The organism is Streptococcus infantis, from assembly GCF_047463175.1.
In the GTDB taxonomy this organism is placed as follows: Bacteria; Bacillota; Bacilli; order Lactobacillales; family Streptococcaceae; genus Streptococcus; species Streptococcus infantis_AC.
In genome coordinates, this window is the sequence record NZ_JASHEJ010000003.1 from 57,672 (window position 1) to 114,333 (window position 56,662).

Here is a 56,662-nt window from a genome sequence, read left to right on the forward strand (position 1 = left end):
CGGCATAATTTGGAATCTGTGGACCAGCGTAGAAAATCTCACCCTTATCAGGATCAACCATTCCCGCAGAGGAAATGGCTACACCTGACACTGGTCCTTTTTCTAGATAGCTAGCTACGATATCTTTTGTTTTCTGTAAGATGTGTGGACCACCCTTGTGAGCCTCAGTTGCTACTTCGTTAGTCTCTACAAGTTGTCCCTCTTGGTTAATTAAACCGTATTTGATATTCGTTCCACCAATATCAATTGCAACGTAATTAGTCATAAAGCCTCCTATTGATTAGAGGAAACGCTCCTTAGTTTCACGAATCAATTGAGCAGCTGCTTCTACAACTGGACGATCTTCTTCGGTCACTGGTGTAAGTGGAGAACGAACTGATCCGATGTTAAGTCCTTCATTAATTTTCAAGACTTCTTTAATCACACAGTACATATTCCCATGAGCTGCAGTCAATTTACCGATGATAGCGTTAATAGCGTATTGCAATTCACGCGCTGTTTCTAGGTCCTTATCCGCAATCAATTGGTTGAGTTTCAAGAAGAGTTCTGGCATAGCACCATAAGTACCACCGATACCAGCTTTTGCTCCCATGAGACGTCCGCCTAGGAATTGTTCGTCTGGACCGTTAAAGACGATATGGTCATCGCCACCAAGGCTAACGAATGTTTGGATATCTTGAACTGGCATTGAAGAATTTTTAACACCAATGACACGTGGGTTTTTCAACATTTCTGTGTAAAGACTTGGAGTCAAAGCAACACCTGCCAATTGAGGAATGTTGTAGATAACATAGTCTGTGTTTGGTGCAGCAGCACTGATATCGTTCCAGTATTTAGCAACTGAGTACTCAGGCAAACGGAAGTAAATTGGTGGGATTGTTGCGATAGCATCTACTCCCAAACTTTCTGCATGACGAGCCAGTTCAATACTATCTTTGGTATTGTTACAAGCTACGTGAGCAATGATGGTCAATTTACCTTTGGCAACTGCCATAACTTCTTCTAAGATCAATTTACGGTCTTCTACACTTTGGTAGATACACTCACCTGAAGAACCATTAACGTAAAGTCCTTGAACACCTTTATCAATAAAGTATTGAACCAAAGCACGTGTACGTTCTGGGCTAACTTCACCCGCATCATCATAACATGCGTAGAAGGCAGGAATGACACCTTCATATTTTTTTAAATCTGACATAGATTTCTCCTAAGGTTTCTTTTTTCTGCTTTGAGCAGATTAATTTTCACTGTATTAGTATACACTTTGTAAAAATGGCTTTCAATATCTCCCGGCCACTTAGATTTTAATTTCTTCTTAGTGTTTGAAAATTTTTTCAATTGAAAGTAGTTTCATACCTATTTCATTCAGCTTGATACTTTGCGAACAATTTTTCCATTAATCCAGCCTGCCAAAAAGCGAGAAGACCAAAAGCAAATAGTAAAAATGCCGAACCACCAAGTAGAAGAGTAAATGCTGATAGATATAGAACCATAGCAATTAAGAAGAGGATTGCAAGCATGAGGAAGAACCAAGGAAAGTTAAAGCTTACTAAAAGCAAACCTTTCTGAAGAACCTCTTTCCATGCTAATTCATAACGAGCTGCGATAGGATAACTTGCTAGCATCACTAATGTCAGGAAGATTAAAATCCCTAGACAGATCACTTTCAGCAACTGAAATACAAGACCTTCTTGTCCCCAAAACAGATATAGATCAAGAACACTAATCAGAACAATTCCCAACTCCAATAAACCCAATTGCAGACCTAATTTCAAATTTTGTTTAAAGGCTCTAATATAGGTTTTAAATACTGGAACTCGTCTACTTTTCTTAATTTCAAAAATTGTTTGGTAAAGACTAATCTTGGCTATCCCAATAGTCACAATTGGCAAACAAGACACAACAAAGAGTAGATTAACTGTCACAATATCTAAGACTTTCTCACTAAAACGCATGAGAAAATTATCAGTATCAAATGCTGCTTTAATTAGGCCTGACCCTTTTTGTGCCATTGCTTGCTCCTCCTAACTTACTAATCAATTAAAATTTTAAACAAATACTTGCGAACCTTATCCTCCATGCCTGCATAACTGTTCGGCTGATGAGGCTCCCCTGGGAAGAAGACTGCAAAATTGTGATAACCCAACAATAGTGGGTATTGTTCGTGACAGTGAACAAAGCCAATGTCACTAGCTTCATCAAATGCTACTGCCTCGTCCTTAACACGAGAACCGAAACTTGAGTATTCATGCCCTTCAACCAACAAATGCAAGTCTGCATAGTTTTTATGGTATTCAAAGCTATCATTTTCTTCTTGATTGAGAACATTTTCTTGAACTACTAGAAAGACCTTGTCTCCGTCAATATCGTACTTTCCAAATTCGAAAGTATCTTTGCGGTGTTCATAAAGATAATCAATAGCCTTATCTAAATTCGGATGAAGTCCTTTGTAAAAGGTTATATTTTTTAAATCATCAAAAATCATATTCTACTCTTTTCTCTATGATACTATTTCTAATTGTAGAATGTATCAAAATAATCAAATACTCTCGATTAACCCTTAACCGCTCCCATAGTAATACCTTGAGTAAATGATTTTTGGAATACTAAGAAGACTGTTACGATTGGCACAGCTGCAAGGGCAGCACCTGCCATGATTAATCCATAGTTGGTTGCCATTTCAGCCTGCATGGTTGCAACCCCTAGTGAGATCGTCAAGTTGTTACGAGAAGTCAACATTACCAACTGCATAAAGTAGTCATTCCATGTATTGATGAAGGTGAAGATTGCAAGAGCTGCAAATCCAGGTTTCACGATTGGGAAGGCTACGCTCCAGAATGTACGAATCTCACCGCAACCATCGATTTTAGCAGATTCAAGCAATTCTGTTGGAATATTTTCACTAAACTGTTTCATAAGGAAGACCCCGAACGGCCATCCGATAAGTGGCAAAATAACTGCCCAAAGAGTATCATGGATACCCATAAAGTTAACAATACGTACCAATGGCACAAGGACAACTTGTTTTGGAAGAGCCATGGCAGCGATAAAGATAGCAAAGAGGATGCGTTGACCATAGAAACGTTTCTTAGCCAATACATAACCAGCTAGGGATGAAGTGGCACAAACCAAGAACATTGTTACCAATGAAATGAATACTGAGTTCCACATCCATTGGATTGCAGGGTTTTGTACCATAAGTTGTTCAAAGTTCTCCATTGTTGGAGCTTTAGGGAACCATTGTGGTGGAATCATAATGGTATCCGGTTGTGATTTGAATGCACCTGTCAAGATCCAGTAGAATGGAAAGATAAACAGTACAGTCAATAAGAGCAAGAAGATGGTTGAAATAACAGTGAAGGCTGTTAAAGGTTTCTTTTGTGTAGATTGCATAGCTGTCTCCTTTCTATTAGTATTCTACGTCGTTTCCAAGTACTTTAAATTGAACAAAGCTGACGATGGCAATCATAACTGCCAAGAAGACACCGATAGTGTTGGCATAGCCATACTCTGTCAATTGGAAAGCTTTTTCATACAGGTAGTACATAAGTGTACTTGTTGAGTAGTTTGGACCACCAGAAGTCAAAAGCTGAATCAATGCGAAACACTGGAATGAGTTGATTGTTGTAATGATTGCGATATAAAGAGTTGTTGGAAGGAGGCTTGGCCATTTGATCTTCCAGAAAACTTGTAATTCAGTTGCTCCATCGACACGCGCTGCTTCAACAAGAGAGTTATCAATGTTTCCCATTGCTGCGATGTAAAGAATGATTGGTTGACCAACTGATGTTGTCAAAAGAATAATCATAATCGCCATCAAAGCCCAGTTTTTATCTCCTAACCAAGAAATGTTTTGGCTAATGATATGGCTTGACTTAAGCACGAAGTTCAAAATACCTGATAGAGGATCGTAGATCCATTTCCATACTACTGTTACGGCAACACTACCTGTTACAACAGGAAGGAAGAATACGAAACGATAGAAGGATCTAGCAACTGCATTTTGTTGGTAAGTTTGTGATGCCACAAATAGTGAGAAGAGTACAACGACTGGTACAGATCCGATAACTAAGATTACGGTATTAATCAAAGATTTTGTAAAGACAGGGTCTTTAAACATGCGGATGTAGTTGTCCAATCCCACAAACTCAAAGCTAGTCATCGAGTAGTTAAAGAAACTAGTGATGAATCCCATGATCATTGGAGCTAGGACAAAGACGGTAAAGAAGATTAATACTGGTGCTAAGAAAGCATAAGAAACAATTGTTTCTCTCATGCGAATTTTATTGACTTTCACAGTCGGCACCTCACTTTCAAATAGTTTTTGTTTTTTTAATTGTTATCTGACATTGATGTAAAATCAAAATGAAATTTTTTCCAAGAAAAGCCTATGTAAGAACTTCATTTTAATTTTGACCTGTCAGTTCCTTACATTTTTTTAAACAAAACTCCCCCTTTTCGTACACAGATGTGCACAGGGAAAAGGGGGGATTTTACTTTTTATTTAGGGCTTATTATTTAGCTGCTTTTTTGATTGTTTCATTCGCTTTTTCAGTGAATGTCTTCAAAGCTGCAGCAGGTTGTTCGTCACCGTTAGACACTGATTGCAACATTGGGAACCATAGAGTTCTCATTTCAGCAAATCCGTCGATTGTGTTGTAGTATGGAGAGTAGTATTGAGTCCAACCACTGATTGTTTCCATACGTTTGTCGTCGTAAAGTTTTCCAAATGAAGTACGAACTGGGAAGGCACCTGTACGAACTACGTCTTTAGGACCCCACTCTTTATCATCTGCGATGAATTGGATGAATTTCTTAGCAGCAGCAACTTTCTTTTCATCTTTGTTGTTAAATACTGCAAATCCGTTTACAAGGTACTCAAGAGCTGGTTTGCCTGAATCAGATGGGAATGGTACTTCTACCACTTCAACTTTACTTGCTTCCAAGAGTTTAGCTTGGATACCGTTTTGAGCTGGTGCCCAAAGGATTGTGTATGATGTTTGACCGTTTGCAAAGTTTTGGATGTCTGCTCCACCGTCAAATTGTGAACCGTTGTTCAACAAACCATCTTTAATCCAGCTAGTTGCTTTTTCAAGACCTTTGACGAATTTAGGATCGTCAGTTGTGTATTTAGTAACTTCTTTGTCTGTTACAGAACCGCCGTATAGGTTAGCGATGAAGGCACGTGTTCCTTGGTCTCCCCCTTGACCAGAACTGAACAATGAACCTGGAGTGTATCCTTTATCTTTAAGTGCTTTCAAGACTTTTTCAAAATCATCTGTTGTCCAACCTTCTTTAACAAGGTTAGCTACACCAGCATCTTCCAACATTTTCTTGTTCATAGCCATGTAGAATGGTGCAGAACTGATTGGATACATGTAAGCTTTATCACCAGCTTTACTTGCTTGAATGATGTTTTCATTGTTAACATCTTTAACAAATTCATCTGTAAAGAGGTCATTCAACTCAGCCAATTTACCATTTTTACCGTAATTAATGATACGACCTGGTGCATCGAAAAGTACATCTGGAGCAGTTCCAGCTTCAATAGCTGTCGTGATTTTTTCTGGACCAGATTTGAAGTCGATTGTTTCTAGTTTAACTTTGATATCTGGGTTTGCTTTTTCGAAAGCTTCGATGATAGATTTTTCATAAGTTCCTACACCGTCACCAGATTTTTCTTGAGTGAAGACTGGGAAAGCCCACCAAGTGATTTCAGTTTTTCCTGCATCACTTGCAGCGTCTTTTTTAGCGTCTGATTTGCCACAAGCAGCAAGAGATAGAACAGCAGCACCCGCAAGTACTGTACAAGCTAGTTTTCTAAATTTCATTAGTATTCTCCTAAATGATGATAAGCGTATCCGAAACGGATAATGAGTATTGACAACTTTGTATACGTTTACATTTTGTTTTACTAATCAACCACTCTCCTCGTGTTTTAATTGTCTTATTTGAGACCTGCAACAAATCGTTCCGTGATCTCTTTTGGTCTAGTAATAGCGCCACCAACTACAATGCCTCGTACTCCGTAACCTAGGATTTGCTTAGCCTGTTCTGGTGTATGAATTTTTCCCTCTGCGATGACGTCTACACCTGCATCGCATAGTTTCTTGATGAGTTCAAAATCTGGACCATCCACTTTTGGACTATAAGATGTGTAGCCTGACAAGGTTGTTCCGACAAAGTCGATTCCCGCCTCAACTGCTGTTAATCCTTCTTCAAAGGTACTTGTGTCAGCCATCAAGAGTTGGTTTGGATATTTTTCTTTGATTTGACGGATAAATTCTTGAATCTCTAGGCCATCATGGCGTTCTCTCTTGGTACAATCTAGAGCGATTACCTCAATATCTAGAGCTGCTAGTTCATCAACTTCTTTCATAGTAGCTGTGATGAATGGTTCCTGTGGTGGATAATCACGTTTGATAATTCCGATAATCGGAAGATTTGTGACCTCTTTGATTTCCTTAATATCCCGAACACTATTTGCTCGGATACCGACTGCTCCACCTTGCTCAGCCGCTTTGACTAGCAAGGGCATTACACCTCCCGCTTCTGTATAAAGCGGTTCGTGAGGAAGTGCCTGACAAGAAACGATGATTCCATCTTTAATCTGCTCAATCAAGGCTTCTTTACTGATCTGTGGCATCCACTTTCCTCCTTTTCTTTTTTCTTATGAGCCTATTATATATCATTTTTGAAGCGCTTTCAATAACTTGTACTAGAATAGATTGAAGTTTCAAAACAATTTTATGAAACAGAATCTCCTGAAAGTAGTTTCAGAGAGAAAAACCCGAGTTTGAATCGCCTTCCATCCGCTTATTTCCACTAGAATCTTCGCTTTCTACAAATAAAGAGCCTGTAACGAATGAACGTTACAGACCCTTCTAATATAAGTCTAAACCTTTTTTATAGAGATTTTTTAGATTCAATGTTGCCATTAATCTTCTTTTTTCTTAGCCATTCCAAACAAGCCGAGGAGCATTCCAACCATTCCTACAGATACTAGAGGAGTTGAAACCTCACTTCCTGTTGCAGGGAGGGTTGGTTGTTGTGGTTGAGCTGCTGGAGCTTGATATGTCTTGTCTTGCTGTGATACTAAAGTGACAAGCGGTTTTTCTTCAACCTTATATTCCGGAAGTTCGTTTTTGGCTGCTTCGTCACCATTGACACCACCTTCGAATTCTGGGACTTCATGGATTGCCGGTTCGTCACCATTAAAACCATTCGTAAGTTTAGTACCTACCACAGATACTGGCAAGTTATGCATACTTTCAATTGCACCCGCTTCAATAGCTGTAACTTTTTGACCGATATCTTCGGGAGCTATTGTAAATAGGAGAGTCTTAGTATCATACTGAGTCATGAAGGTTGCAGTCTTACCATTAGCTAGTTTGAGAGTTGGAGCTTGATTTACCAAGACTTCTGAATCAAATTCCATAGCAATAATGCCTGGCCATTTTTCCATAGCCGTTGTAACTTTCACTTCTTTAGAAGCAACTCTCTCTTTAGTTAGATAATCCCAGTTGAATTTCTTGAAGGATAGAGTATATGGATTGCCACCAGCTTCATGGTGTTCATACAAGAGACCAAATTCTTTTGGTCCAATTTGTTGAAGTGAGTTATAAGCATACTCCCCTTCTTGAATCAAATGATGGTGCAACCAAGTTAAATCGCCATCTTCTTCTACTCGAGCCACTCGAATGTAGCCATTCTTACGACCTGGTCCATTAGCATTTGCTAGAAGGATGTACTCTTTACCATCTTGAACCGTATGAGTCGCCGCCATTTGAACATAAACATCAGGTACATCATAGCGTGCTACATAGTTGTCCCATGTAATACCACCATCATTACTTGTCGCAACTTGCAAATCACCAGTCAAACCACGCATAAAGAGTTTTAACTGACCATTATTCAATTGAACAACAGAAGCTTCCGTATTTTGAGCGTAATAATTGTTCATGTTGCTTGAATCAACTACTGTACCATCATAAAGTGTACGGTTATCATTGACACCACCACCCATATGCCAAGTCTTACCATGGTCATCTGAGTAGATGATACGAGATGATTGAGAACCATTGAGGTGGTTAGTTCTATTTGTCGTATAGACAGGGACAACAATCCGACCTTTATGAGGTCCATTCTGGAGGGTAATTCCCACTCCAGGTCCCACACCTAAGAATTTCATCCAATCAGCTTTGACCATTGGAGTAATATCTTGTGGTGCAGACCAAGTCTTACCATCATCATCACTGTAAGACATCCATAGGTAGCTGTCTTTAGCAATTCTAAATGGAGAAGTTTTATTACTTGTAAAGTAGATATTTCCTAGTAGCTGCTCACCTTGATAAAGATCGCCTTTATCACTATAAGCAGGTTTGACAGGATTTACAACAACACGGTAATCCGTTGCCTGACCATCTGGTGTGTAGACAACACCATTTTCACGAATCGTATAGGCTCCATTTTCTCCTTCACGGTATAGAATTTGATACGTTTTTCCATCAATTCCCTTATAGGCAACTTCTCTTTCAGAAGACATTCCGAAGATTCCTTTACCTTCTGGAAACATATCGTAAACTGAGAAGATTCGTTTAGTTTCCGTATCTTGGACCAGAACCATATCGATGTTTACTGGTGAACCAATGTTTGGATCCTTGGCTTTTGGATTGTCACGTAGATTCGTAAGAGTGATGCGATCGCCCCATGTTTGGCCCTTGTCTTCACTTCGTTTAACGACCATACCGATATCACCCCAGTCATAGTGGTGTAAGCGGCGTTCGTCAGCACCAGCAATCAAAGTTTCCTTGTCAGTCTTAAGGAGGGCTGGAATACGATAGCTATTAATACCATCTGGATTTGACTGCCCATTTTTACCCGCTGTAAAGACATCTGTTTTTTTAGAAATTTCAGCCCCTTCTGGAAGTTCTTGCCCCAAGTCTCCTCTTTCAAATAATTGACTTCGTGTTCGAACTTCATCTTGTGTTAAGGCACGGTCGTAGACTGTTAGATTACGAACTTGTAAATTTGAGCCCCAAACTGTCTTACTTCCTCGTTTGGTTGCTCCGATTTGAACGTGGTTAACATCTGGCATATCTTTGATGAATTTCCCAGATTTTAGACTTGTTCTAGACAAGACACCATTTACATATAGACGAACTCTTCCAGTAGGGACTTCAGTTGTTGGTTTTTCCACAGTAAAGGTAACTGAATTCCACTGACCTGGGCGAACCTTTAAGGGCGCATCGGTGTATTTATCATAGAATTGCGCACCATTTGCATCTCGACCTTCGATAAGGGCTGTATTATCAGAGACTGACATGGTGAAGTACTCATTTTCCTTGGTATCACTTGATACAGAGAAAAGATTGTAAAAACGTGGTGCCGATGCATCTGGTTTGAACTCCATATGCACTGTTGCATCTTGAAGTTTCTTTAGTTTCTCTAAGTCACTTGTAAGATCATCTCGCTGATTATTTTCTGCATTGGTTGTAACGTCATTTTTTTCTACGACAGTGTTGACATTTTCCAATTCTCTTGAGTAATAATCACGAGCGATAGCTTCTTGTTTCTCAGTTTCTTCTGTCTTATCAGTTTCAGCTGCTGGAGTTTCAGTTTCTGTTGGTTTTTCAGAACCTGGATTTGCTTGTAGCTCCTCACGGTTTACCTCGGTTCCTTTGTACGTCGCTGCTGCCAACTTATCAGCAAGTTCCTTATCTTTGTTAGCCAGATTTCCTGATTCTACTTCTTTTGGCAATTCTGGCAAAGCTTGTCCAGCTGTTTCACCACTGGTTGCTGGAGCTTCTTGAGCTAAAACTGGTGACGCACCAAAAACAACTGCTCCAATAACTACTGAAGCTGTTCCCACTGTATATTTTCGAGATCCATAGCGTTCTTTCCGTTCAAAATCTCTCTGTGTCATATATTTCCTTCCATTTTCCACAAAAATAAAGCGCTTTCTTTTTTGCTTAAAAATTTTAGCCCCTAGGACTTTGAGCAAGAAAGAAAGCCCTGTTTTAGCAAGGCTCTTTTTCATTTTTTTAATGACCTACATAGGTAAAGGGAATCTCACTACCACACAACCAGTTGTAAACCTGGTCATTGACATGGACATTCATAGCCTCGTGGGCATATTCTGGCATGAGACGATAGCTCTTTTCACAAGTCAAACGATTGTAAATAGCAAACTGGGTGATTGGATAGCAGACATCGTCATCAAGCCCTGTAATCATTCTCACCTCACCTTTAATGCGATGGGCAAGGTTTTTCACATCGATATAGCCAAGCGTCTCCATAATCTGCTCTTCTGTTTCGTGGAAAGGATCATGAAACTTAAAATAGCGGAAGAGTTCATCATAGGCTTCGCTGGTATTGCCAATTTCTAGCACTCGTCTAAAGTCTGACAAGAATGGATAGATAGCCACTGTTCTCTTGATACGCGGATTGAGACCAGCAGCCACTAAAGCCAATGCTCCTCCTTGCGAAGCTCCATAACTGGCCAATTGCCCCTCATCTACTTGAGGGAGACTAGCTACAATCTCAATCAATTGATAAATATCAAGATAAACATCCTTATAGAAGAGTTCCTCTTTCCCTTCTACTGCACCACGAATGATTTGACCCTTAACTGTATTTCCGAGAGGCGAACGCAAGCCGTCTTGTGAGTAACCGGATTGCCCACGAACATCCATCGATACGACACCATAGCCAGCTACTGTAAAGGCTAGCATGTCTGTCCAATCCCAGCAACGTCCCATATAACCATGGAAGTGGAAAATAACTGGCACTTTCTTATCTAATTTTGGTAAGACCACACGCGCATAGACAAGGCCATCACGTGTACCTTTAAAGGTTAACTCATAACATTTTACATTTTGGATATGAAAGTCAAGTTCCTCTAATTGGTAGTCTGGCAAAACCGAAACCTTGTTAATCTCACCATCCCAAAAAACATCAAAATCCTGTGGAACTTCATCTCTTCCTTTATATGTTTTCATTTCTTCTACTAATGTTGGATTTCTCATAGAATTCTCCTTTTTTGTAACCGTTATCATAACTGTAGCACATATGGGGAAGCAATGCAAGAAAGAAAGGGAAACGGAAAGTGGATTTAATGTCCGACCCCAGCAAGAATCCCTCTGAAAGTAGTTTTAAAAAAATAAAAAAGAGCGATTTCGCTCTTTTCTTAGTATTTATGAGAAGGGACTTGTTTCACTTGAAATGTTTTTTGATAATTTACTTTAATCATCATATGAGAGTCCTCATTTCTTTTTGATGACTCTAGTATAGATCTCTTTCCTAAAACATATCTTATAGTTTTCTTAGAAAACACTTAATCCAAATGTTCTTTCTTTTGTAGATTTAGAGCTATTATATGCCATTCTGGATCCTCTCGCCAGTTAGGGAGGGAACTGATATAGCTAGCAACCTTACGAGCTTCCTCAAGGATTGGGAAGTCTTCGATGATATCAGCTACATGAAACTCTGGTAGACCCGACTGTTTGGTCCCAAAGATTTCTCCAGAGCCTCGCATTTTCAAATCTTCCTCCGCAAGGACAAAACCATTGGTCGTTTCTGTCATGATACGCATGCGGTCTTTCCCAGAATCAGTTTTAGGATTGGCAACGAGAACTGCGTAGGACTGCTTTTCTCCACGACCGACACGACCTCTAAGTTGATGAAGTTGACTAAGTCCAAAGCGATCGGCATCCATGATAATCATGACTGTTGCATTTGGAACATTGACCCCAACCTCGATAACCGTTGTAGAGACCAAGATATCTGTCTTTCTCTCTTTGAATTCCTGCATAATCTGGTCTTTTTCATCACTCTTCATCTTTCCATGTAAGAGGGCAACTTTTGCTTTCCCTGCAAAATGAGTCGTCAACTCTTCTGAGAGTGCAATGGCATTTTTCAAATCCAAGGCTTCAGATTCTTCAATTAAAGGAGAGATAACATAGGCTTGAGAACCTTTTTGAATCTCACCCTCCAACCAAGTCAAAACCTGTGGCAGTTGTTCATGCTTAATCCAACGTGTCACAATTGGTTTACGTCCAGCTGGCATCTGGTCAATAATGGAAACATCCATATCTCCAAAGGCTGTGATGGCTAAGGTCCGTGGTATGGGAGTTGCCGTCATCATGAGGACATCTGGATTTTCACCTTTTTCCCGTAAAATACGCCTTTGCCCTACACCAAAGCGGTGTTGCTCATCGATGATAATCAAGCCGAGTCGGGCATAGTCCACGCCGTCTTGTATAAGAGCATGGGTTCCGATAATCACATCGGCTTCCCCCTTGGCAATGGTTTCCAAAACCGTGCGTTTTTCTGCAGCTTTTAGTGAACCTGTTAGGAGGGCTAGTTTCAAATCTGGAAAGAGACTCTCTAAACTTTCAAAATGCTGCTCTGCAAGGATCTCTGTCGGAACCATTAGAGCTGCCTGATAACCAGCCGTTACAGCCGCGTACATCGCTAGACCCGCAACCACTGTCTTCCCACTACCAACATCTCCTTGTAAGAGTCGATTCATGTGATGGTCCGACTTCATATCTGTTAGAATTTCTTGTAGGCTTTTTTCTTGGGCTTGGGTTAAGGCAAAAGGCAATTTCTCTTTAACGGCATTTAGTTTTTCCTGGGACCAATTCAGGACCAATCCACTTCCATGAATCTTATTTTCGGACTTGAGGGTCTGTAATTGCATTTGGAAATAAAAGAGCTCCTCAAATTTGATTCGACGAAGAGCCTGTTTGTATTCAGCTAAATCCTTAGGAAAATGCATGGCACGAACAGCCTGACAGCGAGACATGAGTTTGTATTTATCGAGCAAGGACTGAGGGATATTTTCCTCTATCAAGAGATCTAGACCCTGGTCAAAGGCGGTTTTAATGACTTTAACAAGGCCTGCTTGACTAACTCCTTGTGCGAGACGATAGACAGGTTGGAGATCATCCTCCACTTGGGCTAAAACCTTCATTCCTGTGAGGCTTGCCTTGGCACGATCCCACTTGCCAAAGACAGCCAAGGTTGCTCCTAGTTCAATCTTGTCAGCTAGGTAGGGTTGGTTGAAGAAATTAACTGCAAAAACAATCTCTCCCTGCTTGAGGCTAAAACGTAGGCGATTACGCTTAAAACCATAATATTGAACACTGGCAGGAGTCACTACCTGACCAGATAAAACAGCCTTTTCACCGTCTTCTAGCTCTAGCACCTGCTTAGTCTTAAAATCTTCATAACGGAAAGGGAAGTAGAGCAAGAGATCTTGCAAGTTTTCAATTCCTAGTTTTGCATATTTCTCTGCTGATTTAGGTCCTACTCCTGGTAAGACATGCAAGGGTTGATGTAAATTCATGCTCTACTCCTTTCCTACTGTTTCTTAATAATATTCTCTCGGAACTCGATCACTGAGGAGACAAACCACCTCATAATTAATAGTCCCTCGGTAGACTGCTACATCTGTTGCAGTAATCTCCTTATCACCGTCTGAGCCAATCAAAGTTACCTTGGTACCCAATGGGTAAAGCTTAGGTAAGCGAATGGTGATTTGGTCCATGGATACACGCCCTACAATGGGGCACAATTGTCCATCCACCAGCACTGAGAAATTCTGCATATCTCGTGTCCAACCATCCGCATAACCGATTGGCAAGGTAGCAATGACTTGCTCACTATCTGCCTGATAGGTCGCTCCGTAGCCCATACAAGCCCCAGCTGGGACTGTTTTAACATGAACGATGGCTGTTTCCAAAGACAGGGCTGGTTTTAGTTCATAAGGCAATTCCAAAACTTGTCCACTTGGATTGAGACCATACATAGAATCCCCCATGCGAACAGCATTAAAAATCGTCTCCGCATGCCATAAAGTAGTTGCGGAGTTACTCGCATGGACTAGTTCAGGGACTTCTTGCAAGCCTGCGATTATTTCCTTGAAACATTCCAACTGTTGGCTAAAGTAGCTGTCTGACTCTTCATCTGCAGTTGCAAAGTGGGTAAAGATTCCCTCAACATTGGCTCCATGTTCCTTGAGTAAAGCTTGAGCTTTTGCTGCCTCGCTTGCACTTCTAAAACCAATTCGCCCCATACCTGAATCAATTTTAAGGTGAACAGTTAATCCTGACAAGTCTGACTCTGTCGCTATGAGTTTCTGGATCCATTCCAACCCTGCCACCGTCAAGCTAATATCAAAGTCCTTAGCCAATGAAAAAGATTCAACCTCAGATACTCCTAGAATAAGAATCTTCTTAGAAATTCCTGCCTGACGAAGCTCGATGGCTTCATCAATATTCGAAACGCAAAAGCCATCGACATCATCCTGGATAGCCTTAGCAACAGCTATCGCTCCATGTCCATAGGCATTGGCTTTCACAACTGCCCATTTGAGGGTATCTTTAGGAATGTGTTCTCCCATTTGTTGGATATTGTAGCGGATAGCACTTAGGTCAATGAGTGCCTTGGTTGGTCTATGTGGACTAGTTTTCATGATTTTCCTCCAAAATGACACTAGCTGTCACAAACTGTTCTGTATGGCTAATCGATAACCAAACATTTCCTGAAAACGGGGATTTGCTGAAGTAGGGAGCTCCCTTCTCATTGTTCAAGACTTCCAAATCCTGAAAGCCTAGCTTCCCAATTCCCGTTCCCATAGCCTTTGAGAAAGCCTCTTTAGCTGACCAACGACCAGCCAAATACTCGACCTGTCTGCGACCTTTTAGACTGGCAAAGCGCTCCATTTCCTTGTCTGTCAAGACACGCTGCGCAAAACCTTCCCTTTTTTCAACTGCATTTTGTATTGATGCTAATTCTTCGATATCGATTCCGTGTCCAACTATCATTTTCATCAAAAGGAGTTGAGGTTCCCCCAACTCCATCCTTTTCACTTATTTTGTTAAGGTAGAATAGATTTCTTCTACTAAAGCTACTGTGTTTTCCCAGCCCAAACATGGGTCTGTAATGGAACGTCCAAAGATTTCTGGCTGGTTTTGGCGCCCATCTGCTAAGTAAGACTCGATCATGAAGCCTCGAATTGTCTTCTTAATCTTTTCATTCCAGGCACGGTTGAGAAGAGTTTGGCGAACAATTCGAACTTGCTCCATATACTGTTTCCCTGAATTATCATGATTGGTATCAATCATGATAAAGGGATTTTCTAGCCCCATAGACTCGTAACGCCCAATAGCATCTAGAAGAGTTTCATAGTAGAAGTTAGGTTCATTTTTCCCGTATTCATTCATAGCTCCACGAAGGATGACGTGAGCCAAGGGATTTCCTGAAGTTTCAACTTCTTGACCATGGAAAAGAAAGGTTTGTTTGTTTTGTGCAGCATAGATGGCATTAAACATCACAGATAGGTTTCCAGATGTTGGATTCTTCATTCCCACTGGTGCATCGATTCCTGAAGCTACAAAACGGTGTTCTTGGTCTTCTACTGAACGCGCACCCACTGCATGATAACTCACCAAATCATCAACCAAGACAAGATTGGCTGGATAAAGCATTTCATCTGCTGTAGTCAATCCTGTTTCTGTAATTACCCGATAATGAAGCTGACGAACAGCCTGCAAACCATTAATCAAGCTTGGAGCTTTAGAAGTATCTGGCTGATGAACCAATCCCTTGTAACCATCTCCATTGGTACGTGGTTTGGCCGTGTAAACACGCATAACCATGAAAATCTTATCTGCCACTTTTTTCTGCAAGTCTGCCAAACGACGGGCATACTCTAGGACTGCTTCTTCGTTATCAGACGAACAAGGCCCAATGACCAAAAGGATACGATCATCCTTACCTGAAAGGATATCTGCTAATTCTTGATCACGATTTTCCTTATGTTGCAAGGTTTCTGCAGATAGCCGTGTTTCCGCCTTAATCGCTTCAATATCGATTTCTTGACCTTTCTCGATAAATGCCATATTATTCTCCTAGTCTTTGGTAGATTTCGCGAACAAGAGCTTCCGTATTTTCCCATCCTAGACATGGATCGGTGATAGATTTTCCAAAGACCTCTGGTTCATTTTGACGACCATCTTCTAGATATGACTCAATCATGAAACCACGAACATATTTTTTAATCTTTTCATTCCAATCACGGTTAATTAAAGTCTGGCGAACGATACGAATCTGCTCCATATACTGTTTCCCTGAGTTATCATGGTTGGTATCAATAATAATGAATGGATTCTCAAGTCCCATCTTTTCGTACTGAGCAATAGTATCCATCAAATTATCGTAGTAGTAGTTAGGAATGTTTTTCCCGTACTCGTTAAGAGCTCCACGGAGAATAGCGTGCGATAGAGGATTTCCAGTAGTTTCGACTTCTTTCCCTAGGAAAAGAAAACTCTGCTTGTTTTGAGCTGCATAAATACCGTTAAACATCACATTGAGATTTCCTGATGTTGGATTTTTAAAACCTGTTGGGAAATCTGCTCCACTGGCTACAAAACGGTGTTGTTGGTCTTCAACTGAACGGGCTCCAACTGCCATGTAAGAAATCAAGTCATCTACCAAAGGAAGGTTTTCTGGATATAACATCTCATCTGCTGTTGTCATACCTGTTTCAGAAATAACACGGTAGTGCAGGTGGCGGACTGCCTTGATCCCATTGATGAGGCTAGGTGCTTCTTTGGCGTTTGGTTGGTGAATCAAGCCCTTATAGCCGTCACCATTAGTACGTGGTTTAGCAGTATAGACACGCATGACCATAAAGACACGGTCTTTGACTTCTTCCTGAAGTTTTGCCAAACGCTTAGCATATTCGAGAACTGCTTCTTCATTGTCAGATGAACAAGGACCGATTACCAACAAAATACGTTGGTCTTCCCCACGAATAATTGCTTCAAGCTCTTGATCACGTTGGAGTTTGTTTGTAAGTACTTGTCCTTCTAGTTTAGACAAACTACGAACTTCTTCAATATTAATTTTAGGGCTTTTTGCTGTAAATACCATCATTCATCTCCTTATAAAGCAAACGGACGCCAAGCGAAAATTCAGTTTTCACTAGGCATCCGCCTGAAAATTAGTCAATATTAACGTCGTTTACCGTGACAGTTTTTAAATTTTTTACCAGAACCACATGGGCACAAGTCATTGCGTTTTACTTGACTTAGGTCCAAATCAGCTGGAAGATTTGTCTGTTGCGCAGCAATATTTCGAGTTGCTGTTGTACTGATATGATGCTCCGTTTGTGGTCGTTCTTGTTCATGAATTTGTGCTTTCATCATCAAGCGAGTCACATCAAACTCAATCGAACCAATCATATCATTAAACATACGGAAGCCTTCCGCTTGATATTCCACAACAGGGTTGTTTTGGGCATAACCACGAAGACCTACTGCATTTCTCAACTGATCAAGGGCATCGATATGGTCAGTCCACTTGTTATCTACAACACGTAGAATCAATACTTTTTGGAATTCTTTCACAGCTTCTTCGTCACGAAGTTTAGCAACTTGGCTATCGTAGACTTTCAATGCACGTTGGTATAGTTCATCCTTGATAGCTTGGTCTGACAAACCTTCTAGGTCTGAAAGTGAAATCGAATCTTCTGGAAGCAAGTTGTACTTGGCAAAGTTCAAGATTGCTTCAAGTTTTTCATCTTGTTTAGAACGAGCATGGCCATCTACAATACGTCCAATCGTACGGCGAATCATAGCGTGAATTTCAGGAGCCAAGTCACGATCTGCAGTGATGACATCATAACGTTGCGCGTAGATAATCTCACGTTGTTCACGCATAACATCGTCATATTGAAGGACTTGTTTACGAGTATCGTAGTTATTCCCTTCAACACGTTTTTGTGCTGCTTCGACCTGACGTGTCAACATACGAGATTCAATGGCTTCATCAGACATATTGAGACGTTCAAAGACACCCTTCAAGCGTTCTGAACCGAAACGTTTCATCAAATCATCTTCGAGTGACAAGTAGAATTGTGATTCACCTGGGTCACCTTGACGACCTGAACGTCCACGAAGCTGGTTGTCGATACGACGACTCTCGTGACGCTCTGTACCGATGACACAAAGTCCACCAAGCTCACGAACACCTTCACCAAGCTTAATATCGGTACCACGACCGGCCATGTTGGTTGCGATAGTGATCGCACCACGTTGACCAGCGTTCATGATGATTTGCGCTTCTCTATAGTGGTTTTTAGCATTCAATACTTCGTGAGGTACACCTGCTTCAACCAATTTCTTAGAAAGAAAATCACTGGTTTCAACGGCAACAGTACCTACCAAGACTGGCTGACCTTTTTGGTAACGCGCCTTAACATCTTCTACTACAGCCTTGAATTTTGCATCGAGACTAGCGTAAAGAAGGTCTGAATGGTCGATACGTTGGATCGGACGGTTAGTAGGAATTGGAATAACACGAATATTGTAGATTTCGCGGAATTCTTCTTCTTCTGTTTTACCAGTACCTGTCATACCTGCCAATTTTTTATACATACGGAAAAGGTTTTGGTAGGTAATCGATGCTGATGTCTTGGTTTCATCTTGGATTGGCACACCTTCTTTAGCTTCAATCGCTTGGTGCAAGCCATCAGAGTAACGACGACCTTCCATGGTACGACCTGTAAATTGGTCGACAATCAAGATTTCTTGTTCTTCGCTAACCACATAGTCAATATCAAGAATCATGATGTAGTTGGCGCGAAGGGCGTTGTCGATAAAGTGAGTCAAAGCCACATTTTCGATATCATAAAGATTTTCTAGTTTGAAGAAGCTTTCAGCCTTGTCAATACCTGAATCAGACAAACCGATTGTCTTAGACTGAATATCAATGATGTAGTCATCTTTATCCAAAGACTTCACAAAGTGGTCAGCCATATGGTAAAGTTGGCTTGTTTCAACTGCATTAGCTCCTGAAACGATCAATGGTGTACGAGCTTCGTCGATCAAGATAGAGTCAACCTCATCGACCAAGGCATAGTTAAGTGGGCGTTGAACCATGTTCTCTGCACGTACAACCATGTTGTCACGAAGATAGTCGAAACCAATTTCTGAGTTCGTAGAGTATGTAATATCACAGAGATAAGCTTCTTTTTTCTCCATTGGAGATTTTGCAGCCAAGTTGATCCCTACTGACAAACCAAGCCATGAGTACAACTCACCCATTTCAGTCGCGTCACGTTCTGTAAGGTATTCGTTGACGGTAACTACGTGGACACCTTTTCCTGCAAGGGCATTAAGGTATACCGGCATTGTCGCTGTCAAGGTTTTCCCTTCACCTGTACGCATTTCTGGAACGTCACCGTGGTGAAGAACGATACCACCCATAACCTGAACCTTGTATGGGAAAAGTCCAAGAACACGCTTAGCTCCCTCACGTACAACCGCAAAGGCTTCGTACAAGAGTTGATCAAGGGTTTCACCATTTTGATAACGTTGCTTAAATTCTTCTGTCTTAGCTTGCAACTGCTCGTCTGTCAAAGCAGCCATTTCATCTTCGTATTTGAGGACTTTATCAGCCATCTTTTCTAAGCGACGAAGTTCCCCTTTATCATTTTCGATGATTGTTTTTAATAAATTTGCCATTTTTTTCCTTACTTTAAATTCTGAATATTTTAGAATGTTCTTTTTATTGTAGCATATTCGCTAAATTTTTTCAAGAAAGAATCCGTGTTTATACAAGCTAAAAAAGGCTCATTTAGAGCCTTTTTTTTGTAAATGTTCAAACTATTGCTAATCATTGATTTTCTTTTAGAAATTTCAAGCCTATTCTTTGGTTGTAGAATTACCAAAGTCAACCTTTGGAGCTGTCTTAGCTTCTTCGCTTTCTTTAAAGGTTTCTGCCTCTTTAAAGTTCAGCATATTAGCGAAAAGAACTGTTGGGAAACTTCTTAATTTTTGATTGTATTCTGTTGCCACTTTGTTGTAATCCTTGCGGGCTACAAAGATTCGATTTTCACTTCCAGCCAATTCCGTCATCAGTTGTTCCACATTTTGATTGCTCTTGAGTTCTGGATAATTTTCTGTTAGCGATATCAAACGTGAAATAGCTGAACTCAACTCTCCTTGAGCCTCTTGATTTTCTTTTGAAGTTACGGAGCCATTCCCAATTTTAGCACGAGCTTCCGCAATCTTGGTAAAAACCTCTGTCTCATGGTTCATCTGGCCTTTTACAGACTCTACCAAATTTCCAATCAAGTCAGAACGACGTTGAAGAGCTGTCGCTACATCAGCTTGCGCTTGTTCGACCTTGGTTTGTTCAGAGACAAGACCATTATAAGTGCCTACTACAGAGCAACCGCCAAGCAAGATAATAGCCAGCAAAATGCCCAACACATAAATAATTCCTTTATTTTTCATATCTAAACCTACTTATTTTCTTAATTTTCACACGAACATTACCAATCATCGGATGATCCACCGCCATCGAAGCCACCACCGTCCCAGCTACTAGAGGAGTCAGATCCTGAGTCGGACCAAGATGAACCTGAGTCAGATGAGTCACTAAACCACCATCCTCCGTCAGAGGAATCTCCTCCTCGGCCACCGCCACCTCCTCTAATAATGGCTATAAATACGATAATGAAATAAATGATTATCCCGACTCCGAACACATTGTCCATAGGGTCACTGTTCTTACGATGACTAGACGAGCTACTATTGCGACTCGATTTTTTTCCACTGATGTTTTCAGAATAACGTTTGATTTTAGAGGATTCATCAGACGGAAAAGTTCCAGTTCCTTTATAAAATTGATTATCCAAGCCTTTGGCAATCGCTAGAATTCCTTTACTATAATCCCCATTTTTAAAATCTATACGGCTGGCTGCCAAGATTTGCTTGGTTTGATAGTCCGTTATTCTAATGGCGGTGTTATTACTGGTTTCAATTCGTGATTTACGATCTTGAACGGCTACTACAATGAGACTTCCAAAATTATCTCCTGAATAGCCAATCTTCCAAGCCCTGGCAGTTTCATTAGCCACCGTTTCAATGCTTTCTCCTTCCAGACTATCTACGATATAGACACCTATTTGGAGCTTTTCTGCCTTTTGACTATTGGATTCATTCAAATCACGAATCTGAGTAACTACTTCCTCTGTCAAATAATGATTTGGGTCATAGATACCATAGTCTGGTTTTTCAGGTGCAGTGAATGCTGATAGGAAGAAAAATGCCATTAGCAATCCAAGTAGACGCACCAAGAAAGGATTCTTTAACAATCTATCTTTTTTCATAATAACCTCCTTATGCAAGGAAAATTGTTTAGAGCATTATAGCATTTTGAATCTTACAAAGAAAGTACGTTTCCATTACAAAACCGTGACAAGGACTAGGAAAATGATGTTAATTTGATGACAGATTTAGATCTACGCTCTTGGTATCATCTACAAAAAAGAAGGTCTGTTAACCTTCTTCTTTTTATCATTTTATTTCCGTTTTCTTGCGATCAGATGGATTGGCGTTCCTTCAAAGACGAAGGCCTTGCGGATTTGATTTTCTAAGAAACGCAAGTAAGAGAAGTGCATAAGCTCTTCTTCGTTGACAAAAATCACAAAGGTCGGTGGTTTGGTTGCCACTTGAGTCGCATAGAAGATCTTGAGACGTTTCCCTTTGTCTGTCGGTGTTGGGTTGATGGCGATAGCATCCATAATGACATCATTCAAGACTGCTGATGGGATACGGGTATTTTGACTTTCGCTGATTTGTTTAATCATCTCAGGCAATTTGTGGAGACGTTGCTTGGTCAAGGCCGAAACAAAGATAATCGGTGCGTAAGGCAAGTATTGGAACTGCTCACGGATATCTTCTTCCCAGTTTTTCATAGTGTGGTTGTCTTTTTCAAGGGTATCCCACTTATTGACCACGATAATCATCCCTTTACCAGCTTCGTGGGCAAATCCTGCGATACGCTTGTCGTACTCACGGATACCTTCTTCGGCATTGAGGACCATCAAGACTACATCTGAACGGTCAATAGCACGCATGGCACGCATGACTGAGTATTTCTCTGTGTTTTCATAGACTTTACCAGACTTACGCATACCAGCCGTATCAATCATGGTAAACTCTTGGCCATCCGCATCTGTAAAATGTGTATCAATGGCATCACGAGTTGTACCAGCAACAGGACTGGCAATCACGCGGTCTTCTCCCAAAATAGCATTGATCAAGCTAGATTTTCCGACATTCGGGCGACCAATCAAGCTGAATTTAATGACATCTGGATTTTCATCTTCGACTTCATGTGGAAGATTTTCGACGATGGCATCTAATACATCCCCTGTACCAATCCCGTGCACAGATGAAATTGGCAATGGTTCACCCAATCCAAGAGCATAGAAATCATAGATATCATTTCGCATCTCTGGATTATCAACCTTGTTGACAGCGAGGATAACAGGTTTATGAGTTTTATATAGTTTACGTGCTACGTATTCGTCAGCATCTGTGATGCCTTCTTTTCCGGAAACTACAAAAACGATGACATCAGCTTCTTCCATGGCAATCTCTGCCTGGTGCTTGATTTGTTCCATAAACGGAGCATCAACATCATCAATCCCTCCAGTATCAATCATACTGAAAGAACGGTTAAGCCATTCACCAGTAGCATAGATACGGTCCCGTGTCACTCCTTCGACATCTTCTACGATTGAGATGCGTTCCCCTGCAATACGGTTAAACAGAGTTGATTTCCCAACATTGGGACGTCCTACGATGGCAACAGTTGGTAAGGCCATGTTTTCTCACTTTCTACAATAAGTTCTTTTGTTCAAGATTTTCTCTAGTTGAGCTTGGTTCAGGCTGACCGAATTGCTCTGCAAGACGTTGACTCCAAGTGGTAGTCGCACGAGCTCCTGCATATTCGGTCTGCACACGGTCATAGGCTTCAATAGCCTCAGCTGTTTGTTCTTGATATTCTTCCTCAAAAACAACATTCTCTAGTGGCAATCTTGGTTTTACATCATGTTTTTGGTTCGGCACACCGAGTGCAATCCCAAAAACTGGGTAGGTATAGTCAGGAAGGTTGAACAATTCTGCTAACTCAACAGATTTGTAACGCACCAAACCGATGATTACTCCACCATAGCCAAGGCTTTCTGCCGCAAGCAAGGTATTCTGTCCAGCCAAGGCTGCATCTACTGAAGTAATGAGGAGTCCTTCCACCCCTTTAGGTTGGAAAGTATCGGTATGGAGACGAGCCCCTTTTTCTGCACGGTTTAAATCTCCTACAAAGAGGAGGAAGGCGGCAGACTGACGAATCGCTTCCTGAGGAACCAGCTCAAAAAGAGCATCTTTCTTTTCTTGACTTCTGACTAGAATCACAGAATAAGATTGGAAATTTTTCCAAGAAGAAGCCATTTGGGCAGCTGATAAAATCTCATTCAAGTCCTCTTGAGGGATCGCTTCTTCTTTAAATCTGCGAACCGAGGTATGAGATTTCATTAAGGTGATTGTTTCACTCATCGGCGATTTTCTCCTTCTAGTTGTGTTTCTTCTGCTAAATAACGGATACGCTCCATAACGCGTCTAGCTTCCCATGTTTCATCGTTTCCGTTCTTGCCTTTAGCAAAATGTTTTTCCAAATCTTCAAAATTGAAATTTGAGGTAAAGAAGGTTGGCAAATCTTCCTGCATACGATATTGGAGAACGACTTGCAAGACTTCATCACGAATCCAAGGCGTTGATTGCTCGGCGCCAATATCATCCAAAATCAAGACTTCTGCTTGCTTGATTTCATCCACCAAATTCTTAACACTCCCATCTCCAATAGCATTTTTGACATCAATAACAAAGCTAGGATAGTGAAGAAGGGTTGATGAAACCCCACGTTTTTCTGACAAATCATGGGCTAGGGCAGCCACCATAAAGCTCTTTCCAACTCCAAAGTCTCCATAGAGATAAAGACCTTTACGGACTTCTGGATATTGCTCAACAAAGGTAAAGAGCTTTTCAAAAACTGGCAAACGTCCCAAATCATCCAAATCAACTTGAGCCAAACTAGCTTTTTTAAGACTGGCTGGAAGATTAATCAGTCTGAGACGGTTCTTGATAGCCGCTTCTTTCTCAGCCGCAATTAGTTCCGGAGTTTCCTCATAGGATACATCTGCGTAACCATGATTCATGACTAAAATTGGTTTATAACCTCGAGCAATATAGTCGGTATCTCCGCGAAGGAACTTATCACGTTCGGTGATGTATTGATTAAACTTAGAGATACTACGATTCAATTCCTCTTGACTGAGGGATTCCTTCTGGATAAAAGCCGCAACATCTGGATCTTTTACAATCTGCTGGACCAAGTCCTGGTATTGAAAACGGCTGGGATGCCCCTTAAGCACATCTCCTACACTTTCCATCTAGTCTCCTCCTTTTCCTAATCGGGCTAACATTTCTTTCTTCTTACGTTCTAACTCCATGCGAGTTTCTTCGCTGGTTTCATTTTTATATTCTGGATTACTCCATTTTGGGACATTGGTTTTGGCTTGATTAGTCTTAGCCACTTTTTGCTCTTGTCCCTTTTGATTCTTCTCTCTGATTCGAAGTACAGCTTCTTCAGCAGATCTGACTTTGTTATAAGAGTAATCATTGGCCACTTTCATGGCATATTTTTCATTGAGATTGGCCGAATCAACCTTGTTGAAGGTCAAGAGGATAATAACATTGATAACTTCATCAAGCAAGCCCAAATCCGCCATCTGTTTTAATAAATCGCGTTCGGCTTGGATAATCCCAGCATTTCGGGTTTGTTTAATTCCCGCTAAAAATTGCAAGACCGTTTTACTTTTAGCTTCTCGGATAATGGTCGCTTCTTGGGGACTAAAGTCCGATGAAACAGACTCTTGTGCTAATTTTTCACGCATACGCTTGACAGAAATAACTTGTGAAACAGCTGCCGCCTTAGCCAATTGATAGGTCTCAAACCAAGTCCATTTTTTCTCATCAGCAATTTTAAATAACTCCAAGACATCTGACTGTTCATCTTGGAAACGGAGATTATCTCTCGCCATAAGTTGGCGAAAATGCTCCAAATCAAAATCATCTTTAAAATCAGCTTTTACTGGTGTCTCATCATGACTAGCCAATTCTTCTATCTCTGGAAAGGCCTGACTCAAAGGAACGGTCAAAGGCTCTCCATCTGCCTGCTCTTGGCGCAAATCAGAAACTACTGGCTCACCGATTTTTTTCTCCAATAAGGTACGATAAACCGTATGACGCAAGAAATCTGAGCTAGAAAGCGTTGGATGAATAGCAAGTTCATAGCCGTCACCCTTTTGATAGAGGGTAACCAAATTGAAGGCTGATAAGATTTTAAAGGCTTTTAAAAGCCTGTCCATCCCAAAATTGAGATGATTGAGGATAGCTGCAAAAAGATGTTCCTTTTGCCCATTATCCCAAAAGGCTAGGGTGTAAAGGTAAAGACTCAGCGCATCCTGACCGATAATCGGGAGGTAGCACTGCACCAAAGTTGTGGGATCTTGCGACACCCGATTATTCTTTAGAAAAGAAAAACGATCATTAGGCTTCATTTATTTTTCCTTTTTCTTCTTTGAAGATTGCGTAATTTGTTTGAGAAGATTCTCGAGCTCACTCACGTCTTTAAAACTACGATAGACACTAGCGAAACGAACATAAGTAATTTCGTCTAGTTCAGCCAGTTCTTCCATGACGAGAGAACCAATATCTTCACTTTGAATTTCATTATCATTGCGACTGAGGAGTTTTTGTTCAATACGATTGACTACCATGCCAATCTCATCACTAGACACCGGACGTTTTTGAGCCGAACGAATAATCCCGTTAAAGATTTTATCTCTGGAGAACTGCTCCCGTGTGCCATCCTTCTTGACCACAACCAGCGTTCTCTCTTCTACACGTTCATAGGTTGTAAAACGATGTTGGCATTCTTCACACTCACGTCTTCTTCTAATCGTATTTCCTTCTTCAGCCTGACGGCTATCGATAACACTTGATTTAGTAGCGCCACATTTTGGACAACGCATGCCTTCCCCTCCTTGTCGTTTTCTTTTCATTATACCATTTTTTAAGCAATTCCCAAAATAATTCTCCTTTTAGCTTGACAAGTTTTTTGTTTAGTTGTATTATTTAAGTGACACAAAAAGAAGTTGTAGAAAGGAGACCGTGATGTCCTGGACATTTGATAACAACAAACCCATTTATTTGCAGATAATGGATAAGATCAAACTGCAAATCGTTTCCCATAAACTAGAACCCAACCAACAACTGCCAACTGTCAGAGAACTGGCTAACGAGGCTGGCGTCAATCCTAATACCATCCAACGTGCCCTATCAGATCTAGAAAGAGAAGGCTTTGTATACACCAAGCGGACTGCAGGTCGTTTTGTCACCGAGGACTTGGACCTAATCCTCCAATCCCGGAAGCAACTATCAGAAGAACAAATGCAGCAATTTGTAACAGGCATGGTAGAATTTGGCTATGAAAAAGAAGAACTACCAACTGTTTTGAGAGATTATATTGAAGGAGTTTAGACTATGACCTTGTTAACGTTTGAAAATGTTTCAAAATTCTATGGAGCAAGCCCTGCTCTTCAAAATGTTTCCCTTGAAATTCCAGCAGGGAAGATTGTGGGTCTCCTCGGCCCAAACGGTTCCGGAAAAACAACCCTGATTAAACTAATCAACGGTTTACTCCAACCAGAGCAAGGGCGTATCCTCATCAATGGCATGGAACCAAGCCCAGCAACTAAGGCTATCGTTTCTTATCTACCTGATACGACCTATCTCAACGAACAGATGAAGGTCAAAGAAGCCCTTACCTTTTTCAAGACCTTCTATAAAGATTTCAATCTGGAGCGTGCTCAAGGTCTTCTTCGTGACCTTGGTATCGACGAGAATAGCCGTTTCAAGAAACTCTCAAAAGGGAACAAAGAAAAAGTTCAGTTGATCCTTGTCATGAGTCGTGATGCTCGTCTATACGTCCTTGACGAACCTATCGGTGGTGTCGATCCCGCAGCTCGTGACTACATCTTGAACACCATCATCAACAACTACTCTCCAACTTCGACTGTCTTGATTTCAACTCACTTGATTTCTGACATCGAACCAATCTTGGATGAGATTATTTTCCTCAAGGACGGAAAAGTCGTCCGTCAAGGAAATGTGGATGATATTCGTTACGAGTCAGGTGAATCAATTGACCAGCTCTTCCGTCACGAATTCAAAGCCTAGTTAAAGGAGATTATTATGTTTTGGAATTTAGTTCGTTATGAATTTAAAAATGTTAACAAGTGGTATTTAGCCCTCTATGGTGCTGTGATCATCCTTTCTGCCCTTATCGGGGTACAGACACAATCCTTAATCAAACTACCTGAAAAAAATCTATCTGTTCTACTTGTTTTTCTATCTACTGTCTTTGGTAGTTTGATGGTTACACTTGTGATTTCAACTATCTTCTTGATTATTAAACGATTCAAAGGAAGTGTCTATGACCGACAAGGCTATCTGACTTTAACCTTGCCAGTTTCTGAACACCATATCATCACAGCCAAACTAATCGGTGCTTTTATCTGGTCGATGTTTAGCACTGCTGTCTTACTCCTATGTATCTATATTATCCTACTGTCAACAAATTCTTATGAAGTTCAACTTTCTACTCTTCTATCATTTGTTGGAGAACATTTTACAGGCTTTGGTCTTACTGTCTTATCCTTCCTGCTTAGTACAATTTCAGGGATCCTCTGCATTTACTTGGCCATATCCATCGGACAACTTTTCAATGAATATCGTACAGCACTCGCTGTTGCAGCCTACATTGGTATCCGAATCGTCATTGGAGTTATAGAAGTCTTCTTCAATACCAGTGCTAACTTCTATGTCAATTCACTTGTAGGATTTAATGATAATTTCTATATGGGAGCAAGCGTAAGCATTGTTGAAGAACTCATTTTCATAGCTATCTTTTATCTCGGAACCTACTATATATTAAAGAACAAAGTAAACTTACAATAATGAATGAAGCCCCTAGCAAATAAAGCTAGGGGCTTCTTTTTACACAAAGAAATATAACATTCTTATTTCTCAACTCAATATCAAACCTGCTACGATGGGACTTACAAATACATAGAGAATACCGGTGACACCGATGGCTAGTCCTCCCATAGCACCTGCAACTGGTCCATAGCGAAAGGCTGTTCCAGTCCCAACTGCGTGACCAGTTCCTCCAAGAGCAAGACCAGCAGCTACTGGATCGTCAATTTTTAGCCATTTTAAAAGTGTTGGTCCAATAACGCTAGTCAAAATGCCAGTTGCTACCACAACTACCAAGGTGATCGTCGCTATCCCTTGTAGCTTATCCGTAATTCCAACTGCCATGGCCGTCGTTACAGACTTTGGGAAAAGCGAAATCGCCAAGAAGAAATCCATACCGAAAAATTTTGCAACTAAAGCTGTAAAAACTGTATTTACAACAACAGCAAGGAAACTACTGAGTAGAATACTTCTAACATGGTGTTTCATGAGGTGAAAACTCTTATAAAGAGGAATTCCTAAAGCTACTGTTGAGGGAACAATCAAGTTATTGAGGTAGACCCCACCTTGATAATAGGCAACATAAGAAATACCAGTCAGTTTTAGAAAAGCAATGATAAATAAAGTTGCTAGCAGCAAGGGAGTGGTCAGAGGATGAGGGTACCGTCTAAAGATAATCATGCCTCCAAGATAAGCCAAAATGGACAAGGCTATCCCAAAAAGTGGATTGGATACAAATTCGCTCATTTGGCACCTCTTTCTTCGTAATCTCCTTCATAACGCTTTTTGATAAACTGAACTACAAGCGCAATCAAGATAATATTGATAACTGCTGCAAAAAAGACAATCAAGACAATGGGCAATAAATAAGGAGCAATCACATCAAATTTCTCCATAATCCCAACTGCAGGAGGCAAAAATAGAATAGTCATATTAGCTAGGAGAAAATTCCCAACCATGTTGACATGCCGTACCCGCAACCACTTGAACTGCAAGGCTAAAAATAAAATAATCAAACCGATAATGCTTCCAGGAATAGGCAAATGGAAAAAGCTAGAGATTCCCTCACCAATCAGTGAAATGACAAAGAGAATCATTAACTGAACATATAATTTCATCGTTTACTCCACAAATAGACTTTCTGCATACCAGTTTACTCTTTTTTCAGAAAATTTCAAGGAAATACACAAGAAACATCCTTCTTGCTATCTATTCCAAAAAGTTGTATACTAATTGCGTGCGCAAGCATCTCAGATAGGCAAATCTGTTTATAACTACCATATAGAAAGGGGATTGATATGACTTACTTAGAAAAATGGTTTGACTTCAACCGCCGACAAGTAGAGCTAGAAGCTCTTTTAGAGCAAACGATTGCTGAGCAGAGTGACCAAAGCCTAACGCTTAAAGAATTCTATCTCTTGCACTTTTTAAATCAGGCTCAAGAAAAATCTTTGAGACAGATTGACCTGCCTGACAAACTCCATCTGAGTCCAAGTGCTGTATCACGAATGGTGGCACGCCTAGAAGCCAAAAATTGCGCTTTACTTAGTCGGAGATGTTGTGACCAGGATAAGCGAGCTAGTTTTATCTGCCTCACTAAGGAGGGTCAAACAACTCTTGCCTATCTACAAAAAGCTGTAGAAGAGAGCCTTGAAACAAAAGCAAGTTGGCTTTCCTAAAATTTTTACAAAAAACTTGCGTGCGCAAGCAATTTTCTTGACATTCCTTTTTCCAAGGAGTAAAATGAAGATATGATTTAACAAAGGAGAATCCTATGATTGAAATCACTTATCTTGATGCCAGCAAGCAAGAGAGAACCATGACCTTCGAGTCATACGAAGAATTTGAACGTTCTCAACATGCCTGCCTGATTGGTGTCGCAGACTACTACCCTGTCCAAAAAGTAACCTACAAGGGGCATGATTTGGACTACCATGGGACTTATGGAGATGTCTTCTTCTATCTCATGAAACAAGATTTAAGCCAATATAATTAAAAAGGAGAAATACTATGGCAAAAGCAATTACAGATGCAACATTCGAACAAGAAACTAAAGACGGATTGGTCTTGGTAGACTTCTGGGCAACTTGGTGTGGTCCATGTCGTATGCAAGGTCCAATCTTGGACAAATTGTCTGAAGAACTTTCAGAAGATGTCTTGAAGATCGTTAAAATGGACGTTGATGAAAATCCAAACACAGCTCGTGCATTTGGTATCATGTCTATCCCTACTCTTCTCTTCAAGAAAGATGGACAAGTGGTTAAACAAGTGGCTGGTGTTCACACAGCAGAACAAATCAAAGCTATCGTTGCTGAATTAAGCTAATCAAAGGAGAGACCAAATGCATTCATTTGGTCTCTTTTTTCTTGCCCTTTGCCATTTTTCAAAAAATATGCTAGACTGTAACTAGAATATTACGATGTTTGGGACATGCCATCGCTAAAAAAAACCTCTACTTGGTATTTTTTAGCTCCCTCTGGGGAGCTTTTTGCGTGCTCTGAACATTTCCCATTTTGGAAGGAGTACTATGAAACGTCAATCAGCCTTGGTCGTCTTTAGTGGCGGTCAAGATTCAACAACCTGCCTTTTCTGGGCAAAGCAACACTATGAAAGGGTCGAAGCCGTTACCTTTGCCTACGGTCAACGCCACCATTTAGAAATTCAAGTGGCCAAAGAAATCGCTGAGGAACAAGGAATTCGTCATCATATCCTAGATATGTCTCTGCTAGGACAAATTACTGAAAATGCCTTGACTTCAGATTTAGAAATTGAGCAAAAAGAAGGAGAGGTTCCTAATACCTTCGTTGACGGTCGCAATCATCTCTTTCTGTCCTTTGCGGCAGTCCTTGCCAAGCAGCGTGGAATTACGGATATCGTGACAGGAGTGTGCGAAACAGACTTCTCAGGTTATCCTGACTGTCGGGATGTCTTTGTCAAATCACTCAATGTCACGCTCAACCTTGCTATGGATTACGACTTTGTGATCCAAACGCCTCTCATGTGGCTAGACAAGGCTGAAACTTGGGAATTAGCTGACCAACTTGGTGCCTTTGACTACGTTCGTGAGAAGACCTTGACCTGCTACAATGGGATTATTGGTACTGGTTGTGGAGATTGTCCTGCCTGCCATCTACGCCAACATGGTTTAGAGGTTTATCTCTCTCAGAAAGGAGAGGCCTGATGTTTTTTGCCCCCAAAGAAATCAAACAAGAAACTGGGGAATCTCTTGTCTACAATCCTCACAGAACCTTAGTCTCAAAAGAATTTACCTTCGATGCTGCCCACCACCTCTTTCACTATGAAGGAAAATGCAAATCCCTACACGGTCACACCTATCATCTACAAATCGCTGTCAGTGGATTTTTAGATGATAGAGGTATGACCTACGATTTCGGAGACATCAAAGCTATCTACAAGGACTACTTAGAGCCCCACTTGGATCATCGCTATCTCAATGAAACCCTGCCCTACATGAATACGACTGCTGAAAATATGGTTTACTGGATTTTCCAAACCATGAGCCAGGAGTTGCCAGACGAGCGCGGTCTCCGTTTGGAATATGTTCGTCTCTATGAAACTCCGACTGCCTTTGCAGAGTTTAGACGGGAGTGGTTAGATGACTAAGGAACGTGTCCTCAAACTACCAGTTCTAGAAATTTTTGGGCCTACCTTTCAAGGTGAAGGTCGTGCTATTGGCCAGAAAACCATGTTTGTCCGCACTGCTGGTTGCGACTACCACTGCGACTGGTGCGATTCCGCCTTTACTTGGGACGGTTCTGAAAAACCAACTCGTATGACAGCTGATGAAGTAATCGCTGAGTTAGACAAACTAGGAAGCTACGACTATGTCACCCTATCTGGGGGAAATCCTGCTATCCTAGCAGCCAATATGGCAGAATTGGTCACTAAACTCAAGGAACGTGGTATCACTCTTGCTGTTGAGACCCAAGGCTCCCGCTGGCAAAATTGGTTAAAAGATATCGACCAAGTCACTCTGAGTCCTAAGCCTCCTTCCTCCAAGATGGAAGTCAACTTTGAGACCTTGGACTTTATCGTTTCCCAACTAGACCCAGACAAAGTAACCTTTAAAATCCCTGTCTTTGATGATGCAGATCTAGCCTTCGCCAAAGGTATTCAAGAACGCTACCAACCAGATGTCCTCTTCTTATCGGCGGGAAATCCTGAGCCCAAGGCTACAGGCAATATTGTCCAAGACCAACTGGATCGCCTCAAAGAACTCTGGGAACGTGTCGCTGCAGACGATAGCTGGGGCAATGTCCGCGTCCTTCCTCAACTCCATACCCTCCTCTACGACAACCAACGTGGTGTTTAAGATTAGAAAGAAAAAATCATGTCACAACAAGAAGAAATGAAAAACCTCAGCCTCCTCGGCAACAAAGAAACCAACTATATTTTCGAATACCAACCCGAAGTCCTCGAATCCTTTGACAATCGTCATGTGGAAAATGACTATTTCATCAAGTTCAACTGCCCTGAATTTACCTCACTTTGTCCCATCACTGCTCAGCCAGACTTTGCAACTATTTATATTTCCTACATTCCTGACAAGCTCTGTGTCGAGTCAAAATCCCTCAAACTCTACCTCTTTAGCTACCGAAACCATGGAGATTTTCATGAAAACTGTATCAACACTATCGGGAAAGACTTGGTCAACTTGCTAGACCCTCGCTATTTAGAAGTCTGGGGAAAATTTACACCTCGCGGTGGTATTTCAATCGACCCCTACTACAACTACGGTAGACCTGGAACCAAGTATGAAGGATTGGCAGAACAACGCCTCTTCCAACATGACCTCTATCCAGAGAAAATTGACAACCGTTAAACTCATACTCAATGAAAATCAAAGAGCAAACTAGAAAGCTAGCCGCAGGTTACTCAAAGCACTGCTTTGAGGTTGTAGATAAGACTGACGAAGTCAGCTCAAAACACTGTTTTGAGGTTGCAGATAGAGCTGATGTGGTTTGAAGAGATTTTCGAAGAGTATAATACGAAAAAGCCCTGTTCCTCAAGATGAGAAGCAAGGCTTTTTAAGTTTCAATTATTCTTCAGTTCCAAGGAAGTTTTTAGCAACAAGGGCTGCAAGAACTCCACCAACGATTGGTGCAAGGATGAAAATCCAAACTTGTTGAAGAGCTGCGCCACCTACCAATACAGCAGGAGCCAAACTACGAGCTGGGTTTACTGAAAGTCCAGTGATGTTCAATCCAGCTAGAATCAAAGCTGTCAATGACAAACCGATCACCAAACCAGCGATTGCGCCATTCCCTTTGCTTGCTGAAGTTACAGTCATGATCACCAAAACAAACAAGAATGTTGCGATTGTTTCAAACAAGAAACCACCAAAGACAGTTACACCGTTTGCCAAGGCATTTTCACCAAGACTTGCAGTTGACATACCTGAATTTGCCAAGAGGAAGAACACAGATCCTGATGCAAGGAAAGCACCGACTACTTGACCAAGGATGTAGTTTACAAGTTCTGAAGATGACAAACGTTTGTTAACAAACATAGCGATAGAAACAGCTGGGTTCAAGTGAGCACCTGAAACAGTTCCGATTGAGAAAGCTGCAACTACGATTGCCAAACCAAAGGCAAGAGCAATTCCAAGGTGTCCAAGACCTTCAACACCATTTCCAAAAACAACAGCTCCTGTTCCGATGAACACAAGCATAAAAGTACCGATTAATTCAGCAACGAATTTTTTCATGTTAAGTCTCCTTTTTTCAAACTATGTATTAGTCTATCAGAAGAAGGAAAGGGTTTCAAGAAATGTGCTTGGAAAATATACCAGGAGATAAAGGTAAGTTTTTAGAGAGGTTTCCTACATTAAAAAGCCATCCGAAGATGGCTTTAGATAAGGATTTTACTAACATTAATAAGCACCCATTTGCATTTCTTATTTCTGCAACTCAAGCAAAACACTTATGGCAGATAAGGCATAAAGTGGTGCTGTTTCTGCTCGTAGGATGCGAGGCCCAAGTCCTGCTAGGATTGCTCCTTTGGCTTCAAAACTTTCAATTTCTGCAGGGGATAAACCACCTTCTGGTCCAAAGATAAAGAGCAGTTTAGCTCCCTTTTCTAACCCAGCAACAGCTTGGATGAGGGCAGCTGATTCTCCTTCTTTAGCTGACTCTTCGTAAGCCACCACGATACGATCAAACTGATCAAGTTGTGCTAAGAAGTCTGATTTTCTCTCAAACAGCTTTATACTTGGAACAAAGTTCCGTTTGCTTTGCTCGGCCGCTCCAAGGGCAATTTTTTCTAACTTCTCAACCTTTTTGCCCAATTTCTTGCCGTCCCATTTGGCAACTGACCAGTCTGCAGGAAAGGCCCAGATTTGGCTTGCACCCAGTTCCGTCACCTTTTGAGTGATAAACTCGAGTTTATCCCCCTTGGGAAAGCCTGAAGCGGTGGTCACTTGAATAGGTAGTTCCACATTATCAGCTAATTCTTCAACCAACTCAAACTGACGCGCCTCTACATTTACCACGCGCGCCAAGCGCTTGATGCCATCATCAAAGACCAAAGTAACCTCATCATTTTCCTTCAGGCGCATGACCTGAAACATGTGCTTACTGGTTTCCTTGTCCTCAATAGTGACAGGAGAACTAGCCAAACCTTTTACAAAATACTGTTGCATGCTAGCCTCCAATCACACCAGAGATATCCTTAGTTTTTTTGAAGACACAGGCATTCCATTCCCCTTGAATCATATGAGTTTCAAGGAAAAATCCAGCTGCTTCTGCTGACTCACGGACCATGTCCCACTTGTCCCTGATAATGCCACTCATGATGAGGTAACCTTCATCCTTGACCAAGTGATAAGCATCCTCTGTCAGATGAATGAGGATATCTGCCAAGATATTAGCCACGATGACATCTGCCTCAATCTCAACACCCTTAAGCAAATCTCCTGCTGCTACATGGATGTTTTCCATACCCGGGTTGAGCTCAATATTTTCCTGAGCGACGCGAACCGCAACATCATCTAGGTCATAGGCAAAGATTTCCTTGGCACCTAGAAGCGAGCTGGCAATAGAAAGGACACCTGAGCCTGTCCCCACATCTAGCACTGTCTCACCACCACGAAGAACCTGCTCCAAGGCAAAAAGACTCATCTTGGTCGTAGGGTGGGTTCCAGTTCCAAAGGCCATACCAGGATCTAGCTTGATAATCTTCTCGCCAGCAGTTGCCTCATAGTCCGTCCATGATGGTACGATGGTCAGGTCATGGGTAATGCGAGCTGGTTCATAGTATTTCTTCCAGTTGTCTGCCCAGTCTTCCTCAGCCAAGGCAGTCGTCCCAATCTTGACCTCTCCCAAATCCATAAAGTCTGTCAATTCTGCAAGACGAGTTTGCAAGTCCGCTTCCACCGCTGCTACATCAACTGTGTCAGGGTAGTAGGCAGTCACCACGATTTCTTCTTGCTGCTCGACCTCAGGGAAAATCTCACCGAAACGGTCGACATTTCCCACATAGTCCATGCTGTCTTCGATCGCTACCCCTTGGGCGCCTAACTCGATCAAGAGATTGGAAACTAATTCCTCTCCCTCACGCTTAACCGTTACTTTTAACTCTTGCCATGTTTCCATTTTGTATTTTCCTTATTCTTCTTAAATTCTTCAATCACATCTGTATAGTGTTCTTTCATTGCGCTATGAATCTGCTGTTTAAAAATACCAAACATAAGATAATAAACAAATAGAACAATTCCTGCAAGCAGTAGCAGTAATAAAAAATGTACTGAAAGGGGCAGTACGAGACCTTCACCACTCAGTAAGGGTAAAACAAGCATTAATCCCCAAATAACAGCCATAGAGATCCCAGCTACTTTCGTACCACTTTCTCTCTGCTTCTTTAACTTTAAATATTCCATGTAAATGAATGTAGCTTCTTCCCTAGAGTATTGTCCAGTTTTTAGTTTGCGTTTAACTTCCTTGTTTAACGTGGTTGTTGCAATCGCAAAAATCATTTCACTTCCTCCAAATAATCCCTCAATCTACCCTGCAACTGCGGAACTACTTGACTGGATGTCAAAAATTCCTCAATGTTCATCAATTTATAGCCCTGCCCTTCATCTCCAAAGGTGATACTGTCAAACTGTTCTTGACTTAGTTGCCCGACCATAAATACTGACTGTCTGCCTTCATAGAGCATGCTGGGATAGACCTTACTCCCAAGCAGGTTATCTTCAGTTAGATGAATCCCTAACTCTTCAAAAACTTCACGCGCTGCGCATTCAAAAGGAGTTTCGTCCCCTTCACGACCTCCACCTGGCAACTCCCACATATTGGGCCAAGGAATGCTGGGCTTGTCATCACGCAGAATAGTTAGGACACTATCTCCACAAAGTAAGGCAATCTTGCAGCCTGTGAAATCAGAAATCTCTAGCTCCATGCTAGACTCCTAATATCTCGGATAAGGATAAAATTCTCCTTCTTCCAAGCCAACTTTTCCTTCTTCAAAGACTTCTTGGTTCCATTCCATGACGAATTCTTCTGCTTCTGGGTCTTCCAAAAAGTCCATGAGGGCATCTAGTCCAACCTCTGCAGTATCTTTGAGGAATAGTGCAAAATAAGCTAAAAATTCACGAGAAAAACCTTTCTTCGGCAGATAAGGGATGACTGTGAGATAGTCTTCTGCATTAACTGTTGACTTGGCAGGGTTATAAAAAAGCATCGCTTCTTCAAAAAGGATATCATCTGACGAAACCTCTCCGTCTTCATCTAGCATCTCCACTCCTGCAGGATTTTGCGCCTCTAGCAGAAAACTCACTTCAACTGCATGATTGCGTTTGTCCCAGCTAATCTCATAGTCAAAAGGAAAGTTCTTGTCCAACTCTTCTTGTAAAACATCTAAAAATCCGTATGTTGCCATGTTGTCCTCTTTCTATACGACTCTTCAATCGCCCCGAATACTCGGAAATATGCTAAAATAGATACTACCATCTTACCACATTCGTATCAGAAAATCCATGTTAGAAAGGACTGCTATGCCAGACAATCTCGCGCTTCGCATGCGCCCCAAAACCATCGACCAGGTCATCGGTCAGGAGCATCTGGTTGGACCTGGCAAGATTATCCGCCGTATGGTGGAAGCCAATCGCCTATCCTCTATGATACTCTACGGACCTCCAGGCATCGGAAAAACCAGTATCGCTTCAGCCATCGCTGGAACGACTAAGTATGCTTTTCGGACCTTCAATGCCACTGTTGATAGTAAAAAACGTCTCCAAGAAATCGCTGAGGAAGCTAAATTCTCAGGTGGCCTTGTACTGCTACTAGACGAGATTCATCGCCTTGACAAGACGAAACAAGACTTTCTCCTTCCTCTTTTGGAAAGCGGTCTAGTCATCATGATTGGGGCGACAACTGAAAATCCTTTCTTTTCTGTCACTCCAGCCATCCGCAGTCGTGTTCAGATTTTTGAGTTGGAACCCTTGTCTAACCAAGATGTCAAAGAAGCCATTCAAATAGCCATAACTGACCCTGAACGAGGTTTTGAGTCCCCTGTTGAGTTAGATGATGATGCCCTTGATTTTATCGCAACATCTACCAACGGAGACCTCCGTTCTGCCTTTAATTCGCTTGATTTAGCAGTTCTCTCCACCCCAGAAAATGATGACGGTGTCCGCCACATCACCCTCGACATCATGGAAAATAGTCTTCAGAGAAGCTACATCACTATGGACAAGGATGGAGACGGACACTATGATGTTCTATCTGCCCTGCAAAAATCCATCCGTGGATCCGATGTCGATGCTAGTCTCCACTATGCTGCTCGCTTGATAGAAGCTGGTGACCTTCCTAGTCTAGCTCGTCGTTTGACTGTTATTGCTTATGAAGATATTGGCTTAGCCAATCCCGAAGCTCAGATTCATACCGTAACTGCTCTGGATGCAGCACAGAGGATCGGTTTCCCCGAAGCCCGCATCCTCATTGCCAATGTTGTGATTGATTTGGCCCTTTCTCCAAAATCCAACTCAGCCTATGTAGCTATGGACAAGGCTCTGTCTGACCTTAAAACCTCAGGTCATCTACCAATCCCACGTCACCTGCGAGATGGCCACTATAGTGGTAGCAAGGAATTAGGCAATGCCCAAAACTACCTCTATCCACATAACTACCCAGGTCACTGGGTCAAACAAGAGTACTTGCCAGAAAAAATTCGCAACCATAGCTACTTCTCACCAGAAGATAGTGGAAAATACGAACGTGCCCTGGCTCAACGCAAGGAAACCATTGATAAATTACGAAACTTATGAAATCCTTTTCAAAATTTTTAATTTTCCCTTGATTTTTTTTGAAAAAGTGGTATCATATAATCATAGAAACGCTGTGGTGTACGACTTCACATTTAAGTGTTGACCGACTATTTTTTGTATTATTAGGGAAACAAAAGTCTTCTAACAGCATGTAGGCCGTCTCACACGGAAACAGCTTCAGTTAGAGCGAGTTGCCCACCTGCTTAATTGCGCGGGTTCAATACAAACCGTGAAGTTTCGGCACCAATACAGCTTTTTATTTGCCTCCTTAGCTCAGTTGGTAGAGCAGTAGACTCTTAATCTATGGGTCACAGGTTCGAGCCCTGTAGGGGGCATCTAAATCAACAGGAAAAAGCCTTTATTTATAAGGCTTTTTTGCTTGTCTATAACTGATTTGCCCCATCATTTGCCCCACATTTTTTTTATGAGCAATCTTTCCAGACATCTCTGATTATGAAAAACAAAAAAGCTATCCTACCTTTGCAAATTTGGATAAGATAGCGGAATATTTTAATGCAACTCCAACCCAACTCTTTGGAACGAGTAAAGAGATTGAGTTAGAAAAGAGTGTTCTTGAATCTAATGAATACTCTGATAAAGTAAGTGAGATTTTAAAAGCTGTCAAATATATCGAAGATTTTCTAGAAACTGATGGACAGTACTTAGAGGATTTACTTTACTTAACAAGAGGCAACCAACTATACACAGAAGATGGAGATGAGTTGTATATTGATCCAACTTCTCAGAAAAGAACACTTCATAACCAATATGAACCTGGTTTTATTGAAGCAAGGGATAAATCTCCACTAGAGCTCTTAATTGAAAATAAGGAGCTATTAGATTAAATAAAAAAAGCGAGGATATCCTCGCTTCAGATTGAAGTTAAAATCTTTAGAAGACACTTTTATAAGGACTTTGTCTTAAATCTGTGAAAAGGAGTGAAAACTCCTTTTCTTTTTGTAAGTCAGACTGAAACTTCCAAATTGTTTATTCATTTTATTGACATTTTCTATAAAAATAAGTATAATAGTTTTATTAGAAAACTATACTATATAGGGGGTATTGAAATGAAATTTTCTAATCGTTTACTGCTATTCCTTGCAGGAGTTGTTTTTGTCCTTTTAGGACTTTTCCTATTTACAAACCCAGTAGCTAATCTTGTTGCTTACAGCTGGTGGATTTCATTTGGTTTACTGGTTTCTTCTATAGCAGCTATTTTAGGCTATTTCTCTGCACCAAAAGAGCTTCGCTCACCTGTTTATCTTTTCCAAGGATTTGTTAGTCTTCTCTTAGCTCTTTACCTCGTTGCTTATGGCTTTGTGACCCTGCCGGTCGTCATTCCGACCATTGTAGGAATTTGGTTAATTGTAGAAGCCATTATTGCTTTCTTTAAAGGCAATCGTCTAAGATTGATTTTCCCTATTATTGGTAGCAATATCACGTGGGTAGCCTTGCTTGAATTTTTACTAGGTCTAGTGATTCTGTTCAATCCAGTGGCTACAGGTGTCTTTGTCGTTTATGTCATTGCCTTTTCAGTTTTAGTTACTGGCTTCACCTACATTATTGAGGCCTTTCGTAAATAGTCTAGTTGCTATTTCTATCGCATTCAAAAAAGCTGGGAAATCATATTCTCAGCTTTTTTGTCTCTTTAATTATCACTTTTTCGCATTCCATTCTGCGTAGAAATTTGTTTTTCCATTTTATTCTCCAATTTGATCTCGCACTGACATTTATTTATAACAAAACTATATATCTAGAATAGCATAATCATTAGGTATTATAGGTTTTCAAACAAAATACGAGTCATTCGTTTTTGCCCCACTTTTGCCCCATTTTTAAATCCTGACATTGAAAATACCTAAAAGTATTTCCCTAAAATCAGCTATATTTCAACATTTTTGTTTATTTTCAATATGAAAAGTTCTTACAAATCCATGTAGGGGGCATCTAAACAACAGGAAAAAGCCTTGATTTATAAGGCTTTTTTGCTTGTCATTTTGTTTTTTGTACCAAAAAGTTTATATTCACAAAATAAGCGACTCTCATCAAAGACTCGCTATTTATCTAACACCTCGATTTAATAGAAAAAAACACCTCACGGTGATTACTTATTATCAATCGTCCATTACTCCGCCTGTAAGTTGGTACATGAGATAAATGTGCTCCAAGGTTTTTAGCTTATCCATATGTTCCACATCTTTAAAGGCACCTAATGCTAGTAAAGGAACAAAACCGAAACATTGGTTATAAGACAAGGGACCATCTTTTAACACAGCCTGTCTATATAAATCCAGTTCAAAGTTATCAGTCACATATGAGTTATCTAAATACTGAAGAAAATATTTCAAGCTCTTGATAATAATGTCGCAGTTTTGAAGATTGTATTTTACAATACCAACAAATTCATTCTCTTCCCAAGTAATAATATCTCCAAAGGCTGTTACGAACATCGGAAAAAGAAGTAAGGAACTATTCATAATAATAGCCGTAGCAAATCTTTGCATTTTTGCCTTATCTTATTTAAGATAGTACTATTAAAAAAAGAAAAGGTGAAAATCATGGAAACATATACACTTGCAAATGGGGTTGCTATTCCTAAAATTGGTTTTGGAACTTGGCAAATTGCTGAAGGCGAAGAAGCCTATAACAGCGTTAGCTTCGCACTTAAGGCGGGTTACACACATATTGATACCGCACAAATTTACGGTAACGAGGTTTCTGTAGGTAAGGCGATTGCTGATAGTGATTTGGCACGTGAGGATATTTTCCTAACTACCAAACTTTGGAATGATAAGCACGATTACGAGTTGGCTAAGACTTCTATCGATGAGTCTCTCGAAAGACTTGGTGTGGATTATTTGGATCTTTTGCTTATCCATTGGCCTAATCCAAAGGCGCTTCGTGAGAATGATGCTTGGAAGTCTGGTAATGCAGGCGCTTGGAAGGCAATGGAAGAAGCCTACAAAGAAGGTAAGGTGCGTGCTATCGGTGTGTCTAACTTTATGCAACATCACCTAGAAGCTCTTCTTGAAACAGCTGAAATTGTGCCACATGTCAATCAAATCCTCTTGGCTCCAGGTTGTGACCAAAAAGACTTAGTTGCCTATTGCCAAGAGCGCGATATCCTTCTTGAAGCCTATAGTCCACTAGGTACAGGTGGTATTTTTGGAAATGAAGATGTTGAAGCAGTGGCTGAACGTAACGGTAAATCTGTGGCACAAGTTGCTCTGCGTTGGAGCCTTCAAAAAGGTTTCTTGCCACTACCTAAGTCTGTGACACCTAAAAATATAAAAGCTAACTTGGATATCTTCGGCTTCGACTTATCAGAGGAAGATATGGCGGTCTTGGATAAGATTCAAGGCATCAAAACTCAGGATGATCCTGACAAAGTTAATTTTTAATAGGATTTTAATCAACTCGTCAGGGTTGCTTTTTCAAGTAAATGACAAAAGAAGTCAAGATTTTGACAATTCGCGTCACATGAAGTTATTTAAGCATCTCCTTTTCTTTCATTACCATTTCCTGTTATAATAAATTGTACTTCTAAAATAGAAAGGTCTTAAGATGACAACTCTTATTAAACATAAACGTGTAGAATTTTCAGAACTTTTTTATGACTTAGTTTTTGTTTTTGCAATTTCAAAAGTAACTACTTTAATTGACCATCTTCATAACGGTATTTTGACTTGGAATTCTTTCCTTGATTTTTTCATTGCTTCTTTGCTTCTCATCGATTCCTGGATGATTCAAACCGATTATACCAATCGCTATGGAAAGAACTCTTTATTTAACATAGTAATCATGTTTATCAAAATGGGAATTTTACTCTTTATAGCCAATATGATTGGACCTGATTGGCAACAATATTTTCATTATCTCTGTTGGGCTATTGGTACATTAACCCTTACCTTATTTTTTCAATATTTGGTTGAATTTTTTAGAAAATCAACCGATGATGTTCATCGGGAAAGTATCAAAGGTTTTCTATGGATAACAGGTCTAGGAAGTTTAGGAGTCTATTTAGCAGCTCTTCTTCCTATTTACGTTGGAGTCTCTGTCTTATTTGCTAGTATTCTGCTAACATTTATTATGCCAAGTATCTTGCTTAATAAAGATAAGCATTACCAGGTAAATCTCCCCCATTTAATCGAGCGCATCTCCCTTCTTGTCATTATTATGTTTGGAGAGATGATTACGGAGCTAGCTAACTTCTTTACAATCGAGAATTTCTCGATTTATTCGGTTCTTTATTTCATTATTATGATTTCTCTGTTCTTGTTTTATTTTGGTCAATTCGACCATGCTATTGATGAAAAATCTAATCAAAAGGGGCTATTTCTAATTTACAGTCACTATCCTATTTTCATTGGGCTTATGATGATGACTGTATCGATGAGTTTTCTTCTGAATCCTGAAGCTAATCGTCTCTTTGCAACCAGCTTCTTTTATATCGGAATTGGCCTCTTCCAAGCTGCTGTCCTAGCAAATGGGCCCTATAACAAAAACTATCTTCGCTATCCGAGAAGTTACTACTGTGCTCAAGCGACACTCTATCTGGCTGCCTTGATTCTCTCTTTGCTTTTCGCTTCTAATCCTATAACAGTGTTGAGTATTGCAACCATTTTTACTCTAGCTATAGCCATTCATTTTATTTATTTTTATGTGACACAGAATAAAAAATATTCCAAATCTAACTGGGGGTTCTTTTAATGAGTTTATAACATAAAAAAGCTTTGGGAACCAAGGCTTTTTTTTCATTAATTTGTTTTTCCATTTTATCCTCCGATTTGAACTCGCACTGACATTTATTTATAACAACACTATATATCTAGTATGGCATAATCATTAGGTATTATAGATTTTCAAACCAAATGTGAGTCATTCGTTTTTGCCCCACTTTTGCCACGTTTTTAAAGCCTGACAGTGAAAACACCTAAAAGTATTTCCCTAAAATCAGCTATATTTCAACACTTTTGTTTATTTTCAATATGAAAAGTTCTTACAAATTCATGTAGGGGGCATCTAAATCAACAGGAAAAAGCCTTGATTTCAAGGCTTTTTTGATGTCAAATAACTTTTTGTAGCAAATCATTATAAAGGTTTTCCAACCTTATCAAACTTATCATTTATTCTCAATCAATTGCTAGCAATATTTGATAAGACCAACTGTTTTTTACAGTACAGAGCTAGTCTATAATTAACTAAACTATACTAATTTGTGCCCATATTACATGGCCAATCCGCATAGAGATTAAAATGGGCTATTATGAATTCATAAATTTTCGCAACAGAACAAGAGCAAGTCATTTAGAAATAAAAGAGAAGAGAATCTTTCACTCTCTTCTTAGTATATCTTATTAAATTCAGTCTTTCTCAATCTACCTGATTTTCCTTTGCAACGACAAATTCTTTAACCAATCGATAGATAACAGCAGATATCGGTGTAAAGAATATCATCCCAAGTAAGCCAAAGAGATTGCCTCCAATACTAGCAGCCGCAAGCGTGAAAATAGCTGGCAAACCAATAGACTGACCTACAACTCTAGGATAAATAAGGTTTCCTTCAATCAGCTGTATAACTTGATATAGAAGAAGAGAAAGTAAGGCTTGAGTAGGACTGACTGTGAAGATAAAAATCGCTCCCACAACACAAGCAATCATAGGCCCTACATAAGGAATGAACGATAGCACTCCTGCAAAGATACCTGTCATTACTCCATAGGGTATCCCAAACACGCTGTAACCAACCGCTATCATAACTCCTATGATAACTGCTTCAATCAGCTGACTCATCAAAAATTGGTCATAAGTCTCTAGTGCTACTTGTCCAATGTAAGTCAACTTTATCACCACCTTCTCTGGAAGAAAAACTTTTAGAAGTCGACTCGTCATCGCTGCCAAATGTTCCTTACTGGATAAAAATAAAAAGGTGAAGACTATAATCAAAAAGGCATTCATCAAACTTGAAAAAATATTGCCGATATTACTAGTCAGACCTGATAAAAAACCTATCAAAGCTTGGCTAATAGAGCTAGACTGTCCCTGAATTCCTGATACGATAGTTGACAACATGTCTTTGGTTACAAATTCCGAGCTGCCTAGCAATTTCCCAAGTTGAGTAAGGACTGTTGAAAGGACTGTTCCCAGCTGACTAATAGTCTGGGCTAGGGTTGGCAGCACCAAAACCAAAAGAGCAATCACGATTAAGATAAGAGCTAGGAAAACAAGTACCATGGCAATCGGACGACGCAACTCTGCCTTTACCTTCAATTTAACTAAGTACTGTTCAATTTTTTTCATGGGAACATTGAGCACAAAAGCAATAACAGCACCATAAATCAAGGTTGATATTACATCAAAGAGAGAGATTGCTCCTGATATAAAGCTCGATGCATTCAGAATTACAAGAGCAACCAGCCCTATAAAAAGTATTAACGGGGTGTATTTTTTTACTAAGTTCATAAATTCTCCTTAATAAACATGTTTAGATACGACTATACTATTTGGTTTTTCAAACTCTCGATTAAGGTAGGCTTGGTAAGTTCCTGGAGCGATAAATCCTTTGGGTGAGAGGATATCGGTGCCAGCCTGACCGACTATGGTATCAGCCAAGAGCACACAGTTTGTAGATAAGACAAAGTAGGATTTAAACTTAGATTTGATAAATTTATAAAGTTCCCCATCCGTCTCATGTCTGATTTTATAAGCGTAGGTGTAGTCTTCCTTACCATCTTCCGTTTTAATTTTATCTGCGCTTGGCTCCCAAGGAATCGTTAGTTGTTTTAATTCAGCTAATTTTTCCTGAACCGCTTCTTCCATTTCCGGTGTCAAATCTATTCCGTAACCAAATAGCGTTTTTTGACTCTCCCGTTTACATAAGTCAATGTACTTATCACGGTCGCAAAAATATAAAACACCATCTCCAACCATACCAAATAAGGTCTCAGATGACGGATCATAGTTTCCATAAGAAATCACACGTCCTTGATAACAAAGGTCCACATGACCAATAGCTGAAAATAGAGAAGTCTCCGCTGTATGAACGAAAATTTCAAGATCTGCTGTCTTACCAAACTTCACCATTCCAAGATAGATTTCCTCTTCCTCATCAGCATTTTCCTGCATGAATTTATTGATTTTTGCTAAAGTACTTGCAGGGATGAGAGCGGCTAGGGCAATAGGTAAGCTCATTCTGACACGACGTTTGAGATGGTTTTTCCCAATTTCCTCCTCAAACAAGAAACCATCACGGATATTGGACACACCATAAAGGAAAAAATAAGCCCCTAATACAAAGAGTTGAAAGACAGAATTTCCTGTAGAGGACAAAAGACTAGTCCCACCAAGAAAAACTAGTACGAGACCATCTAGTAAGAAACGAAAACGAGGTCGAATTTTGTTTTTGCGGTAGAGAACATAGGTGACAAGGTTGATACTAGCATGAAAAATCTGAGAAATTCCAATCACAAGAGCCAAAATATAAATTGGCACATCAGTAGCAAGATTCGAGCCTAGCAAATATCCCATCACTAACAATTTAACCAGTGCAACTCCCAAGGTGTCCGTTGACTGACTTTTTTTGAAAATACGTAATACTAAATCTAAGACCGTTGCTATCCAAGCTAAAAACAGAACCAGTCGAATAACCGTCACTGGCAACCAAGTTCCCGTGACCATCAAGATAAGACCTAGCAGAACAAACAAGAAACCCTGAACAAGTAATTTCTTACCTGTCAGACCTAAAGAAAGAATTTTTTCCATAAAAGACCTTTCAAAAATAATAATTAAGCCCTTTGATCAAATTGACTGGTAAATAGCTGACGGCACAAACAGCCTGTGCCAGCAAGACATGGCGACTGACTGTAGCAATGTCACCATCTTGTCTTTTGCACTTCTGAAATTTGTTTTATTGAGTCGAAATCAGAGCTTATAAAAACTAGCTAAACTCGAGAGATAGACACAATTGCGACGAAAAAATGTATAACCAATTCAACTTGTTAAGGTAAGAAAGCATTATTTCCAATCTATTAATTATTCATCTATTACCTATTATGACACAATATTCCCTATAGTTCAACATTTTACTAATTAAAAATCATAAAAGAAGTTTCAAGTCCTCATAACGCTTTGAAAAGAACAAAAATCTGAATGTAATAAGATAGTACCCATTACCCATATTATAATTAGATTATGAATTGAAGCTTTTTGGAACTAAAATTAGGAATAATTGAGAAAGTAGGGAGGGAAATTTTGCTTTTACCCCATTTTGAAATAATTTCATTTTAGATTTTTCTAAGTTTCTTTCAAAGAGCCTGCAGGGGGCATCTAAACAACAGGAAAAAGCCTTGAAATCAAGGCTTTTTTGTTTATCTAAGTATTTAGGGGCTATCCCAAAAGATAGATGGTCAATGTTCCACTTCTTCCTTAAAGCGTACCTTTCCTTGGCTATATAATCCCATAATCTTTACAAAACGAACTGCATTGTTTTGGTTATACATAAGAAAAATTACAAAGAATAACATGCCAGCAAACCACAAAGCATAGCTTTCATCAATCGGTCGACCAAATTTTCGAGGAAGAGTCAAGAAATACAAAAAATAATAGATAGACACTATATTTATTAGATAGCGAGCAAATCGAAAAGGTAAAGCAGACAGTTGTCTAGGATCAAACTGATTTTTTACAAACAAATTATGAGATGCTGCAAAGAAAAAGACTTTCTCTGTCGTTGGCTGGGCCTTTCGAACATTTTTATAAAGTGCTCGTTCAAGTATAGCAACCAACAAGGAAAACTGCATCAACCAAAATAGAAGAATACAGGCTAGACTGAACCAGTTATAGACACCAATAAACTTGAGGGAAAAGAAGCCCGAAATTGCAGGTCCACCTGCTAGTAAGAGAATTACCAATTCAGGAATAAAAGAATTCGTTTCACCAGCTTTTTCAGTATTGAGCAACTTACTCTTTGGAGCAGCTAAAGCCTCTCCTGTCTTTTGGTCATAATAAACAGCCTGACCATTGCATTCGCCGATAAAGACACGACGGCGTCCGAGAAAAAACATATTGACCTCTTTCTATTTATGAAAATATGTTGTCAAAGTTTGGATTACCTTTATCCTAGTATACCATAAACCAACTTGCTAGGTCATAAGATAGCTAAGAGCCACATCTTGCTAAAAGGTTGACAGAACTTCGCTCCATAGGATATGATGGGAATACCTAAAATTTTAACTCTGCATGATCTTTACGACTTCTACTGAAAAAGCGTTGGAGAGTTCAATTCTATATCTGGAGGTTTCTATGAAAATCTATTATTCAAAATTTGTCGGTGTCGGCTATCTAGTCTTTGCGGCGGGTGTATTCTTTCAATTTTTCTTTTTCCTCGCGCATGGATTGATCGACTTTTCCCAGCTTAGTCTTCTTACTGTAGTCCCAACCATCCTCTTTTTCGCTGCTATCTATTCAACGATTGCAGGCATCAAAAGACTTTCTAGCCACAGACTCTCCTTTGAATTCACCTTTGAAGGTATTTATGTCTATCCCGGGCTCTTCTTTTCCAAGGAAATTTTCATCCCAAAAGAAGAATTGTTGCGAGCATCTTATGTTGAAGTGGATGTCAGTGACCCCGACCACGTTAACAGCAAGGCTTACTATTTAGACTTCGATCTGAGAGAGGTGACCCAGCTAGAAGATATTTCTAAATCAAACGTCATCATCGATACAACCTCCTTGAAATTACGTCTCGCCTTTAGCCTTTGTCGATTTAGAGAGGAAGAAAAAGCCGAGTTGGCGACCTATCTAAAAGAAAACTATGGCATTGATTTCTTATACTAGCAAGTAAAAAAAGCCCTACATCAGGGCTTTTGTGTTGTTAGCGATTTAGCACATGCTACGCTCCGCTTTCATCCTGTTCTTTCTTAAATCGCACTTTCCCTTGGCTATATAATCTCATAATCTTCACAAAGCGAACTGGATTGTTTTGGTTATACACTAACACGAGTGCAAAGAGTAATAATCCAGCTATCCAAAATTCATAACCTAATTCAATTTCCTGACCAAATTTTTGAGTATAGCTATAAAAAACATATAACAAGTAGATATTAGTGGCAACTATTAGAAAACGAACAATTCGGAAGATTTTAGTCGACAGCTTAGCCGGATCAAAGTTTTCTTCCCCCACCATCAGGTTATGAGAAGCCGCATAGTAAAAGATCTTTTCTGTCGTCGGCTGGGCCTTGCGTACATTTTTATATAGAGCTCGTTCGAGTAAAGCAACCATAAACAAAAACTCAGCCAACCAAAATAATAGGATAAAGGTCAAACTGGTCCAGTTATAGACCCCGATACTCATAGCTGCAAGGAACCCAAAGCCACCCGTTCCACCAGCCATGAAGAAAATCACCAATTCAGGAATATAGGCGTTGGTCTTCCGAGCCCCTTCAGTATTGAGTAGGACACTCTTGGGAGCGGCTAAAGCCTCTCTCGTCTTTTGGTCATAATAGACCGCTTGACCATCACATTCGCCGATAAAGACACGACGGCGTCTAAGAAAAAACATATTGACCTCTTTCTATTTCCTTTGTTATATTTACTTCTTAACTCGACTATTTCTGTACCGTTCAACTGACTTCAGCCATCGGATCAACCAGACAATGTGTTTTCGATTTCCACGCGCAACATCTGTATTTAAGAGCTTACTTTTAGCAGTACCTATATCTATACTTAGGCATATAAGATCCGATACATATTTTCCATGAAGCCATCAATCTCTCCTCGAACAATTTTCAACAAACGATCTTCTTCGGATTGCGAGATAGAGACTCCTTCTCTTTTTCCACTGTCGTTATCCTGAGAATAGTTAGAATAAATTAAATTAAGGTCTTTATCTAACACGAAAGCTACATATGTTTGTTTTTCATTAACTTGTGTAATGAAAAATAACTGAAAATCTTTTGTATCTTTCTGAGGAGGGCTGATTTTCAAATGTACTTCTCCTTCTATTTCAAGTGGATAAATGACTCCGTCTAGACGAATGGCACCATCAGATGGAATGATGTATCCCGCTTTACGTATTTGAGATGCGTACTTTTCCGACGTCATTAAATAATGAAGAACTGCGATTCTATCCTGTTTTTCAAAAGCTGTTTTTAGAGTACTGGATTCTTGAGAATTCTTATAAGCGAGATACAAAGGAATAACTAATAAGATAAAAGATACTATTATCAACCACTTAAACTGTTTCATTTTATCTAACATTACTCTTACCACCTCTTTCTAAATAGTCAAAGAAGGCTTTCTGCTTTTTCTTTCTCTCTATCTCTTCTTTTTAATCTGATAATAAATAAAACTAATAGTGGTATCCAAAAGAATTGAATAACCAAAAGTTCTTATTGTCCATATAAGCCAAATCGGGCTATTTTCAGCATCTATATTCAATAGTTTTAAAGACACTGCTAGAGTCAAAAATAAGACAACTTCTGTAGTCAAGCGGTGCTTTGCCTTTTTAAGGTCTATGGTTTTCAAAAAGGACTGACTCTTGGTTTCCTTAGGTACTTCTTCCCAATAGGTCTTATCCTTACTTCTTAGATAAAGTAGATAACCAACTTCGACGATTAATCTTGAAAAAGCTGAAATAAACACTATATTGCTCACAATCCCAAATGTTTGCAAATAATAACCGGATAAACTAGCCAATCCTCCGCCTAACAAAGTAACTCCTAGAATAATCCAAAGGGATGGTTTACTGTAAACACCTGAAAAGGCTATATAGTTAGCAGTTGTTCGTTTTTCTGAAAATCCTTTTCTTAGTTGTTTTTTTAACCAACTGGCATTATAAACAATTAACCCCATGAATAAACCAATGGAACTTAACCAATAAATCAGCGAGTAGATCAGCGAATTTTTTAGAACCTCATTCGTTAAAATAGTGAGGATATAATCCATTAAAACCAATGAAAGATGAATCCCATTGATTAGTACAAAGAGCATCGCAGTACTAAAGAGTTGATGTTTATAGATGAATGTCTTGCTGAATGACATAATCTGACAGCCCAGCATGAGCAATAGAAGGAGACATAGAAAAAGAAAAGGGACATTCGAAAAGGGATCTACTGTGAACTGCTCCTTGATAAAAAAGTATACATGAGTCAGGTCAATACTCAATACAAACAAACCAGCCCAGGCCAAACTCAACATTCTAACAGAAGCTCGCGTGGAACCCAGCGCTTGAAAATATTCCTTATTTAATGCTTCTGACTGACGGTTCATATCCCACTACTCCTCTTCTAGTTGACTGCTTTTGATCAACTTCTTATAATAGCGTTTGCTGTACCATTCGCGGTCGCTAATCCCCAGATATTCTTTGTATTCCAGACGGCGTCTAAGAAAAAACATATTGACCTCTTTCTATTTCCTTTGTTATATTTACTTCTTAACTCGACTATTTCTGTACCGTTCAACTGCCTTCAGCCATCGAATCATATTATTTTGCCACAGCAATAGAACTGCGACAGCTGGCAAAACCCCCATCAAACTTAAAGGAAACACCTCATTGCCGATTGGTGTTCCCATCATCTTCAAAACGAGCATGGAAGTGACAGAAATTGGACCCACCAAGCCCATAACAGCCATAAAGACTGTGAAAACCCAAGCAATTAGCTTCTTGCCAAGGGTAACCTTCTTATCTGAAAAATTATTCCAAAAGAGATTGCTATCGACGGCTCTTCTGAAGTTTTCCTTGCTGGTAGGTTGCGCTAAGGCAACATTTTTGTAGAGTGCTCGCTCCACGATCACCAATAGTAAAATGGCTTCCAGTAACCAAATTAGCAGAAAATACATCAGAGTTTCATAGCTATAGACACCCGTAAAAAAGCGTGTTGCCGGGAAAAGCTGCATGATGCTACTGAATCCTAAAAGGCCACAAATCAACCAGACAATGTGTTTTCGATTTCCACGGGATGCCTCAGTATCTAAAAATTTTCTTTTAGGAGCTGCTAGAGGATTTCGTGGCTCGTCGATATGAACATAAATAGCCTGACCATCACTTTCCCCTATATAAATCACTTTCCTAAAAAACATACTTATCTTTCTCCTCTAACCAACTGTTTTTCTTAAAACTTCCCTGAAAAAGAGATTTTTTCTCCATTGACTCCTCCAATTTTATGACACAATTGATAGATTTTTTCCCAAAGAGAGATAAAGAATGAGAATTATAAACCTTGGGCAATATTTCCTAGTTGGTTCACTCGATCATGAATGGTTTCCACGTTTAGGTTTCCATGTTGATATCCACAAAGAAAGCCATTTTCGTAGAAAACTTGCTCTGAAAGCTGACCTTTTGGTGTATTTGGGCATTCAATCATGACAACATTAAAGACACCACCTGTTCCTGTCCCCTCAATTGTATTGCCTCTAAAATGATAAGTGAAAGCCCGAAATTGTTTCCCCTTGTAGTTACCAGAGATGACATAGGCAACTTTTCTCTCATGTCCACACCCAAAAGGATAATAGCTAAAATTGGCATATTTTTCTACATAGGGACTTTGGACTGGAGTTATAGTGACCGTACTAGATATCGTTCTGCTTGAGTAATCCCTATAGTTGTCTCTACCTTGAGCTTGGTCAAATTGATATCCGTGAGCAGTTGCAAAGGCTAGATATTCATTGTTATTTTTATTGGCGTGGCTAATAGCCCAATAAACAATCCCTGCTACAAAAACAAAGATTAATAACATAAAGATGATAAAGAAAACAACAAAAGTCATACTCATTTTATACTCCTTTTTAAATTGGTTAGAAAGCAAGGACATTTCTCCACCCTTACTTCTGATTGATGTTCTTAGTTACGGTAAAACTGGTTATCTTTGTCGCTTACAGATTGACCGATAGACAAGACATCTTGACTGCCATCTGTACCTGTCACTTCGTTTTGGACTCCAGCTGGGGTAAAGATCAGTCGTGCCCCTTGTCCACCACCGACAAGATGAATACCTGTTGAGTAGTAGCCGTCTTTTTCCTCTACTTGACCCATCTCGTATTTAAAGGTTCCATTTGAACTTTGGATCGTTACAATTCCATCTGTTGTGACTGTTGCAGTTGTTCCCGCGTAGTTTTCCCAAGTTCCTACAAATTTAGCGTAAGCCTCTTGTGATTTTTTCTTATCTTCCTTTTGTTCTGCTTGAGTGGTTGTAGCTTCTGTCGCACTATTTGTTTCTGACTTCTGCTCCTCTTTTTGGCCTGCTTCAGTTTTACTTGCGGACTCTGTAGTCACCTTGCTTGTTGTCTCCTTTTGATTTGAAGATGACGTATTCTTGTCAGTCTTTCCACCACAGGCAACCAAGGTCAAGGCAGTCAACAAGGTCAGGACTGATAGGCTCGTATAGCGTAATGTTTTGTTTTTCATAAAAATCTCCTTTGAAATAGACACAGATAAAAGTAGCTCGTCAGATTTTGCATATATTTGACGGCTGTATCGTAGTCTTCAGTGTATCATTTATTTGCTTTTAATTCAATAGCTACCCTACATAGAAAAAAGGCTCATCCTATTAGGAATTAGCCCTTCTATCTCTAGTCTTTATTTCATTGCTTTTTAGTAGATAAACATGGCATCGCCAAAGCTAAAGAAACGGTATTTCCCATCGATAGCATGCTGGTAGGCTTCGAGGACCAATTCACGGCCTGCAAAAGCTGAGACAAGCATGACCAAGGTAGACTTTGGCAAATGGAAATTAGTAGAAAAAGCATCCACCACCTTCCAGTCATAGCCTGGCTTGATAAAGATATTAGTCCAGCCAGAGTCGGCCTGGATTTGGCCGTCAAACTTGCTTCCGATAGTCTCTAGTGTACGGATAGAGGTTGTCCCCACAGCAATGATACGGCCACCATTTTCTTTGACCTGACGCAAGGTCGCTGCAGCTTCCTCAGACAATTGATAAAACTCTGAGTGCATCTCGTGCTCATCCAGATTATCTACTGAAACAGGTCTAAAGGTCCCAAGTCCAACGTGCAAGGTCAGGTAGACTAGGTGAACGCCTTTTTGCTGGATTTCTTCTAGTAATTCTTTGGTAAAATGTAGCCCTGCAGTCGGAGCAGCGGCTGAGCCACTCTCCTTGGCATAGACGGTCTGGTAACGTTCACGATCATCCAATTTTTCGTGGATATATGGAGGCAAAGGCATTTCTCCCAGACTTTCAAGTACTTCTAGGAAAATTCCTTCATACTCAAAACGGACAATACGACCGCCATGGGTTAATTCCTCAGTCACGACTGCGCTAAGTCGACCATCACCAAAGATAACACGGGTGCCGACCTTGAGACGTTTAGCTGGTTTAGCCAAGACTTCCCACTCATCTCCTGCTGTATTTTTCAAAAGCAAGAGTTCAACGTGGCCCCCTGTTTCTTCCTTTTGACCATGAAGTCGGGCTGGCAAGACACGGGTATCATTCATAACCAGGGCATCACCTGGCTCTAGCATGTCAATAATGGAGTGAAAGTGGCGATCTTGAAATTCTCCAGTTTTGCGATTAACCATCAAGAGTTTAGAGGCATCGCGCTTTTCCAGAGGAGTCTGAGCAATCAATTCCTCTGGTAAGTGAAAATCAAAATCATTTGTATTTAATGTCGTCATTCTTCTTTTCTCTTCTCATTTATTCAAATTACTTATCAAAGCGAACTTCTTCAAGTAGGTACTCGATGAAGCGTTCACCCATCTTAGACAAGCTAGTTTTCTCATGCTGGATATAAACCAGTTCAATAGGATCATCAATATCAAGTGGAATCGAAACGATATTGTCTCCATTGAGGTTACTATTAAGGATACCAGTTGCGATGGTATAGCCGTCCAAACCAATCAAGAGATTGAACAAGGTCGCACGGTCACTAACAACGATGGATTTCTTGTGGTGTTCCTGAGACAAAATCTCCTCTGAGAAATAGAAGGAATTATGGGTACCTTGGTCATAGCTCAAGTATGGGAAGTCTTCTAGATCTACCAATCGCACCTTGTCTCTCTTAGCAAGAGGGTTGGTCTTGCTGACAAAGATATGGGGTTGGGCTGTAAAGAGATGGTGGGCAACTAGATGGTTGTCGTCTAACATCTTTGAAAGAACGTCCCGGTTATAGCTATTTAAAAAGAGAACTCCCACTTCACTTCGGAAGTTCTTGACATCATCGATAATCTCCCAAGTTCTGGTTTCACGCAAAAAAAGCTCGTACTTTTCCATATCGCTTTTCTTGAGCAAGGAAACAAAAGCATTGACCACAAAGGCATAGTGTTGCGAAGACACACTAAAAAGCTCGCGATGAGCGATTGGATTCTTATAACGTTCTTCTAGAAGTTGCGTTTGTTCGACAACCTGACGGGCATAGGATAGAAACTCCATCCCATCACGTGTAAGGGTAATTCCCTTAGGATTTCGGATAAAAATCTCAATTCCCATCTCATTTTCTAGGTCACGAACAGCATTTGATAGACTCGGTTGTGTAATGAAAAGTTGCTTGGCAGCCTCATTCATCGAACCAGTCTCTACGATTTTGATAATATAGTGTAATTGTTGAATTCTCATGTTTTTATTGTACCATACTTGAGGCAATATAAAAAGGAACAGTCACTGAAAGCCAAGCTAGCCGCATATCAGTCTTTTTTTGCAGCTCATAAAAAAGAGGTTGGATGATTTCCAACCTCTTTATCTGTTCTAGCAATTTAAAACTAGCTGTCTTTTCTCCAAAAGATGGCTAATAAAATCATGGCTCCTAAAACTGATGGGATAATAGCCGTATCAGCTAAGATAGGCCCCCAAGTTCCAAAAAGCATTTGACCCAGGAAAGCACCAATCCAACCCAGGAACATTTTCCCGAAGCATCCCATCCGTTCTCCACGATTGGTGATAGCTCCTGCTAATAGTCCGATCAAAAGACCGACAAACATACTTCCAAGCATAGTTTCTCCTTAAATTGCCCAATCTCCATTGCGGAAGAGTGGTACGCGTGTCCCATCCTCACGGATACCATCGATATCCATTTGGTTAGAACCAATCATAAAGTCAACGTGAACATCTGAACGATTAAGTCCTGCAGCTTCTAGCTCTTCTTCGCTCATCTCAGCTCCACCAACAACGCTCGTTGCATAGGCTGCACCGATAGCCAAGTGGTTAGAAGCATTTTCATCGAAAAGAGTGTTGAAGAAGGTAATCCCTGACTGAGAAATCGGGCTTGGATCTGGTACCAAGGCACATTCACCCAAGGCACGCGCACCAGCATTCTTAAAGACGAGGTCCTTCATAACCTGATCACCCTTTTCAGCTGTGATATCAACGATTTGACCATTTTCAAAGGTCACCTTGATGCCTTCGATGATATTTCCATTGTAGCTAAGAGGTTTTGTAGACGTTACATAACCATCTGCGCGACGGAAATCAGGGGCTGTAAAGACCTCTTCTGTTGGCATATTTGGCAAGAAACCTTCGCCTTGAGCATTGATCGCTCCGGCAGATTCCCAGACATGGTTCTTAGGTAAGCCAAGTGTCAAGTCTGTTCCAGGAGCAGTGTAGTGAAGAGCTGAGAATTGCTCTTTGTTGAGCATTTGCGCCTTGCTCTTCAAAATTGCTGCATGTTCTTCCCAAGCCTTAACTGGATCTTCTTCGTAAATACGGCAAGTCTTGAAGATTTGATCCCAAAGGAGGTCTACTGCTTCTTCGTCGCTTGCAGCATTTGGAAAGACTTTCTTAGCCCACTCTAGTCCGGCAGCTGCTGCTACAGTCCAGCTAACCTTGTTAGATTGAGTTGCGATACGCATTGGCTTCATGGCAATTCCCATTGCTTTAGCAGAAGCTGAAAGTTTTTCTGCATCTACTCCGTTCAAGGCACCTGGGTCAGAAGAACGAACACCGAGACGACTTGCTTTGTTTTCAAGAAGGTAGTTCATTTCAGCGATCTTGTATTCTGGCACATTGTCCAAACGCTCCATCGGCGCGTGAAGGAATTTCTCACGATTTATAAAGTCATCTGCCCATTGAACGATAACTTCATGCGCTCCAAGTGCATAGGCTTCTTTGACGATTAAGTGAGCCAACTCGCGTTGCTCCACATCGATAGAGAGAGCCAAGGTATGACCAGGTTGCACGTTCACTCCGTTTGCAACCAAAAGCTTAGCGTATTTTTCTAGATTTTCTTTAAAATTTGGTAAAACCATTCTGTTTTCCCTTTTCTATTTGTTTATTTTTCTTTCAAAGCAGAAAATAATCCTGCTAAAGCAATAGCACCTGACAAGAGTGCTGTCGATAGAAGGATTGTCTGATCAGCAATCTCCAATTGATACTCAAACACCTTCTCAGCCGGCTTGTCTTCCGCAAAAATTCTTAGTTTCATCAAATGTCCTCCGTTCTACCTCTTAAAACAAATCATCAAACAAGCTCAACTGGTT

The 56,662-nt window shown here is 40.3% G+C and carries 62 protein-coding genes, 1 tRNA gene and 2 pseudogenes (2 of these 65 only partly in view); 17 read left to right on the forward strand and 48 right to left on the reverse strand.

Annotated features, from left to right (window positions below; all coding sequences use genetic code 11):
• From QM859_RS06500 to nrdR, 23 genes are all read right to left on the reverse strand, one after another.
• Positions 1–265: the 5' end (the start) of an ROK family protein gene (locus QM859_RS06500; RefSeq protein ID WP_414262510.1), read on the reverse strand. The gene continues 620 nt to the left of window position 1, outside the view; 265 of the gene's 885 nt are visible here — the first part of the coding sequence; it begins with the start codon at positions 263–265; its stop codon lies beyond the left edge, outside the window.
• Between the two features lie 15 nt (positions 266–280).
• A complete protein-coding gene (locus QM859_RS06505; RefSeq protein ID WP_006149428.1) occupies positions 281–1,198 on the reverse strand; it encodes a dihydrodipicolinate synthase family protein in 918 nt (305 codons plus the stop codon).
• A 163-nt stretch (positions 1,199–1,361) separates the two neighbouring features.
• Positions 1,362–2,012 carry a YesL family protein gene (locus QM859_RS06510; RefSeq protein WP_414262511.1) on the reverse strand — a complete coding sequence of 217 codons (651 nt, stop codon included), beginning with the start codon at positions 2,010–2,012 and terminating at the stop codon, positions 1,362–1,364.
• A 20-nt stretch (positions 2,013–2,032) separates the two neighbouring features.
• A complete protein-coding gene (locus QM859_RS06515; RefSeq protein WP_414262512.1) occupies positions 2,033–2,485 on the reverse strand; it encodes a NanQ anomerase/TabA/YiaL family protein in 453 nt (150 codons plus the stop codon).
• A 68-nt stretch (positions 2,486–2,553) separates the two neighbouring features.
• Positions 2,554–3,393, reverse strand: coding sequence for a carbohydrate ABC transporter permease (locus tag QM859_RS06520; protein WP_414262513.1), 840 nt, complete (start codon positions 3,391–3,393; stop codon positions 2,554–2,556).
• Positions 3,394–3,409: 16 nt separating this feature from the next.
• Entirely contained in the window at positions 3,410–4,276 is an 867-nt protein-coding gene (locus QM859_RS06525; RefSeq protein ID WP_053092415.1) for a carbohydrate ABC transporter permease, read from the reverse strand.
• 238 nt (positions 4,277–4,514) lie between these two features.
• A complete protein-coding gene (locus QM859_RS06530; protein ID WP_049494260.1) occupies positions 4,515–5,831 on the reverse strand; it encodes an ABC transporter substrate-binding protein in 1,317 nt (438 codons plus the stop codon).
• Between the two features lie 116 nt (positions 5,832–5,947).
• Positions 5,948–6,646 carry an N-acetylmannosamine-6-phosphate 2-epimerase gene (locus QM859_RS06535; protein WP_006152943.1) on the reverse strand — a complete coding sequence of 233 codons (699 nt, stop codon included), beginning with the start codon at positions 6,644–6,646 and terminating at the stop codon, positions 5,948–5,950.
• 291 nt (positions 6,647–6,937) lie between these two features.
• Positions 6,938–9,925, reverse strand: coding sequence for an SIALI-17 repeat-containing surface protein (locus QM859_RS06540; RefSeq protein WP_414262515.1), 2,988 nt, complete (start codon positions 9,923–9,925; stop codon positions 6,938–6,940).
• 118 nt (positions 9,926–10,043) lie between these two features.
• Positions 10,044–11,027 carry an acetylxylan esterase gene (locus tag QM859_RS06545; RefSeq protein WP_414262516.1) on the reverse strand — a complete coding sequence of 328 codons (984 nt, stop codon included), beginning with the start codon at positions 11,025–11,027 and terminating at the stop codon, positions 10,044–10,046.
• A gap of 308 nt (positions 11,028–11,335) precedes the next feature.
• Entirely contained in the window at positions 11,336–13,351 is a 2,016-nt protein-coding gene (gene recG / locus QM859_RS06550; protein WP_414262517.1) for an ATP-dependent DNA helicase RecG, read from the reverse strand.
• Between the two features lie 24 nt (positions 13,352–13,375).
• The gene (gene alr / locus QM859_RS06555; RefSeq protein WP_414262518.1) at positions 13,376–14,479 is read right to left on the reverse strand and encodes an alanine racemase; all 1,104 of its coding nucleotides are present in this window, start codon (positions 14,477–14,479) and stop codon (positions 13,376–13,378) included.
• Positions 14,469–14,831 (reverse strand): holo-ACP synthase, encoded by a 363-nt coding sequence (gene acpS / locus QM859_RS06560; protein WP_247913247.1) that lies wholly within the window; start codon positions 14,829–14,831, stop codon positions 14,469–14,471. The genes alr and acpS overlap by 11 nt, the downstream gene beginning before the upstream one ends.
• Positions 14,832–14,876: 45 nt before the next feature.
• Entirely contained in the window at positions 14,877–15,908 is a 1,032-nt protein-coding gene (locus tag QM859_RS06565) for a 3-deoxy-7-phosphoheptulonate synthase (RefSeq protein ID WP_006153034.1), read from the reverse strand.
• A 1-nt stretch (position 15,909) separates the two neighbouring features.
• Positions 15,910–16,941 carry a 3-deoxy-7-phosphoheptulonate synthase gene (locus tag QM859_RS06570; protein ID WP_414262719.1) on the reverse strand — a complete coding sequence of 344 codons (1,032 nt, stop codon included), beginning with the start codon at positions 16,939–16,941 and terminating at the stop codon, positions 15,910–15,912.
• 80 nt (positions 16,942–17,021) lie between these two features.
• Positions 17,022–19,535: a preprotein translocase subunit SecA gene (gene secA / locus QM859_RS06575; RefSeq protein WP_414262519.1), complete on the reverse strand. Its 2,514-nt coding sequence runs from the start codon at positions 19,533–19,535 to the stop codon at positions 17,022–17,024.
• A 180-nt stretch (positions 19,536–19,715) separates the two neighbouring features.
• On the reverse strand, positions 19,716–20,309 hold the full coding sequence (locus QM859_RS06580) for a LemA family protein (RefSeq protein ID WP_368910512.1): 594 nt from the start codon (positions 20,307–20,309) through the stop codon (positions 19,716–19,718).
• Between the two features lie 38 nt (positions 20,310–20,347).
• A complete protein-coding gene (locus QM859_RS06585) occupies positions 20,348–21,187 on the reverse strand; it encodes a TPM domain-containing protein (RefSeq protein WP_414262520.1) in 840 nt (279 codons plus the stop codon).
• A gap of 192 nt (positions 21,188–21,379) precedes the next feature.
• Positions 21,380–22,690, reverse strand: a complete 1,311-nt coding sequence (gene der, locus QM859_RS06590; RefSeq protein ID WP_004250788.1) for a ribosome biogenesis GTPase Der — start codon at positions 22,688–22,690, stop codon at positions 21,380–21,382.
• 13 nt (positions 22,691–22,703) lie between these two features.
• Positions 22,704–23,417: an NADPH-dependent oxidoreductase gene (locus QM859_RS06595; protein WP_414262521.1), complete on the reverse strand. Its 714-nt coding sequence runs from the start codon at positions 23,415–23,417 to the stop codon at positions 22,704–22,706.
• Positions 23,414–24,310, reverse strand: a complete 897-nt coding sequence (gene dnaI, locus QM859_RS06600) for a primosomal protein DnaI (protein WP_414262522.1) — start codon at positions 24,308–24,310, stop codon at positions 23,414–23,416. Before dnaI ends, QM859_RS06595 begins: the two co-directional genes overlap by 4 nt.
• Positions 24,311–25,480 carry a replication initiation and membrane attachment family protein gene (locus tag QM859_RS06605; RefSeq protein ID WP_414262523.1) on the reverse strand — a complete coding sequence of 390 codons (1,170 nt, stop codon included), beginning with the start codon at positions 25,478–25,480 and terminating at the stop codon, positions 24,311–24,313.
• The gene (gene nrdR / locus QM859_RS06610) at positions 25,481–25,954 is read right to left on the reverse strand and encodes a transcriptional regulator NrdR (RefSeq protein ID WP_004250782.1); all 474 of its coding nucleotides are present in this window, start codon (positions 25,952–25,954) and stop codon (positions 25,481–25,483) included.
• Positions 25,955–26,096: 142 nt separating this feature from the next.
• Between nrdR and QM859_RS06615 the strand changes: the two genes are divergently transcribed.
• Genes QM859_RS06615 through QM859_RS06625 form a run of 3 tightly spaced genes read left to right on the forward strand, consistent with a single transcriptional unit; the run spans position 26,097 to position 27,941 of the window.
• Positions 26,097–26,462: a GntR family transcriptional regulator gene (locus tag QM859_RS06615; protein ID WP_368910520.1), complete on the forward strand. Its 366-nt coding sequence runs from the start codon at positions 26,097–26,099 to the stop codon at positions 26,460–26,462.
• Between the two features lie 3 nt (positions 26,463–26,465).
• Positions 26,466–27,161: an ABC transporter ATP-binding protein gene (locus QM859_RS06620; protein WP_004250779.1), complete on the forward strand. Its 696-nt coding sequence runs from the start codon at positions 26,466–26,468 to the stop codon at positions 27,159–27,161.
• 15 nt (positions 27,162–27,176) lie between these two features.
• Positions 27,177–27,941, forward strand: a complete 765-nt coding sequence (locus tag QM859_RS06625) for a hypothetical protein (RefSeq protein WP_314944350.1) — start codon at positions 27,177–27,179, stop codon at positions 27,939–27,941.
• Positions 27,942–28,010: 69 nt separating this feature from the next.
• Here the strand turns inward: QM859_RS06625 and QM859_RS06630 are convergent, their stop codons facing one another.
• Positions 28,011–28,706 carry an LrgB family protein gene (locus QM859_RS06630; RefSeq protein ID WP_414262525.1) on the reverse strand — a complete coding sequence of 232 codons (696 nt, stop codon included), beginning with the start codon at positions 28,704–28,706 and terminating at the stop codon, positions 28,011–28,013.
• Positions 28,703–29,077: a CidA/LrgA family protein gene (locus QM859_RS06635; RefSeq protein WP_004250774.1), complete on the reverse strand. Its 375-nt coding sequence runs from the start codon at positions 29,075–29,077 to the stop codon at positions 28,703–28,705. Before QM859_RS06635 ends, QM859_RS06630 begins: the two co-directional genes overlap by 4 nt.
• 180 nt (positions 29,078–29,257) lie before the next feature.
• Here QM859_RS06635 and QM859_RS06640 point away from each other — a divergent pair, with 180 nt between their 5' ends.
• The 7 genes from QM859_RS06640 to queF all read left to right on the forward strand — a co-directional run bounded on the left by QM859_RS06640 (position 29,258) and on the right by queF (position 32,802).
• Positions 29,258–29,638 carry a MarR family winged helix-turn-helix transcriptional regulator gene (locus tag QM859_RS06640; RefSeq protein WP_006149405.1) on the forward strand — a complete coding sequence of 127 codons (381 nt, stop codon included), beginning with the start codon at positions 29,258–29,260 and terminating at the stop codon, positions 29,636–29,638.
• Positions 29,639–29,733: 95 nt separating this feature from the next.
• Positions 29,734–29,955: a DUF4649 family protein gene (locus tag QM859_RS06645; RefSeq protein ID WP_004250771.1), complete on the forward strand. Its 222-nt coding sequence runs from the start codon at positions 29,734–29,736 to the stop codon at positions 29,953–29,955.
• A gap of 14 nt (positions 29,956–29,969) precedes the next feature.
• A complete protein-coding gene (trxA, locus tag QM859_RS06650; RefSeq protein ID WP_001029581.1) occupies positions 29,970–30,284 on the forward strand; it encodes a thioredoxin in 315 nt (104 codons plus the stop codon).
• 202 nt (positions 30,285–30,486) lie between these two features.
• Positions 30,487–31,140, forward strand: a complete 654-nt coding sequence (gene queC / locus QM859_RS06655; protein WP_004250769.1) for a 7-cyano-7-deazaguanine synthase QueC — start codon at positions 30,487–30,489, stop codon at positions 31,138–31,140.
• On the forward strand, positions 31,140–31,583 hold the full coding sequence (queD, locus tag QM859_RS06660; RefSeq protein WP_000464566.1) for a 6-carboxytetrahydropterin synthase QueD: 444 nt from the start codon (positions 31,140–31,142) through the stop codon (positions 31,581–31,583). The genes queC and queD overlap by 1 nt, the downstream gene beginning before the upstream one ends.
• Complete coding sequence (gene queE, locus QM859_RS06665; protein ID WP_368910531.1) at positions 31,576–32,292, forward strand: 7-carboxy-7-deazaguanine synthase QueE; 717 nt, start codon at positions 31,576–31,578, stop codon at positions 32,290–32,292. Before queD ends, queE begins: the two co-directional genes overlap by 8 nt.
• A gap of 18 nt (positions 32,293–32,310) precedes the next feature.
• On the forward strand, positions 32,311–32,802 hold the full coding sequence (gene queF / locus QM859_RS06670; RefSeq protein WP_000082589.1) for a preQ(1) synthase: 492 nt from the start codon (positions 32,311–32,313) through the stop codon (positions 32,800–32,802).
• Between the two features lie 216 nt (positions 32,803–33,018).
• Here the strand turns inward: queF and QM859_RS06675 are convergent, their stop codons facing one another.
• The 6 genes from QM859_RS06675 to QM859_RS06700 all read right to left on the reverse strand — a co-directional run bounded on the left by QM859_RS06675 (position 33,019) and on the right by QM859_RS06700 (position 36,857).
• Complete coding sequence (locus QM859_RS06675; RefSeq protein WP_004250764.1) at positions 33,019–33,687, reverse strand: MIP/aquaporin family protein; 669 nt, start codon at positions 33,685–33,687, stop codon at positions 33,019–33,021.
• Between the two features lie 189 nt (positions 33,688–33,876).
• The gene (locus QM859_RS06680; protein ID WP_414262526.1) at positions 33,877–34,620 is read right to left on the reverse strand and encodes a 16S rRNA (uracil(1498)-N(3))-methyltransferase; all 744 of its coding nucleotides are present in this window, start codon (positions 34,618–34,620) and stop codon (positions 33,877–33,879) included.
• Between the two features lies 1 nt (position 34,621).
• A complete protein-coding gene (gene prmA, locus QM859_RS06685) occupies positions 34,622–35,572 on the reverse strand; it encodes a 50S ribosomal protein L11 methyltransferase (RefSeq protein WP_235083455.1) in 951 nt (316 codons plus the stop codon).
• Positions 35,551–35,952 (reverse strand): hypothetical protein, encoded by a 402-nt coding sequence (locus QM859_RS06690; protein ID WP_036758379.1) that lies wholly within the window; start codon positions 35,950–35,952, stop codon positions 35,551–35,553. Before QM859_RS06690 ends, prmA begins: the two co-directional genes overlap by 22 nt.
• Complete coding sequence (locus tag QM859_RS06695) at positions 35,949–36,377, reverse strand: NUDIX hydrolase (protein ID WP_414262527.1); 429 nt, start codon at positions 36,375–36,377, stop codon at positions 35,949–35,951. Before QM859_RS06695 ends, QM859_RS06690 begins: the two co-directional genes overlap by 4 nt.
• Positions 36,378–36,386: 9 nt before the next feature.
• Positions 36,387–36,857, reverse strand: coding sequence for a DUF3013 family protein (locus QM859_RS06700; protein WP_036758384.1), 471 nt, complete (start codon positions 36,855–36,857; stop codon positions 36,387–36,389).
• Between the two features lie 115 nt (positions 36,858–36,972).
• On the opposite strand from QM859_RS06700, the gene QM859_RS06705 reads away from it, so the two are divergent.
• From QM859_RS06705 to QM859_RS06720, 4 genes are all read left to right on the forward strand, one after another.
• Positions 36,973–38,244, forward strand: a complete 1,272-nt coding sequence (locus QM859_RS06705) for a replication-associated recombination protein A (protein WP_414262528.1) — start codon at positions 36,973–36,975, stop codon at positions 38,242–38,244.
• Positions 38,245–38,506: 262 nt separating this feature from the next.
• Positions 38,507–38,579: transfer RNA gene (locus tag QM859_RS06710), tRNA-Lys, on the forward strand.
• Positions 38,580–38,675: 96 nt separating this feature from the next.
• Positions 38,676–39,089, forward strand: coding sequence for a helix-turn-helix domain-containing protein (locus tag QM859_RS06715; protein WP_232672988.1), 414 nt, complete (start codon positions 38,676–38,678; stop codon positions 39,087–39,089).
• Between the two features lie 222 nt (positions 39,090–39,311).
• Complete coding sequence (locus tag QM859_RS06720) at positions 39,312–39,827, forward strand: HdeD family acid-resistance protein (RefSeq protein WP_006150850.1); 516 nt, start codon at positions 39,312–39,314, stop codon at positions 39,825–39,827.
• Positions 39,828–40,358: 531 nt separating this feature from the next.
• Here QM859_RS06720 and QM859_RS06725 read toward each other — a convergent pair.
• Positions 40,359–40,700 (reverse strand): annotated as a pseudogene (locus QM859_RS06725) (T6SS immunity protein Tdi1 domain-containing protein); the annotation flags it as partial.
• Positions 40,701–40,802: 102 nt separating this feature from the next.
• Here QM859_RS06725 and QM859_RS06730 point away from each other — a divergent pair.
• Both QM859_RS06730 and QM859_RS06735 read left to right on the forward strand, forming a co-directional pair.
• Complete coding sequence (locus QM859_RS06730) at positions 40,803–41,645, forward strand: aldo/keto reductase (protein ID WP_006152895.1); 843 nt, start codon at positions 40,803–40,805, stop codon at positions 41,643–41,645.
• A 163-nt stretch (positions 41,646–41,808) separates the two neighbouring features.
• Positions 41,809–42,954 (forward strand): low temperature requirement protein A, encoded by a 1,146-nt coding sequence (locus tag QM859_RS06735; RefSeq protein WP_414262529.1) that lies wholly within the window; start codon positions 41,809–41,811, stop codon positions 42,952–42,954.
• Positions 42,955–43,617: 663 nt separating this feature from the next.
• On the opposite strand, the gene QM859_RS06740 is transcribed toward QM859_RS06735, so the two are convergent.
• The 3 genes from QM859_RS06740 to QM859_RS06750 all read right to left on the reverse strand — a co-directional run bounded on the left by QM859_RS06740 (position 43,618) and on the right by QM859_RS06750 (position 47,306).
• On the reverse strand, positions 43,618–44,706 hold the full coding sequence (locus tag QM859_RS06740; RefSeq protein WP_036758387.1) for an AI-2E family transporter: 1,089 nt from the start codon (positions 44,704–44,706) through the stop codon (positions 43,618–43,620).
• 9 nt (positions 44,707–44,715) lie between these two features.
• Entirely contained in the window at positions 44,716–46,005 is a 1,290-nt protein-coding gene (locus QM859_RS06745; RefSeq protein ID WP_004250748.1) for a hypothetical protein, read from the reverse strand.
• 644 nt (positions 46,006–46,649) lie between these two features.
• Positions 46,650–47,306 carry a hypothetical protein gene (locus QM859_RS06750; RefSeq protein WP_414262530.1) on the reverse strand — a complete coding sequence of 219 codons (657 nt, stop codon included), beginning with the start codon at positions 47,304–47,306 and terminating at the stop codon, positions 46,650–46,652.
• A 238-nt stretch (positions 47,307–47,544) separates the two neighbouring features.
• Here QM859_RS06750 and QM859_RS06755 point away from each other — a divergent pair, with 238 nt between their 5' ends.
• Entirely contained in the window at positions 47,545–48,078 is a 534-nt protein-coding gene (locus tag QM859_RS06755) for a hypothetical protein (protein WP_414262531.1), read from the forward strand.
• Between the two features lie 55 nt (positions 48,079–48,133).
• On the opposite strand, the gene QM859_RS06760 is transcribed toward QM859_RS06755, so the two are convergent.
• The 13 genes and pseudogenes from QM859_RS06760 to QM859_RS06820 all read right to left on the reverse strand — a co-directional run.
• The gene (locus QM859_RS06760) at positions 48,134–48,802 is read right to left on the reverse strand and encodes a hypothetical protein (RefSeq protein ID WP_414256323.1); all 669 of its coding nucleotides are present in this window, start codon (positions 48,800–48,802) and stop codon (positions 48,134–48,136) included.
• Positions 48,803–48,966: 164 nt separating this feature from the next.
• Positions 48,967–49,500 carry a thiol-disulfide isomerase gene (locus QM859_RS06765; protein ID WP_373075327.1) on the reverse strand — a complete coding sequence of 178 codons (534 nt, stop codon included), beginning with the start codon at positions 49,498–49,500 and terminating at the stop codon, positions 48,967–48,969.
• Positions 49,501–49,557: 57 nt separating this feature from the next.
• Positions 49,558–50,511, reverse strand: coding sequence for a hypothetical protein (locus QM859_RS06770; RefSeq protein ID WP_414262532.1), 954 nt, complete (start codon positions 50,509–50,511; stop codon positions 49,558–49,560).
• A 6-nt stretch (positions 50,512–50,517) separates the two neighbouring features.
• A pseudogene (locus QM859_RS06775) lies at positions 50,518–50,613 on the reverse strand (beta-carotene 15,15'-monooxygenase); the annotation flags it as partial.
• A gap of 54 nt (positions 50,614–50,667) precedes the next feature.
• Positions 50,668–51,321: a hypothetical protein gene (locus QM859_RS06780; protein WP_414262533.1), complete on the reverse strand. Its 654-nt coding sequence runs from the start codon at positions 51,319–51,321 to the stop codon at positions 50,668–50,670.
• Positions 51,322–51,452: 131 nt separating this feature from the next.
• Positions 51,453–52,007 carry a hypothetical protein gene (locus QM859_RS06785; protein WP_414262720.1) on the reverse strand — a complete coding sequence of 185 codons (555 nt, stop codon included), beginning with the start codon at positions 52,005–52,007 and terminating at the stop codon, positions 51,453–51,455.
• A 74-nt stretch (positions 52,008–52,081) separates the two neighbouring features.
• Entirely contained in the window at positions 52,082–52,645 is a 564-nt protein-coding gene (locus QM859_RS06790; RefSeq protein ID WP_414262534.1) for an ABC transporter substrate-binding protein, read from the reverse strand.
• A 186-nt stretch (positions 52,646–52,831) separates the two neighbouring features.
• Entirely contained in the window at positions 52,832–53,869 is a 1,038-nt protein-coding gene (queA, locus tag QM859_RS06795; RefSeq protein WP_414262535.1) for a tRNA preQ1(34) S-adenosylmethionine ribosyltransferase-isomerase QueA, read from the reverse strand.
• 28 nt (positions 53,870–53,897) lie between these two features.
• Positions 53,898–54,806, reverse strand: a complete 909-nt coding sequence (locus QM859_RS06800) for a LysR family transcriptional regulator (protein ID WP_036756668.1) — start codon at positions 54,804–54,806, stop codon at positions 53,898–53,900.
• A gap of 143 nt (positions 54,807–54,949) precedes the next feature.
• Positions 54,950–55,180: a GlsB/YeaQ/YmgE family stress response membrane protein gene (locus QM859_RS06805; protein WP_006153144.1), complete on the reverse strand. Its 231-nt coding sequence runs from the start codon at positions 55,178–55,180 to the stop codon at positions 54,950–54,952.
• Between the two features lie 9 nt (positions 55,181–55,189).
• The gene (locus QM859_RS06810; RefSeq protein WP_414262536.1) at positions 55,190–56,431 is read right to left on the reverse strand and encodes an aminopeptidase; all 1,242 of its coding nucleotides are present in this window, start codon (positions 56,429–56,431) and stop codon (positions 55,190–55,192) included.
• A 23-nt stretch (positions 56,432–56,454) separates the two neighbouring features.
• Positions 56,455–56,607 (reverse strand): hypothetical protein, encoded by a 153-nt coding sequence (locus QM859_RS06815; protein WP_016466267.1) that lies wholly within the window; start codon positions 56,605–56,607, stop codon positions 56,455–56,457.
• 22 nt (positions 56,608–56,629) lie between these two features.
• Positions 56,630–56,662: the 3' end of a PolC-type DNA polymerase III gene (locus QM859_RS06820; RefSeq protein ID WP_414262537.1), read on the reverse strand. It continues 4,362 nt past the right edge of the window; 33 of the gene's 4,395 nt are visible here — the last part of the coding sequence; its start codon lies off the right edge, out of view; it ends in the stop codon at positions 56,630–56,632.

What these genes read in the sequence shown, in the direction of transcription:
- QM859_RS06615 (WP_368910520.1), top strand. Translation starts at nt 26,097, where the DNA reads ATGTCCTGGACATTTGATAACAACAAACCCATTTATTTGCAGATAATG.
- QM859_RS06675 (WP_004250764.1), bottom strand. Translation starts at nt 33,687, where the DNA reads ATGAAAAAATTCGTTGCTGAATTAATCGGTACTTTTATGCTTGTGTTC.
- QM859_RS06745 (WP_004250748.1), bottom strand. Translation starts at nt 46,005, where the DNA reads ATGGAAAAAATTCTTTCTTTAGGTCTGACAGGTAAGAAATTACTTGTT.
- QM859_RS06720 (WP_006150850.1), top strand. Translation starts at nt 39,312, where the DNA reads ATGAAATTTTCTAATCGTTTACTGCTATTCCTTGCAGGAGTTGTTTTT.
- QM859_RS06815 (WP_016466267.1), bottom strand. Translation starts at nt 56,607, where the DNA reads ATGAAACTAAGAATTTTTGCGGAAGACAAGCCGGCTGAGAAGGTGTTT.
- QM859_RS06680 (WP_414262526.1), bottom strand. Translation starts at nt 34,620, where the DNA reads ATGCAACAGTATTTTGTAAAAGGTTTGGCTAGTTCTCCTGTCACTATT.
- QM859_RS06695 (WP_414262527.1), bottom strand. Translation starts at nt 36,377, where the DNA reads ATGGAGCTAGAGATTTCTGATTTCACAGGCTGCAAGATTGCCTTACTT.
- QM859_RS06535 (WP_006152943.1), bottom strand. Translation starts at nt 6,646, where the DNA reads ATGCCACAGATCAGTAAAGAAGCCTTGATTGAGCAGATTAAAGATGGA.
- QM859_RS06625 (WP_314944350.1), top strand. Translation starts at nt 27,177, where the DNA reads ATGTTTTGGAATTTAGTTCGTTATGAATTTAAAAATGTTAACAAGTGG.
- QM859_RS06580 (WP_368910512.1), bottom strand. Translation starts at nt 20,309, where the DNA reads ATGAAAAATAAAGGAATTATTTATGTGTTGGGCATTTTGCTGGCTATT.
- QM859_RS06520 (WP_414262513.1), bottom strand. Translation starts at nt 3,393, where the DNA reads ATGCAATCTACACAAAAGAAACCTTTAACAGCCTTCACTGTTATTTCA.
- QM859_RS06565 (WP_006153034.1), bottom strand. Translation starts at nt 15,908, where the DNA reads ATGGCATTTATCGAGAAAGGTCAAGAAATCGATATTGAAGCGATTAAG.
- QM859_RS06790 (WP_414262534.1), bottom strand. Translation starts at nt 52,645, where the DNA reads ATGAAAAACAAAACATTACGCTATACGAGCCTATCAGTCCTGACCTTG.
- QM859_RS06525 (WP_053092415.1), bottom strand. Translation starts at nt 4,276, where the DNA reads ATGAGAGAAACAATTGTTTCTTATGCTTTCTTAGCACCAGTATTAATC.
- QM859_RS06765 (WP_373075327.1), bottom strand. Translation starts at nt 49,500, where the DNA reads ATGTTAGATAAAATGAAACAGTTTAAGTGGTTGATAATAGTATCTTTT.
- QM859_RS06785 (WP_414262720.1), bottom strand. Translation starts at nt 52,007, where the DNA reads ATGACTTTTGTTGTTTTCTTTATCATCTTTATGTTATTAATCTTTGTT.
- QM859_RS06510 (WP_414262511.1), bottom strand. Translation starts at nt 2,012, where the DNA reads ATGGCACAAAAAGGGTCAGGCCTAATTAAAGCAGCATTTGATACTGAT.
- queA (WP_414262535.1), bottom strand. Translation starts at nt 53,869, where the DNA reads ATGACGACATTAAATACAAATGATTTTGATTTTCACTTACCAGAGGAA.
- QM859_RS06640 (WP_006149405.1), top strand. Translation starts at nt 29,258, where the DNA reads ATGACTTACTTAGAAAAATGGTTTGACTTCAACCGCCGACAAGTAGAG.
- QM859_RS06570 (WP_414262719.1), bottom strand. Translation starts at nt 16,941, where the DNA reads ATGGTATTTACAGCAAAAAGCCCTAAAATTAATATTGAAGAAGTTCGT.
- QM859_RS06690 (WP_036758379.1), bottom strand. Translation starts at nt 35,952, where the DNA reads ATGATTTTTGCGATTGCAACAACCACGTTAAACAAGGAAGTTAAACGC.
- prmA (WP_235083455.1), bottom strand. Translation starts at nt 35,572, where the DNA reads ATGGAAACATGGCAAGAGTTAAAAGTAACGGTTAAGCGTGAGGGAGAG.
- QM859_RS06805 (WP_006153144.1), bottom strand. Translation starts at nt 55,180, where the DNA reads ATGCTTGGAAGTATGTTTGTCGGTCTTTTGATCGGACTATTAGCAGGA.
- QM859_RS06585 (WP_414262520.1), bottom strand. Translation starts at nt 21,187, where the DNA reads ATGAAAAAAGATAGATTGTTAAAGAATCCTTTCTTGGTGCGTCTACTT.
- QM859_RS06735 (WP_414262529.1), top strand. Translation starts at nt 41,809, where the DNA reads ATGACAACTCTTATTAAACATAAACGTGTAGAATTTTCAGAACTTTTT.
- QM859_RS06540 (WP_414262515.1), bottom strand. Translation starts at nt 9,925, where the DNA reads ATGACACAGAGAGATTTTGAACGGAAAGAACGCTATGGATCTCGAAAA.
- dnaI (WP_414262522.1), bottom strand. Translation starts at nt 24,310, where the DNA reads ATGGAAAGTGTAGGAGATGTGCTTAAGGGGCATCCCAGCCGTTTTCAA.
- acpS (WP_247913247.1), bottom strand. Translation starts at nt 14,831, where the DNA reads ATGATAGTTGGACACGGAATCGATATCGAAGAATTAGCATCAATACAA.
- queC (WP_004250769.1), top strand. Translation starts at nt 30,487, where the DNA reads ATGAAACGTCAATCAGCCTTGGTCGTCTTTAGTGGCGGTCAAGATTCA.
- alr (WP_414262518.1), bottom strand. Translation starts at nt 14,479, where the DNA reads ATGAAAACTAGTCCACATAGACCAACCAAGGCACTCATTGACCTAAGT.
- QM859_RS06505 (WP_006149428.1), bottom strand. Translation starts at nt 1,198, where the DNA reads ATGTCAGATTTAAAAAAATATGAAGGTGTCATTCCTGCCTTCTACGCA.
- QM859_RS06635 (WP_004250774.1), bottom strand. Translation starts at nt 29,077, where the DNA reads ATGAAATTATATGTTCAGTTAATGATTCTCTTTGTCATTTCACTGATT.
- der (WP_004250788.1), bottom strand. Translation starts at nt 22,690, where the DNA reads ATGGCCTTACCAACTGTTGCCATCGTAGGACGTCCCAATGTTGGGAAA.
- QM859_RS06755 (WP_414262531.1), top strand. Translation starts at nt 47,545, where the DNA reads ATGAAAATCTATTATTCAAAATTTGTCGGTGTCGGCTATCTAGTCTTT.
- QM859_RS06530 (WP_049494260.1), bottom strand. Translation starts at nt 5,831, where the DNA reads ATGAAATTTAGAAAACTAGCTTGTACAGTACTTGCGGGTGCTGCTGTT.
- QM859_RS06620 (WP_004250779.1), top strand. Translation starts at nt 26,466, where the DNA reads ATGACCTTGTTAACGTTTGAAAATGTTTCAAAATTCTATGGAGCAAGC.
- QM859_RS06780 (WP_414262533.1), bottom strand. Translation starts at nt 51,321, where the DNA reads ATGTTTTTTAGGAAAGTGATTTATATAGGGGAAAGTGATGGTCAGGCT.
- QM859_RS06705 (WP_414262528.1), top strand. Translation starts at nt 36,973, where the DNA reads ATGCCAGACAATCTCGCGCTTCGCATGCGCCCCAAAACCATCGACCAG.
- QM859_RS06645 (WP_004250771.1), top strand. Translation starts at nt 29,734, where the DNA reads ATGATTGAAATCACTTATCTTGATGCCAGCAAGCAAGAGAGAACCATG.
- queE (WP_368910531.1), top strand. Translation starts at nt 31,576, where the DNA reads ATGACTAAGGAACGTGTCCTCAAACTACCAGTTCTAGAAATTTTTGGG.
- secA (WP_414262519.1), bottom strand. Translation starts at nt 19,535, where the DNA reads ATGGCAAATTTATTAAAAACAATCATCGAAAATGATAAAGGGGAACTT.
- QM859_RS06800 (WP_036756668.1), bottom strand. Translation starts at nt 54,806, where the DNA reads ATGAGAATTCAACAATTACACTATATTATCAAAATCGTAGAGACTGGT.
- QM859_RS06760 (WP_414256323.1), bottom strand. Translation starts at nt 48,802, where the DNA reads ATGTTTTTTCTTAGACGCCGTCGTGTCTTTATCGGCGAATGTGATGGT.
- QM859_RS06605 (WP_414262523.1), bottom strand. Translation starts at nt 25,480, where the DNA reads ATGAAGCCTAATGATCGTTTTTCTTTTCTAAAGAATAATCGGGTGTCG.
- queF (WP_000082589.1), top strand. Translation starts at nt 32,311, where the DNA reads ATGTCACAACAAGAAGAAATGAAAAACCTCAGCCTCCTCGGCAACAAA.
- QM859_RS06700 (WP_036758384.1), bottom strand. Translation starts at nt 36,857, where the DNA reads ATGGCAACATACGGATTTTTAGATGTTTTACAAGAAGAGTTGGACAAG.
- QM859_RS06730 (WP_006152895.1), top strand. Translation starts at nt 40,803, where the DNA reads ATGGAAACATATACACTTGCAAATGGGGTTGCTATTCCTAAAATTGGT.
- recG (WP_414262517.1), bottom strand. Translation starts at nt 13,351, where the DNA reads ATGAATTTACATCAACCCTTGCATGTCTTACCAGGAGTAGGACCTAAA.
- QM859_RS06770 (WP_414262532.1), bottom strand. Translation starts at nt 50,511, where the DNA reads ATGAACCGTCAGTCAGAAGCATTAAATAAGGAATATTTTCAAGCGCTG.
- QM859_RS06595 (WP_414262521.1), bottom strand. Translation starts at nt 23,417, where the DNA reads ATGAGTGAAACAATCACCTTAATGAAATCTCATACCTCGGTTCGCAGA.
- QM859_RS06545 (WP_414262516.1), bottom strand. Translation starts at nt 11,027, where the DNA reads ATGAGAAATCCAACATTAGTAGAAGAAATGAAAACATATAAAGGAAGA.
- nrdR (WP_004250782.1), bottom strand. Translation starts at nt 25,954, where the DNA reads ATGCGTTGTCCAAAATGTGGCGCTACTAAATCAAGTGTTATCGATAGC.
- QM859_RS06750 (WP_414262530.1), bottom strand. Translation starts at nt 47,306, where the DNA reads ATGTTTTTTCTCGGACGCCGTCGTGTCTTTATCGGCGAATGCAATGGT.
- QM859_RS06515 (WP_414262512.1), bottom strand. Translation starts at nt 2,485, where the DNA reads ATGATTTTTGATGATTTAAAAAATATAACCTTTTACAAAGGACTTCAT.
- QM859_RS06630 (WP_414262525.1), bottom strand. Translation starts at nt 28,706, where the DNA reads ATGAGCGAATTTGTATCCAATCCACTTTTTGGGATAGCCTTGTCCATT.
- QM859_RS06740 (WP_036758387.1), bottom strand. Translation starts at nt 44,706, where the DNA reads ATGAACTTAGTAAAAAAATACACCCCGTTAATACTTTTTATAGGGCTG.
- queD (WP_000464566.1), top strand. Translation starts at nt 31,140, where the DNA reads ATGTTTTTTGCCCCCAAAGAAATCAAACAAGAAACTGGGGAATCTCTT.
- QM859_RS06810 (WP_414262536.1), bottom strand. Translation starts at nt 56,431, where the DNA reads ATGGTTTTACCAAATTTTAAAGAAAATCTAGAAAAATACGCTAAGCTT.
- trxA (WP_001029581.1), top strand. Translation starts at nt 29,970, where the DNA reads ATGGCAAAAGCAATTACAGATGCAACATTCGAACAAGAAACTAAAGAC.